The organism is Streptomyces sp. NPDC005722, assembly GCF_040630935.1.
Taxonomy (GTDB): Bacteria; Actinomycetota; Actinomycetes; order Streptomycetales; family Streptomycetaceae; genus Actinacidiphila.
The window spans coordinates 136,505-191,241 of the sequence record NZ_JBEXYN010000013.1; the positions used below are offsets into that span (position 1 = coordinate 136,505).

Annotated in this window: 60 protein-coding genes and 3 tRNA genes (1 of these 63 cut by a window edge); 52 read left to right on the forward strand and 11 right to left on the reverse strand. The window is 69.6% G+C overall.

The annotated features are described in order from the left end of the window. The 6 genes from ABZ479_RS17655 to ABZ479_RS17680 form a co-directional block, all read left to right on the forward strand. Positions 1–279: tetratricopeptide repeat protein (locus ABZ479_RS17655; protein ID WP_500462442.1), on the forward strand; the 279-nt coding region annotated here is incomplete at its 5' end. Between the two features lie 1,079 nt (positions 280–1,358). Continuing rightward, the gene (locus ABZ479_RS17660) at positions 1,359–1,766 is read left to right on the forward strand and encodes a hypothetical protein (protein WP_500462443.1); all 408 of its coding nucleotides are present in this window, start codon (positions 1,359–1,361) and stop codon (positions 1,764–1,766) included. A 446-nt stretch (positions 1,767–2,212) separates the two neighbouring features. Next, a complete protein-coding gene (locus tag ABZ479_RS17665; RefSeq protein ID WP_500462444.1) occupies positions 2,213–2,923 on the forward strand; it encodes a hypothetical protein in 711 nt (236 codons plus the stop codon). Positions 2,924–3,168: 245 nt separating this feature from the next. After that, on the forward strand, positions 3,169–3,969 hold the full coding sequence (locus tag ABZ479_RS17670; protein ID WP_500462445.1) for an NsdA family TPR-like regulatory protein: 801 nt from the start codon (positions 3,169–3,171) through the stop codon (positions 3,967–3,969). 740 nt (positions 3,970–4,709) lie between these two features. Continuing rightward, positions 4,710–5,642, forward strand: coding sequence for a hypothetical protein (locus ABZ479_RS17675; RefSeq protein WP_500462446.1), 933 nt, complete (start codon positions 4,710–4,712; stop codon positions 5,640–5,642). Between the two features lie 93 nt (positions 5,643–5,735). After that, a complete protein-coding gene (locus ABZ479_RS17680; RefSeq protein WP_500462447.1) occupies positions 5,736–6,563 on the forward strand; it encodes a hypothetical protein in 828 nt (275 codons plus the stop codon). 154 nt (positions 6,564–6,717) lie between these two features. Here ABZ479_RS17680 and ABZ479_RS17685 read toward each other — a convergent pair whose 3' ends face one another. From ABZ479_RS17685 to ABZ479_RS17700, 4 genes are all read right to left on the reverse strand, one after another. Beyond that, entirely contained in the window at positions 6,718–7,260 is a 543-nt protein-coding gene (locus ABZ479_RS17685) for a DUF2218 domain-containing protein (RefSeq protein ID WP_500462448.1), read from the reverse strand. Positions 7,261–7,353: 93 nt separating this feature from the next. Beyond that, positions 7,354–8,145 (reverse strand): hypothetical protein, encoded by a 792-nt coding sequence (locus ABZ479_RS17690; protein WP_500462449.1) that lies wholly within the window; start codon positions 8,143–8,145, stop codon positions 7,354–7,356. Continuing rightward, the gene (locus tag ABZ479_RS17695; protein ID WP_500462450.1) at positions 8,142–8,699 is read right to left on the reverse strand and encodes a SigE family RNA polymerase sigma factor; all 558 of its coding nucleotides are present in this window, start codon (positions 8,697–8,699) and stop codon (positions 8,142–8,144) included. The genes ABZ479_RS17690 and ABZ479_RS17695 overlap by 4 nt, the downstream gene beginning before the upstream one ends. 30 nt (positions 8,700–8,729) lie before the next feature. Then, positions 8,730–9,425, reverse strand: coding sequence for a hypothetical protein (locus ABZ479_RS17700; protein WP_500462451.1), 696 nt, complete (start codon positions 9,423–9,425; stop codon positions 8,730–8,732). 640 nt (positions 9,426–10,065) lie between these two features. Between ABZ479_RS17700 and ABZ479_RS17705 the strand changes: the two genes are divergently transcribed. After that, on the forward strand, positions 10,066–10,617 hold the full coding sequence (locus ABZ479_RS17705) for a DoxX family protein (protein WP_499606421.1): 552 nt from the start codon (positions 10,066–10,068) through the stop codon (positions 10,615–10,617). Between the two features lie 181 nt (positions 10,618–10,798). Next, positions 10,799–11,044: a DUF8825 domain-containing protein gene (locus ABZ479_RS17710; protein WP_500462452.1), complete on the forward strand. Its 246-nt coding sequence runs from the start codon at positions 10,799–10,801 to the stop codon at positions 11,042–11,044. Here the strand turns inward: ABZ479_RS17710 and ABZ479_RS17715 are convergent. From ABZ479_RS17715 to ABZ479_RS17725, 3 genes are all read right to left on the reverse strand, one after another. Further along, on the reverse strand, positions 11,014–11,481 hold the full coding sequence (locus ABZ479_RS17715) for a nuclear transport factor 2 family protein (RefSeq protein WP_500462453.1): 468 nt from the start codon (positions 11,479–11,481) through the stop codon (positions 11,014–11,016). The genes ABZ479_RS17710 and ABZ479_RS17715 overlap by 31 nt on opposite strands. Before the next feature lie 174 nt (positions 11,482–11,655). After that, on the reverse strand, positions 11,656–12,318 hold the full coding sequence (locus ABZ479_RS17720) for an NAD(P)H-binding protein (RefSeq protein ID WP_499606424.1): 663 nt from the start codon (positions 12,316–12,318) through the stop codon (positions 11,656–11,658). 28 nt (positions 12,319–12,346) lie between these two features. Continuing rightward, positions 12,347–13,591, reverse strand: coding sequence for an amidohydrolase family protein (locus ABZ479_RS17725; protein ID WP_500462454.1), 1,245 nt, complete (start codon positions 13,589–13,591; stop codon positions 12,347–12,349). A gap of 213 nt (positions 13,592–13,804) precedes the next feature. On the opposite strand from ABZ479_RS17725, the gene ABZ479_RS17730 reads away from it, so the two are divergent. The 7 genes from ABZ479_RS17730 (at position 13,805) to ABZ479_RS17760 (ending at position 17,489) form a co-directional block, all read left to right on the forward strand. After that, positions 13,805–13,877: transfer RNA gene (locus ABZ479_RS17730), tRNA-Thr, on the forward strand. A 46-nt stretch (positions 13,878–13,923) separates the two neighbouring features. Next, positions 13,924–13,996 (forward strand) — tRNA-Met (locus tag ABZ479_RS17735). Positions 13,997–14,084: 88 nt separating this feature from the next. Beyond that, the gene (rpmG, locus tag ABZ479_RS17740) at positions 14,085–14,249 is read left to right on the forward strand and encodes a 50S ribosomal protein L33 (protein WP_004571794.1); all 165 of its coding nucleotides are present in this window, start codon (positions 14,085–14,087) and stop codon (positions 14,247–14,249) included. Positions 14,250–14,348: 99 nt separating this feature from the next. Then, the gene (locus ABZ479_RS17745; protein WP_500462455.1) at positions 14,349–14,801 is read left to right on the forward strand and encodes an FAS1-like dehydratase domain-containing protein; all 453 of its coding nucleotides are present in this window, start codon (positions 14,349–14,351) and stop codon (positions 14,799–14,801) included. Between the two features lie 4 nt (positions 14,802–14,805). Beyond that, positions 14,806–15,240 (forward strand): MaoC family dehydratase, encoded by a 435-nt coding sequence (locus ABZ479_RS17750; protein WP_500462456.1) that lies wholly within the window; start codon positions 14,806–14,808, stop codon positions 15,238–15,240. A 144-nt stretch (positions 15,241–15,384) separates the two neighbouring features. Further along, positions 15,385–15,948 (forward strand): TetR/AcrR family transcriptional regulator, encoded by a 564-nt coding sequence (locus tag ABZ479_RS17755; protein ID WP_500462457.1) that lies wholly within the window; start codon positions 15,385–15,387, stop codon positions 15,946–15,948. 83 nt (positions 15,949–16,031) lie between these two features. Continuing rightward, positions 16,032–17,489, forward strand: coding sequence for a DHA2 family efflux MFS transporter permease subunit (locus ABZ479_RS17760; protein WP_500462458.1), 1,458 nt, complete (start codon positions 16,032–16,034; stop codon positions 17,487–17,489). A gap of 98 nt (positions 17,490–17,587) precedes the next feature. Here ABZ479_RS17760 and ABZ479_RS17765 read toward each other — a convergent pair whose 3' ends face one another. Further along, positions 17,588–18,070 (reverse strand): winged helix-turn-helix transcriptional regulator, encoded by a 483-nt coding sequence (locus ABZ479_RS17765; protein WP_499606430.1) that lies wholly within the window; start codon positions 18,068–18,070, stop codon positions 17,588–17,590. A gap of 129 nt (positions 18,071–18,199) precedes the next feature. On the opposite strand from ABZ479_RS17765, the gene ABZ479_RS17770 reads away from it, so the two are divergent. Then, positions 18,200–19,369: a thiolase family protein gene (locus tag ABZ479_RS17770; RefSeq protein ID WP_500462459.1), complete on the forward strand. Its 1,170-nt coding sequence runs from the start codon at positions 18,200–18,202 to the stop codon at positions 19,367–19,369. Positions 19,370–19,427: 58 nt separating this feature from the next. Beyond that, complete coding sequence (locus ABZ479_RS17775) at positions 19,428–20,483, forward strand: UDP-N-acetylmuramate dehydrogenase (protein WP_500462460.1); 1,056 nt, start codon at positions 19,428–19,430, stop codon at positions 20,481–20,483. A 63-nt stretch (positions 20,484–20,546) separates the two neighbouring features. Here the strand turns inward: ABZ479_RS17775 and ABZ479_RS17780 are convergent, their stop codons facing one another. Both ABZ479_RS17780 and ABZ479_RS17785 read right to left on the reverse strand, forming a co-directional pair. Beyond that, a complete protein-coding gene (locus ABZ479_RS17780; RefSeq protein WP_500462461.1) occupies positions 20,547–21,560 on the reverse strand; it encodes an adenosine deaminase in 1,014 nt (337 codons plus the stop codon). 135 nt (positions 21,561–21,695) lie between these two features. Continuing rightward, positions 21,696–22,913, reverse strand: coding sequence for a pyridoxal phosphate-dependent aminotransferase (locus ABZ479_RS17785; RefSeq protein WP_499606434.1), 1,218 nt, complete (start codon positions 22,911–22,913; stop codon positions 21,696–21,698). A gap of 214 nt (positions 22,914–23,127) precedes the next feature. On the opposite strand from ABZ479_RS17785, the gene ABZ479_RS17790 reads away from it, so the two are divergent. From ABZ479_RS17790 to tuf, 15 genes are all read left to right on the forward strand, one after another. After that, positions 23,128–23,200 (forward strand) — tRNA-Trp (locus ABZ479_RS17790). A 62-nt stretch (positions 23,201–23,262) separates the two neighbouring features. Beyond that, a complete protein-coding gene (gene secE / locus ABZ479_RS17795; RefSeq protein ID WP_499606435.1) occupies positions 23,263–23,562 on the forward strand; it encodes a preprotein translocase subunit SecE in 300 nt (99 codons plus the stop codon). A 69-nt stretch (positions 23,563–23,631) separates the two neighbouring features. Further along, positions 23,632–24,471, forward strand: coding sequence for a transcription termination/antitermination protein NusG (gene nusG, locus ABZ479_RS17800; RefSeq protein ID WP_500462462.1), 840 nt, complete (start codon positions 23,632–23,634; stop codon positions 24,469–24,471). Positions 24,472–24,717: 246 nt separating this feature from the next. Further along, a complete protein-coding gene (gene rplK / locus ABZ479_RS17805) occupies positions 24,718–25,152 on the forward strand; it encodes a 50S ribosomal protein L11 (protein WP_319135229.1) in 435 nt (144 codons plus the stop codon). Between the two features lie 74 nt (positions 25,153–25,226). Continuing rightward, positions 25,227–25,952 carry a 50S ribosomal protein L1 gene (gene rplA, locus ABZ479_RS17810; RefSeq protein WP_499606437.1) on the forward strand — a complete coding sequence of 242 codons (726 nt, stop codon included), beginning with the start codon at positions 25,227–25,229 and terminating at the stop codon, positions 25,950–25,952. A gap of 162 nt (positions 25,953–26,114) precedes the next feature. Continuing rightward, a complete protein-coding gene (locus tag ABZ479_RS17815; protein WP_500462463.1) occupies positions 26,115–27,068 on the forward strand; it encodes an SCO4651 family lipoprotein in 954 nt (317 codons plus the stop codon). A gap of 270 nt (positions 27,069–27,338) precedes the next feature. Continuing rightward, complete coding sequence (rplJ, locus tag ABZ479_RS17820) at positions 27,339–27,893, forward strand: 50S ribosomal protein L10 (protein WP_089226434.1); 555 nt, start codon at positions 27,339–27,341, stop codon at positions 27,891–27,893. An 81-nt stretch (positions 27,894–27,974) separates the two neighbouring features. Then, the gene (gene rplL / locus ABZ479_RS17825) at positions 27,975–28,364 is read left to right on the forward strand and encodes a 50S ribosomal protein L7/L12 (protein ID WP_500462464.1); all 390 of its coding nucleotides are present in this window, start codon (positions 27,975–27,977) and stop codon (positions 28,362–28,364) included. A 566-nt stretch (positions 28,365–28,930) separates the two neighbouring features. Then, positions 28,931–32,419 (forward strand): DNA-directed RNA polymerase subunit beta, encoded by a 3,489-nt coding sequence (gene rpoB, locus ABZ479_RS17830; protein ID WP_499606440.1) that lies wholly within the window; start codon positions 28,931–28,933, stop codon positions 32,417–32,419. Between the two features lie 98 nt (positions 32,420–32,517). Further along, positions 32,518–36,417 (forward strand): DNA-directed RNA polymerase subunit beta', encoded by a 3,900-nt coding sequence (locus tag ABZ479_RS17835; protein WP_499606441.1) that lies wholly within the window; start codon positions 32,518–32,520, stop codon positions 36,415–36,417. Between the two features lie 183 nt (positions 36,418–36,600). Then, positions 36,601–37,032 carry a DUF1707 and DUF4190 domain-containing protein gene (locus tag ABZ479_RS17840; protein WP_499606442.1) on the forward strand — a complete coding sequence of 144 codons (432 nt, stop codon included), beginning with the start codon at positions 36,601–36,603 and terminating at the stop codon, positions 37,030–37,032. A 299-nt stretch (positions 37,033–37,331) separates the two neighbouring features. Further along, positions 37,332–37,703 (forward strand): 30S ribosomal protein S12, encoded by a 372-nt coding sequence (gene rpsL / locus ABZ479_RS17845; RefSeq protein ID WP_014144289.1) that lies wholly within the window; start codon positions 37,332–37,334, stop codon positions 37,701–37,703. A 2-nt stretch (positions 37,704–37,705) separates the two neighbouring features. Continuing rightward, positions 37,706–38,176 (forward strand): 30S ribosomal protein S7, encoded by a 471-nt coding sequence (rpsG, locus tag ABZ479_RS17850; protein ID WP_018558864.1) that lies wholly within the window; start codon positions 37,706–37,708, stop codon positions 38,174–38,176. 42 nt (positions 38,177–38,218) lie between these two features. Continuing rightward, positions 38,219–40,348 carry an elongation factor G gene (fusA, locus tag ABZ479_RS17855; protein ID WP_500462465.1) on the forward strand — a complete coding sequence of 710 codons (2,130 nt, stop codon included), beginning with the start codon at positions 38,219–38,221 and terminating at the stop codon, positions 40,346–40,348. Positions 40,349–40,508: 160 nt separating this feature from the next. After that, positions 40,509–41,702: an elongation factor Tu gene (tuf, locus tag ABZ479_RS17860; RefSeq protein WP_319135252.1), complete on the forward strand. Its 1,194-nt coding sequence runs from the start codon at positions 40,509–40,511 to the stop codon at positions 41,700–41,702. A gap of 115 nt (positions 41,703–41,817) precedes the next feature. On the opposite strand, the gene ABZ479_RS17865 is transcribed toward tuf, so the two are convergent. Beyond that, positions 41,818–43,863: a PIG-L family deacetylase gene (locus tag ABZ479_RS17865; protein ID WP_500462466.1), complete on the reverse strand. Its 2,046-nt coding sequence runs from the start codon at positions 43,861–43,863 to the stop codon at positions 41,818–41,820. 260 nt (positions 43,864–44,123) lie between these two features. Between ABZ479_RS17865 and ABZ479_RS17870 the strand changes: the two genes are divergently transcribed. The 20 genes from ABZ479_RS17870 to rpsE all read left to right on the forward strand — a co-directional run. After that, on the forward strand, positions 44,124–45,305 hold the full coding sequence (locus ABZ479_RS17870; RefSeq protein ID WP_500462467.1) for a S8 family peptidase: 1,182 nt from the start codon (positions 44,124–44,126) through the stop codon (positions 45,303–45,305). Between the two features lie 379 nt (positions 45,306–45,684). Continuing rightward, complete coding sequence (gene rpsJ, locus ABZ479_RS17875; protein WP_014144312.1) at positions 45,685–45,993, forward strand: 30S ribosomal protein S10; 309 nt, start codon at positions 45,685–45,687, stop codon at positions 45,991–45,993. Between the two features lie 14 nt (positions 45,994–46,007). Then, on the forward strand, positions 46,008–46,652 hold the full coding sequence (gene rplC / locus ABZ479_RS17880; protein ID WP_018558869.1) for a 50S ribosomal protein L3: 645 nt from the start codon (positions 46,008–46,010) through the stop codon (positions 46,650–46,652). A gap of 4 nt (positions 46,653–46,656) precedes the next feature. Further along, positions 46,657–47,307 carry a 50S ribosomal protein L4 gene (gene rplD, locus ABZ479_RS17885; RefSeq protein WP_500462468.1) on the forward strand — a complete coding sequence of 217 codons (651 nt, stop codon included), beginning with the start codon at positions 46,657–46,659 and terminating at the stop codon, positions 47,305–47,307. Further along, positions 47,307–47,633, forward strand: coding sequence for a 50S ribosomal protein L23 (gene rplW, locus ABZ479_RS17890; RefSeq protein WP_018558871.1), 327 nt, complete (start codon positions 47,307–47,309; stop codon positions 47,631–47,633). The genes rplD and rplW overlap by 1 nt, the downstream gene beginning before the upstream one ends. Before the next feature lie 47 nt (positions 47,634–47,680). After that, on the forward strand, positions 47,681–48,517 hold the full coding sequence (rplB, locus tag ABZ479_RS17895; protein ID WP_018558872.1) for a 50S ribosomal protein L2: 837 nt from the start codon (positions 47,681–47,683) through the stop codon (positions 48,515–48,517). A gap of 12 nt (positions 48,518–48,529) precedes the next feature. After that, positions 48,530–48,811 (forward strand): 30S ribosomal protein S19, encoded by a 282-nt coding sequence (gene rpsS, locus ABZ479_RS17900; protein ID WP_018558873.1) that lies wholly within the window; start codon positions 48,530–48,532, stop codon positions 48,809–48,811. A gap of 49 nt (positions 48,812–48,860) precedes the next feature. Further along, positions 48,861–49,208: a 50S ribosomal protein L22 gene (gene rplV, locus ABZ479_RS17905; RefSeq protein ID WP_018558874.1), complete on the forward strand. Its 348-nt coding sequence runs from the start codon at positions 48,861–48,863 to the stop codon at positions 49,206–49,208. Then, positions 49,208–50,032, forward strand: a complete 825-nt coding sequence (gene rpsC / locus ABZ479_RS17910; RefSeq protein ID WP_089226444.1) for a 30S ribosomal protein S3 — start codon at positions 49,208–49,210, stop codon at positions 50,030–50,032. Before rplV ends, rpsC begins: the two co-directional genes overlap by 1 nt. A 5-nt stretch (positions 50,033–50,037) precedes the next feature. Then, positions 50,038–50,457, forward strand: a complete 420-nt coding sequence (rplP, locus tag ABZ479_RS17915) for a 50S ribosomal protein L16 (RefSeq protein WP_499513426.1) — start codon at positions 50,038–50,040, stop codon at positions 50,455–50,457. Then, entirely contained in the window at positions 50,457–50,681 is a 225-nt protein-coding gene (gene rpmC / locus ABZ479_RS17920; protein ID WP_018558877.1) for a 50S ribosomal protein L29, read from the forward strand. Before rplP ends, rpmC begins: the two co-directional genes overlap by 1 nt. Next, the gene (gene rpsQ, locus ABZ479_RS17925) at positions 50,681–50,965 is read left to right on the forward strand and encodes a 30S ribosomal protein S17 (RefSeq protein ID WP_018558878.1); all 285 of its coding nucleotides are present in this window, start codon (positions 50,681–50,683) and stop codon (positions 50,963–50,965) included. Before rpmC ends, rpsQ begins: the two co-directional genes overlap by 1 nt. A 149-nt stretch (positions 50,966–51,114) precedes the next feature. Next, positions 51,115–51,483: a 50S ribosomal protein L14 gene (gene rplN / locus ABZ479_RS17930; RefSeq protein ID WP_004946682.1), complete on the forward strand. Its 369-nt coding sequence runs from the start codon at positions 51,115–51,117 to the stop codon at positions 51,481–51,483. Positions 51,484–51,486: 3 nt separating this feature from the next. Beyond that, complete coding sequence (gene rplX, locus ABZ479_RS17935; RefSeq protein WP_018558879.1) at positions 51,487–51,810, forward strand: 50S ribosomal protein L24; 324 nt, start codon at positions 51,487–51,489, stop codon at positions 51,808–51,810. Beyond that, positions 51,810–52,367: a 50S ribosomal protein L5 gene (rplE, locus tag ABZ479_RS17940; RefSeq protein ID WP_018558880.1), complete on the forward strand. Its 558-nt coding sequence runs from the start codon at positions 51,810–51,812 to the stop codon at positions 52,365–52,367. Before rplX ends, rplE begins: the two co-directional genes overlap by 1 nt. Before the next feature lie 3 nt (positions 52,368–52,370). Further along, positions 52,371–52,556 (forward strand): type Z 30S ribosomal protein S14, encoded by a 186-nt coding sequence (locus ABZ479_RS17945; RefSeq protein WP_003948630.1) that lies wholly within the window; start codon positions 52,371–52,373, stop codon positions 52,554–52,556. 195 nt (positions 52,557–52,751) lie between these two features. Next, positions 52,752–53,150, forward strand: coding sequence for a 30S ribosomal protein S8 (gene rpsH / locus ABZ479_RS17950; protein ID WP_018558881.1), 399 nt, complete (start codon positions 52,752–52,754; stop codon positions 53,148–53,150). Positions 53,151–53,171: 21 nt separating this feature from the next. Beyond that, positions 53,172–53,711, forward strand: coding sequence for a 50S ribosomal protein L6 (gene rplF, locus ABZ479_RS17955; RefSeq protein WP_499606447.1), 540 nt, complete (start codon positions 53,172–53,174; stop codon positions 53,709–53,711). 3 nt (positions 53,712–53,714) lie between these two features. Continuing rightward, on the forward strand, positions 53,715–54,098 hold the full coding sequence (rplR, locus tag ABZ479_RS17960; protein WP_499606448.1) for a 50S ribosomal protein L18: 384 nt from the start codon (positions 53,715–53,717) through the stop codon (positions 54,096–54,098). Positions 54,099–54,138: 40 nt separating this feature from the next. Then, positions 54,139–54,737: the 5' portion of a 30S ribosomal protein S5 gene (gene rpsE, locus ABZ479_RS17965; protein WP_003998815.1), read on the forward strand. It continues 7 nt past the right edge of the window; only the first 599 of its 606 coding nucleotides appear in the window; it begins with the start codon at positions 54,139–54,141; its stop codon lies beyond the right edge, outside the window.

Consider the following 54,737-nt stretch of genomic DNA (forward strand, 5'->3'; position numbering starts at 1 on the left):
GCCACCGCCCTTGCCATCCGACTGGCCGAGCTCGGCGAGAGGGAGCAGGCCCGCGCCCTCGCCGAGGACACTCTGACGCGGCAACGCCGCGTTCTGGGCGACGACCACACACACACCCTGATCACCGCCTCCAACCTCGCCATCCGACTGGCCGAGCTCGGCGAGAGGGAGCAGGCTCGTACCCTCGCCGAGGACACCCTGACCCGGCAACGCCGCCTCCTGGGCGACGACCACACCCACACCCTGGCTACCGCACGCCTGCTCGAAGACCTCAACTAGAGCCGGATCCAGAGGACGAGGCGGCGCAGCGGCAACCTTGGGACTGGGATCCGCGGGGAGAACCACTTCCGCGTTGCGTGCCCATGGGCCATTCGCGGTTCGGCCGACTCTGTCGCACGTAGTCAGGACCCACGACTGTAGGTCCACGGGATCCGATCACGGCGGAAGGCATCCGTCTTGAAAACCGCCGTGCAGTGCGTCGGGGGATCAAACAGGGAGCCACACGCGTAGGTCTCCACCGGTCAGCCTTGGACAGTGGCGGACGCCTCACAGCCCTGGGTGTGGGTCAGCTGGTTGGGAGAGACCACTGGGCGCAGTAATCGCGTTCGGGACGAAGAGGCCAACGCCGGGCTCGTGGAGCAGATGGGGAGATGCTGCCGAGTAGTCGGTCGCGGGCGCCTCGTGTCAGCGGTCATGTAATTCCCCAGGAGCTTCATGATCAGCGCCACGTAATTCCCCACTTGGGCTGAGGCCGTGACGGGCTACCCGACGGCTGAGCCTGCCGTTGGTTGGTCAGTCAAGGGCGCTTTCGGCGGCGCTCCGCACTGGCCTTGCGGCCACCCTGAACAGCCTGAACGACGGTCTGGCTATCGGGCGGCCGAGGAATCTCTGGCGCCCTGGGGATGCCGACACGCGTTCATCGTCCCCATATCCACGGCGGTTGCGACGCCGAGTCCTGGTGGCCCATTACGTGACGTTCGGGGTGGGGAATTACGTGACCGATGGCACCCCCGATCCCCAGATGTCCCCCAAGAGGGGGTCAAGCGCGGAGATTCGCAGGCCAGAAGGTATAGGAAAGGCCCACTGTAAATCCGTCGGCTTAGCCTACCCAGGTTCGAATCCTGGCGCCGCCACAGTGGAAACACAGCCCCTGAGCTGCGGAAACGCAGATCGGGGGCTGTTCTCTTTACTCCGTCGGTGGCGGGCCGCTGTCTCAGTCCGTCCCGTTCTCACACGCTCTCTACCAGCGGTTGTGGACGGGGCGTGGACGGGAACCCAGTCCCCGACCTGCGGCTGTGGGGCATCCGTGGGACGGCGGGCGAACGCACTGGGCAGCGCCCTGGGACTAGGCTCGGCCAGTGGGCAGCCAACAAGCTCAAGAAGGCCGGTTCCTCGGAGCGTTCCGTGAACTCCAGCACGGCGCGGCGGACGGTCCTTCACTACCTGCCGCGGTGCGGGAACGGGGCGAGGAGTACGAGGACGATCTCGTGCGCTACCTCCGCAGTGGGGCGGTCTTGGCCGTCACCACGAGCGCCGTGTATGACGTCCTCAGTCCCGACCGCGCTTTCATCGACGGCCTGAGCCTGCTCACCGATGGGCAGTGGTTTTGGCACACGGATCTCGCCCACTACGTTGAGCGCTACCACGTTGCCGTGAGTGATGAGTTTGTCCAGCATGCGCGACGCCTGGACTGGCGTCCGCCACAGCTGACCGAAGAAGACTTGATCAGGATTGAAGATTCGTTCTTCGAGGACGCCGGCAGCTGACAGCGCACTGGGCGGATCTGACGGGCAGCGCGCGGGAGGGTGAGTCTCTGGCTGCGGCAAGATGGGCGCGTGCTCCCCTCCCGACTGCTGTGGTGTGATCCTCGGCCGATTCCTCGGTTCAACCGTCAGGAACCGGTGACCCAGGTAGTCCGTGATCCCGCCTTTTACGACCCCGTCGAGGAAGACGAGTGCTCACGCTTTCGGTACTTCTGCCAAGTTCACGAGCGGGTCTACTGGCACGAGGCATGCGGGGAAGGTCCACACCTCATCGAACTGCGCTGCGAGCTGCACGGGGCTGAGAACATGTGGCCGCAGCCGCTCATGCTGATGTTCCCCGGCGGGTTCACGCCTGAGTTGAGTGATGCGCAGCTGGCCTGGGTGAGGTCAGACCACGATGCTGACTAGAGGTTCAGTCCGGCGGATCTCCGTGCGGCATCATGTGTGGGGTGAAATCGCCGCAGCCTGATGCACTCATGGCCCTGGTGCGGTCGGAGAAACCGGCCGACGTCGTCCGCGCTGGGGCCGCTTGTCTGGCGCAGATGCTTGATGGTTTCGTCTGGGTCAGCTCGCGGCAGGCGCTGGAGCGGCGGGTCTCGGGGCGCCGCGAGGTGATGGCGGTAGAGAAGAGCAAGTGGAACCGATCGGGACACTTTATCGAGTTCACCGTCGCAAGCCTGACCGTCTTCGACGACGGCTTGGGCGCGTGGCGCCGAGCCAACCCCGAGTTGACCGTTCGCCGCCCCGAGTCCGTTGAAGCGATCGTCTGCGCATCCAGCTTCCTGAACCTGTCCAGCGAATACTCTGTGGCGCTCACCCGTCCCGAGGAGCGACAGGCAAGGCTGGAGCGGTTCGCAGGCCACCTTCGTGACACTGCTCTCCCATGGTTCGCCAGTTCGGCCGACACCGAGCAGATCGCTCGTACGGCGCCTGACGCTCTGCTCACCGCGTGGGGCTTTGCTCAGGATCTGCTCGAGTTCCTCGTCAGTTCCGGTTGTGGGTCGCAGGCGCGTGCGCTTTGGGAGCGGGTTCGGGAACGCAACGCCGATCATCAGCAGGCGTTCTTGGCGGGTCAGAGCATGGCCCGAACGGGAGAGCGGCCGCAGTGGCACACACCCGAAGCTTTGGGATGGAGCGCGTCAGTCCTGAGCCTGCAGTAGACCTGCCTCGCGGGGGCGTGGTCTGAGCTGTACGCGCATCGAAGCCGAGGCGACCGTGCCGTGGCAGCCGTGGGCGTGATTGCCGGACAGCAAGGGCGGCGACGACCCAGAGGCACCCGCCGCCCTTGCTACGACTACAAAGCGGAACCGCTGTGTTCTCGCAGACGGGCAGAGATCTTCGCGTTCGCGGCTTCGTCCCCGCCCTTTAGGAACTTCGCGTACACCCGGAAGAGCACGGCGACGCTGTGGCCGGCACGCTCCGCGACAAGCTGCGGTTCTACGCCCGAGCTGAGCCACGTGGATGGCTCGCCCTGCTCGTGGGCTGCGTCGAGTACGACAGCGGCAACCGGCACGGCGCCGAAGCGACACGGCGGGCCGCGCTCCAGATTGCCCAGGAAGCCGACCATGCCGAGATCGGCGGGTGGGCCCACGAGATGAAGGCGTGGTTCGCGCTGACGACCGGCGACTACCACGGGGTCATTGCCGCTGCGCGGGCTGGAACAGAGGCGGCGGGGAGCCACGGGGTCGCGGTGCAGCTCGCCGCCCAGGAAGCCAAGGCGTCTGCCCGGCTTGGGGACCGCCGGCAGACCGAGGTCGCTCTTGACCGCGGGCGCCGCGTGCTCGAAGGGCTCCCGCACCCGGACAACCTCGACCACCACTTCGTGGTGGATCCGTACAAGTTCGACTTCTACGCGATGGATTGCTACCGCTTGGTGGGCGAGGACAAGCTCGCCCGCACTCTGGCCACCGAAGTGATCCGCACCGGCACGGACTTCGACGGCACCGAGCGCTCCCCGATGCGCAACGCCGAAGCCAAGGTGACCCTCGGAGTCGCCGCTGCGCGGGAAGGCGACCTAGAACAGGCGGTCACCTACGGCGAGGCAGCGTTGAAGGGCGAGCGCCAGTCCGTCCCGTCCCTCATCATGGGCAGCCGCGAACTCGCGGCCGTTGTCCGCAAGCGCTACAGCACCGAGCCAGCCGCCCGGGAGTACCTGACCCACCTACAAGATCTGGGTCGCGCGAAGCCCGGCTTCCTACCTTCGTAGATCGGGCGCGTCAGGACGACGCGCCAGCACGCGGGTGAAGTGACGGGGTCTGTCCTGCTGTCCTCTAAGGTCGTTGACCTGCTAAAACAGCGTCGAAGATGTGTCACGCGACTGTCTCCCCAGTCCCGCCCCAGTTGTTCCAGCATCTTCCGCCGGGTGGCCTGTGAAGCGCACACAGCTCTTGCCGGACACTACCCTTCGCATGCAGCTAAGCGCTCTACGTGTGCGCGATCGCATACAAAAAACATCAGTCGTGAACTCACCACAGCGAGCGGCCACCCGCCCATGGGTTGCCCAGTGGTCTCGCGGGGGGGAGGGACTTCGCCCCACCCCCAAGATGGGCCGCATAGTTGTGCCGTCCACTGTTCCTCGGCGAGCTTCGAAGCGGGCAGACACTCAGGGCCCGTGGCGATCTTCGGTCCTTCTCGTCGTCTGGACGAGGCGTGGACGGTGACTGCGGTTCAGGGCCGTTCGGCAGGCAAAGTTGCAGATCAACGGGGGAGCGAGCGCCAGATTGACGGGAGTCTGTAAATCCGTCGGCTTAGCCTACCCAGGTTCGAATCCTGGCGCCGCCACAGTGGAAACACAGCCCCTGAGCTGCGGAAACGCAGCGCGGGGGCTGTTTTGTTGCCCCGGTGGACGCGGGCTGCCGTCTCTCCGTCTGCCCCCGCACGCCCGCTCCCCGCGGTCGTGGACGGGGCCTGGACGGAATGCTGGGTCCGATGTCTATCGTCGCCCGCATGAAGAGGACCACGCCGCCGCGCCCGCTCGATATCGAAGCGCTCTTCCCGGAACTTGCCGCGCACCGGGGCACGACCACCCGGCTTCACCCGCGGCCGGGCAGGCAAGAGGTGGCGGCGAGTTCCGTGGGCGGTCCGATGTTGTGGCCGGCGGACGAGCCGTGGCCGGTGTGCACCGAGGCTCACGGCCGTGGGCGCGGCCGGCGCCCCGCGGACATCCACCGGGAACGACGAATCCTGACCACCGCGTGGACCCGCCGGGCGGCCCCGGGGCCGACGGACGAGGAACGCGGCCTCCTGCAGGAGTTGCGCCGCCCGCACCGGATCGCGGAAGCCTCCGAAACAGACCCGCTGCCGTTGATCGGTCTGGCGCAGCCGTTCCGGCGGGACGTACCCGATCTCACGGGCGGGCCGGACGACTGCGACCTGCTCCAGGTGTTCTGGTGCCCCTTCGACGCACACGGTCCGGGACGGCACGGCATGCTGCTCGACCTGCGCTGGCGCAGGTCCGCTGAGGTAGGGGAGGTGCTCGCCCTGCCGCCACAGCCGCAGGTCGTCGGCTTTGAGGGATACGTGCCGGAGCCGTGTGTCCTGCATCCGGAACAGGTGGTCAGATACCCCTTCGCCGGTCTTCTCCCGGAAGAACTGTGCGCCCGGATCGACGCCTGGGAAGAGGCCTCGGAAGAAGAGGCCGAGCAGTCTGCCACCGAAGAAGGTGCCGACCCGGTCCGCTATCAGTACGACGTGTCCATCCCACCCGGCTGGCGCGTCGGTGGGTTCGCGTCTTGGCACGTCACCGACCCCTCCCCGGTGGTGTGTTTCACCTGTACGACGCCGACGGAACTCCTGCAGACCCTCGACAGCTCCGAGTGGGACGGCGGCAGCGCTGCAGTAGGACGCCGGATGCCTGCGACCGGACCGAAGCGTCGATGATCGGCAACGGACGCGAGGTCGGCGGGACGAAGGGCATGAACTCGTCAGATAGGCTGCCGCCTCTTCCAACGGCCTTCTCCTGAAGAGGTGTGAATGAGAACTGGCAGACGAATCGCCGCGGTGGCCACGCTCGTGGGGGCGCTGGGGCTCTCGGCGCTGAGCGCGCCGACGGCTCACGCGGCGGACACCGGCATCACCGTGTCGAACATCGTCGTCAACAACGGCAAGCCGATCGTCGTCGGCACGTCGAAGGTGGTGGAGCCGCCCATGCGGTTCAACATCGCGCTGCCTGCCGGGTACAGCACCGCCGACCCCTCCCGCTACGACGCCTTCCCCTTCCTCTACCGCGGGAGCATCAACACGGCGGCGGACAGCGGGGAGAACTTCATCGGGCCAGGCGGCTACACCTGTTACGAGATCGACTCCAAGCACGCTCGCTGCGAGGGCAACCTCTACATCGACCCGGACCCGAGCCAGGAGCACGTCGACTCCAACAGCGACGCCACGACCTGGAAGGTCGGCGTCTCGCTGCGCCTGTGGAAGGCCGGCGGCGGCCTGAAGACCGCGGAGCGGGAGACGCGGTCCACGACCGTCCAACTCAAGCGCGCGGCCAAGGCCACCACCAACGCCGCGCCGGAGCCGGTCACCAAGGGCAAGCCGATCACCGTCACGGGCAAGCTGACCCGGGCGAACTGGAGCACGAAGAAGTACGGCGCCTATAGCGGCCGTTCCGTCAGCCTCCAGTTCCGCGCCAAGGGCAGCGATACCTTCAAGACGGTCAAGAAGGCCACCACCAGCAGCACCGGGGGCCTGAAGACCACGGTCACCGCCTCGGTCGACGGTTACTACCGCTGGGTGTACTACGGCAACTCCACGACCGGCGTGGCCACCAGCGCGTCCGACTACGTCGACGTGCGCTAGGACCAGGCCGGGCGGTTCACCTCACGCTGAGCCCACCCGCGTGCCGACGCGCCGGGTTTGTCGGCGGGAGCCGGCGATCTCGACGTGATGCGAGCGGGCGGCGGTCGTGCGGCCGGCCGTGACGTGTGCCGCCGGCTACAGCGGCTGCCGCGGATCAGCGGTGCCTGCGGGCCTTGCCGCGGCGACCGGCGCGTCGCCGGAGCAGGTGGACGGCCTTGGCCAGGAGGACGGCCAAGAGGGCGCCGAGGGCCCAGTGCTTCCAGGGGCCGGACGTGAGCAGGAGGCCGCCGAGGCCCAGGTGGGCGGCGACGACCAGGACGGCGACGGCCGCGATGCCGAGCTTCGTCCCTCGTCGTCGCGGGCGTGGCGTGGCGGCTGCGGCCGGCTGCCAGGTGACTTCCGGTGCTTCGGGGCCGCCGATCTCCCGCAGCCGTCCGGTGACCAGGTGCTGGATGCGCCGGAGGCTTCCCCGGTCCGCCGCTTCGACGCGGAGCGTCAGGGAGCCGGGCCCGGCCTGCAGGGTGCACCGGCCGCCCTCGGCCTCGATGGTCCCGTGCGTGTCGGACCACGCGGCGTGCTCCTCCTGCTGTGCGGCGGTGCCCGTCACGCCCGTCCGCGTGCGCAGTTGAGCCAGGTACCGGGCCGGGTGCTCCGTGGGGATGCGGCCTTCGGCCCGCTGCGACTGCTCGACGCCCATGACGGGGGAACCCCACCTTCCGTGGCCGGTGTGCCTTGTCCATGAGGACAGGGCGACCGAGCGGAATGTGACACCGGGCTGCGCGCTTCGGGGTCAGCGCCAGTAGGTGTCGTGGGTGAGGCGGTGGTGGCGCCCGTCGTACTGGTCGACGGTGGCGATGGTCCTGCCGTCGGGTATGGCGATCGCCCAGGCGCGGTAGTCGGTGCCGGGGACGGTGACGGTGGGTGCTTTGAGGCTGGTGCCGTCGCTGAAGGTGACGATGCCGTAGTCGACGGCGGCTTCGGGGTTGGAGACCATGAGGCGGGTGCCGGTGGTGCCCTTGTCGTGCAGGCCCCACAGGCCCGTGTCGCCGGAGCCGGCGGGGTCGTGGGCGCCGGTGACGGGCTGGCAGTCGGACCAGGGTCCGCCTTGGTGGTCGATGCGTACGCCGTCGATGTACATGCGCTGGCACAGCAGTGCGGTGCCGGACGCGGGGGTGCCGTCGGGTGCGGTCGGGAGCTCGTAGCCCTCCGGCAGCGTCTTGTGGAACTCCAGCGCCACCGACCAGGGCGTGCCGTCCGTCGTGCCGCCGCCCACGGCCACGGTCACGGGTCCCGGCTTCGCGGTGACCGTGGGGCTCGACGCGGGTGAGGAACGCTGTGCGGGTCCGGCGGGGGGACGGGGGCCGTGGAACGGGAGGGCCAGGGCGACGGCGAGGACGCAGGCCGCACCGGTCACGGCGCCGACCGCGGCGGCGGCGCGGTGGCGTTTCCTGCGGGCCCGCGCGGTGGCGAGGATCCGGTCCACGGGGGCCTGGGAAGAGGGGTAGGCGTTGCGCGACCGGGCGAAGGCGTCGCGCAGCCAGTCCTCTTGGGCGGGGCGTCGTCGGTCGTGGTCGGGAGTCATCGTGCCTCTGCGGGGCGGCTGGGCGGGTGAAGGCGGGCGAGCGTCGTCCGGTTGCGCAGTTTGTCCAGGGCCCGGGAGGCCTGGCTCTTCACCGTGCCGACCGAGCAGCCGAGGACGTCCGCCACTTCCTCCGCCGACAGGTCCTCGCAGTAGCGCAGCACGACGACCGCCCGCTGCCGCTCGGGCAGGCCGGCGAGCAGCCGGGCCAGGGCGTCGTAGCCGTCCACGGCCCCGACACCCGCACCGTCCTCGGGGACGGTGCGGGTGTCGGGCAGCGACGGGAGGAGGAGGTGGGCGATCCTGCGGCGGCGGTACCGGCTGCGGTTGGTGTTGACCAGCGCCCGCCGCACGTAGTGCTCGGCGTGCTCGGGCCGCAACCGCCCCCAGTGCGGGTAGACCTTGGCCAGCGTCGACTGCACGAGGTCTTCCGCTTCGTGGAAGTCCCCGGTGAGCAGGTACGCCGTGTGGGTCAGGGCGCGCCAGCGGGCGGCGACGAACCGGGTGAACTCCGCGTCCGGTCCGTCGTCCTCGGCTCGGTCGTCACGTTGCTGCACGGCAGGAGGTGCCCGTCCTTCTTCCCGGGGTCAGCGCCAGTAGGTGTCGTGGGTGAGGCGGTGGTGGCGCTTGTCGTACTGGTCGACGGTGTCGATGGTCTTGCCGTCGGGTATGGCGATCGCCCAGGCGCGGTAGTCCGTACCGGGGACGGTGACCGTGGCGGCCTTCCGGTGGGTGCCGTCGCTGAAGGTGATGACGCCGTACGCGACAGCCGCTTCGGGGTTGGAGACCATGAGGCGGGTGCCGCTGGTGCCCTTGTCCTGGAAGCCCCACAGGCCCATGCCGCCGGAGCCGGCCGGGTCGTGGGCGCCGGTGACGGGCTGGCAGTCGGACCAGGGGCCGCCCTGGTGGTCGATGCGCACCCCGTCGATGTACATGCGCTGGCACAGCAGTGCGGTGCCGGACGCGGGCGTGCCGTCGGGCGCGGTCGGCAGCTCGTAGCCCTCCGGCAGCGTCTTGTGGAACTCCAGCGACACCGACCAGAGCTTGCCGTCCACCCGGCCCTTGCCGATCAGCTGCGTGACGACCGGGGACGCCTGCTTCTTCGGCGCGGCGACCGCCGCGGCGGCCACGGCGGCGGGTGCGCCGGCCCGCTGCGCGGCCGGGGCCGCCTGGGCCGCCGGGCCCGACGGCGCCGCCACCGCGGTGGCGCCGAGGGACACCGCGCCGATGGCGACGGCCGCGGCGGTCGCGATGCCCGCCTTCCTGGCAAAACTGAGAGCCACGGAGCATTTCTCCTTCGAAGCTGCCGCCCGGCACGGCGCCGGGCGGTCCTTGGCGGCCGGCGCGGTGGGCCCGCGCGCCGGCCCGCGGTGACCACCGGATGCGGCGGCCGCCACGTTGGACGTCCGTTCGTAGGTACTCCCGAATCTGCGCGGAGGGTTGCACGGCCGGACAACTTCGTTCGCAACGACGGGAGTTCAGATCGCAGCCCTGCGGTGACGTCGGGCGGCCGGCGGTCGCTCCGGGCCCGGCCGGGCCCGTGGTCCCGGCCTCCACGGCGGCCGGATCGCCCGCACTCGGTGCGCGGAGCGCCGGCGCCGTCCAATTCGGTCAGCAGGCCGCCGGCGAGCACCACCCGGCCACGATCCGCTCGGCCCCTCCTTCCGCTTCCCGCGCCCGGACGCCCCCGCACGACCGGGCCCCGCGCGGCGCGGCCCCGGTACCACTCAGCACTTCCGATATTTCGGGATGAGATGTACGAAAGAGGGGAAAGTGGTTGAAAGCGGCACACCGTCGCGCACTCCTGGAAAGGGAGGAGGGATGTGCGTGTGATCCGCGATCACTGCACCGACACGCTCCGCTGGTCCCCGGGGATCGGCCGGCACCGCCCGCCGGTGCCCCGGGGGCGGAAGAGGGTTCCCCATGAACTACATAGCTGAGCGATTGCGCGTCCCGCCGCAGACCGAGGACGCCGTGCCGCCGCAGCCGCGGGTGACCGCGGGCGACTGCGGCCTGCTGCTGATCCGGCTCACCTTCGGCGTCCTGATGGCGGGGCACGGGCTGCAGAAGCTCTTCGGGTGGTTCGGCGGCCAGGGGCTCACCAGCACCGGGAAGGGCTTCGAGCAGCTGGGCTTCTCGCCGGGCAAGGTATACGCCGCCATCGGCGGGGCCTCGGAGTTCCTGGGCGGCGTGGGTCTGGCCCTCGGGTTGTTCACCCCGCTCGCCGCCGCGGCGCTGATCGGCGTCATGATCAACGCCATGGTCACCGTGACCGGTGCCCGCGGGCTGTGGGACGAGCAGGGCGGCATCGAGTACAACCTGGCGATCGTCGTCGTGGCCCTGGGTGTCGCCGCCATCGGCCCCGGGCGGCTCGCGCTGGACCGCTGGTTCCGCTGGGGGAGGGGCGGCTGGGCCGACGCGGTCGTCGCGCTCGCCCTCGGCGGCGTGGGGGCGCTGGTCGTCCTGAACCTCTAGGCCAGTCCCCGTAGCGGCGGCACGCATCCGTACGCCGTACGACCCCGGGGCGCGGGGGAGCCCCGGGGTCGTGGGACGTCCGGCGCGGGTGGGACGCGTGGGTGCCCCCGCCGCAAGCTCACCCCTACGAGTGACGCGTGGGGGCGTGCCAAGAAAATCGAACACGTGATTGAATAACGGCATGGCCAACACCGTGTTCCCGCCCGATCTGGTGCAGGCGCAGCGCGAATGGCACCTCACCTACGCGCAGCTCGCCGCAGAGCCGGCCCACGCGGCGATCCTGAGACGACGCCTGCTGTGGCTGTCCTGCCGGCTGTTCTGGCACCCGTACTGGCACACCGGCCCGGGCCGCTCGCCCGCGGCCCGGGTGGAGTTGCGGCAGCAGGCGCGGGCCGCTCAGAACCCGAGGTCGGACAGACCCGGGTGATCGTCGGGCCGCCGCCCCAGCGGCCAGTGGTACTTGCGCTCCGACTCGGCGATGGGGGTGTCGTTGATGCTGGCCAGCCGCACGCGCATCAGGCCCTCGTCGTCGAACTCCCAGTTCTCGTTGCCGTAGGAGCGGTACCAGTTGCCGGAGTCGTCGCGGCACTCGTAGGCGAAGCGGACCGCGATGCGGTTGCCGTCGAAGGCCCACAGTTCCTTGATGAGCCGGTACTCCTGCTCCCTCGTCCACTTGCGGGTGAGGAAGGCGACGATCTCCTCCCGCCCGTTGACGAACTCGCCGCGGTTCCGCCACCGGCTGTCCGGCGTGTAGGCGAGGGACACCTTCTCGGGGTCGCGGCTGTTCCAGGCGTCCTCCGCGAGGCGGACCTTCTCGATCGCGGTCTCGCGGGTGAACGGGGGTGCCGGGGGTTTCATCGGCATGATGTCTCCGTGACGTCGGGGGGATGGCGCCGGCCGTCCCGATACGATCAAGTGCAGCCCAGAGCCGGGCTGATCGCATCTCGGCCGTTCCCCCCTCTACCCGCCCGCCCGTGCCCGCATCCGCGCCGCGCGGAATCGGGGCCACGGCGGGAGGCCGCCCGCCGCGGGCCCGGTTCAGTTGCCGGCGACGTCCTTCACCGCGACCGACACCGGGGTGTGACCCTCGATCAGTTCCAGCGTGAGCCCGGCCGTCGAAGGGGTCTCCAGCAACTCCGCGAGGACCGCCGCGACGTCGTCGCGCGTCACCGAACCGCGCCCGGTCGAGGCGGCGAGCCGGACCCGCCCCGTGCCGGGGTCGTCGGTCAGACGGCCGGGGCGCACGATCGTCCACTCCAGCCCGGTGCGCCGGCGCACCTCGGCGTCGGCGGCGCCCTTGGCCCGCAGATAGGCGGCGAAGACCTCGTCCGTGCCGGGACGTGGATCGGCGTCGGCCCCCATCGCGGAGACCATCAGGTAACGGCGTACGCCCGCGCGTTCCGCCGCGTCCGCCAGCAGTACGGCGGCGTCCCGGTCCACGGTCTCCTTGCGCGCGAGGCCGCTGCCCGGCCCCGCGCCCGCCGCGAAGACGACCGCGCCGGCACCGGACAGCGCCCGGGCCACCTCGTCCACCGACGCCGACTCCAGGTCGAGCACGATCGGCTCGGCGCCGGCCTCGCGCAGGTCACCGGCCTGTTCCGGCCTGCGGATGATGCCTGCCACCTCGTCCTCGCGCGCGGCGAGCAGGCGTTCCAGCCGCAGCGCGATCTGTCCATGTCCACCAGCGATCACAGTGCGCATGCCACCGACGCTACGCCCGGCGTGCCGTTCATGCCGGGTCACGGCGACTCCTCGACTGACGCGGCAGGTCGAGCGCCAGGGTGTCGGTGTACTCGCGTACCGCGCTGGTCCGGGAGACGACCCGCCCCCGGTGGATGACGATCCGGCTGTACGCGAGCGACAGCGCGCTCTCCAGCCGGTCGGCCCGCACCGCGAGCAGTTCGGCGGGGAAGCCCGCCTCCACCCGCACCTCGGGCAGTCCCATGACGGCACGGGCGTCCCTGCTGACCGCCTCGTACGCCTCGCCGGGGGCGCACTCGCCGTGCGAGGCGAGCAGGAAGGCGGCCTCCAGGGGGTCGCCGCGGCCGACGGGGTTGGTCAGGTCGCGCAGGGCGCCGCTGCCCGCGGCGATCCGGACGCCGGCCGCACGCAGCGTGCGCACCGGCGCGGTGCCGCCCCGGCGCACCGACTCCAGCGCGCCGCAGGCGCCCTGGGGGAGGGCGGTCAGCGAGACCCCGGCGGCGGCGAGCTGTCCGGCGAGCCGGACGGTGGTGTCGTACGGCAGCCGGGCCAGGCCCCCGCAGGGGCCGAGGGCGACGCCGGGGCGCAGCCCCCCTGCCATCGCGGCGAGCCGGGAGAGCCGGGCCGGGTCGGCGGCGTCGGTGTGCAGGTCGACGGGGAGGCCGAACTCGGCGGCTACGCCGAGCACGGCCTCCGCGTAGCCGGCCGGGTCGGGGTCGAGGTCGGGGCAGCCGCCCACCACGTCGGCGCCCATCTTGAGGGCGTCGCGGAGCACGGCGAGGCCGTCCGCGCCGGCGGGCCCGGTCAGGACCCGGGGCACGGCCACGGTCTGGACGTCGACCAGGCCGCGCAGCGCGCGCCGGGCCTGCAGCGCGGCTTCCAGGGCGCGCAGCCCCTGGACGTCGCCGATGCGGATGTGGGTGCGGACCGCGGTCGCCCCGTGGCCGAGCTGGTGGAGGGCGCCTTCGGTGACCCTGCGCTGCACGTCCTCGGCGTCGTACGAGGGAGGGCCGGCGGAGCCGGCGGTCAGGGCGGTGTCGAGGTGGGCGTGGGGTTCTGCGGGTGCGGGCAGCAGGAGGTAGCCGCCGAGGTCGACCCGGGTGCCCTCGTGGAGGCTGCCGGCGGTGCCGACGGCCTCGATGCGCGCTCCGGCCAGGCGGACGTCGACGGTGCGGCCGTCGGCGAGGCGGGCACCGCAGAGCAGGAGGGCGGGGGCTGGGGCGGCTTCGCCGAGCGGCGGGTCGGTGGGCTGCTGCGGCTGGCTGTCGGTCATCGCGCTCCTCGGGGCCGGAGGCAAGATCACGCGGTTCCGAGCCTAGGGCGCGCCGCCCGGTACGTCCGGGAAGAGCGAATAGTCGTACTGGTGACGTCAAGTGACGTATGGGGCCGAGCGGCTGGGGCGGCGGAGGTGGGAGGTGGTCCCGCGACCGCCCGCAAGATACGGATTTCACCTTCGGCGGCGGACCGTGTAATGTCTTCCTCGCTCGCCCCAATAGCTCAGTCGGCAGAGCGTCTCCATGGTAAGGAGAAGGTCTACGGTTCGATTCCGTATTGGGGCTCTGATGATCGGATGACCCGCCACCCGGCGGGTGATCTCTTCATCGAAGCGGCGTAGCTCAGTCGGTAGAGCAAGCGGCTCATAATCGCTGTGTCACCGGTTCAAGTCCGGTCGCCGCTACCCCGCGTAGCCGATTGTGGGATCGGTCCTTCAATCGGCTACTCTTTCCGTGTTCAAACCTTATTGCCGTTCGTCAAGGAGCACTCACGTGGCCGCCACCGACGTCCGCCCGAAGATCACGCTGGCCTGCGTGGAGTGCAAGGAGCGGAACTACATCACCAAGAAGAACCGGCGCAACGACCCGGACCGTCTTGAGATGAAGAAGCACTGCCCGCGCTGCAACGCGCACACCGCGCACCGCGAGACGCGCTGACCCAGGCCGTAAGACCCAAAGAGGCCGCCCCTGTCACCGGGGGCGGCCTCTTGGCGTTGGCGGACCCGCCGACGCGCAGACCGAGTTCCGGAGGTGCCGATGGCGCTGGACCAGTCCTTCGTGGGGCGGACGTATCCGCCCACCGCTCCGTACGAGGTGGGCCGGGAGAAGATCCGCGAGTTCGCCGAGGCCGTCGGTGACCCGAACCCGGCCTACACCGACCCCGACGTCGCCAAGGCGCTGGGCCACCCGGACGTGATCGCGCCGCCGACCTTCCCGTTCGTGATCACGTTCAAGGCCTCGGGGCAGGTCGTCCTCGACCCGGAGCTGGGACTGGACTACGACCGTGTGGTGCACGGCGACCAGAAGTTCAGCTACACCCGGCCCGTCCGGGCCGGTGACCGCCTCTCGGTGACGGTCGCCATCGATGCCATCAAGTCGCTCGCGGGCAACGACGTCCTGGACGTCCGCGGCGAGGTCCACGACGAGAGCGGCGAGCACGTGGTGACGGCGCTGATGAAACTGGTGGCGCGCGCGCCGGAGGGTGAGTGAACCGATGACGGCGAAGATCTCCTACGACGAGGTCGAGGTCGGCACCGAACTGCCGGGCGGCTCCTTCCCGGTGGACCGTGCCACGCTCGTGCGGTACGCCGGCGCCTCCGGTGACTTCAACCCGATCCACTGGAACGAGAAGTTCGCCAAGGAGGTCGGCCTGCCGGACGTCATCGCGCACGGCATGTTCACCATGGCCTCGGCGGTGCGCGTGGTGACGGACTGGGCCGGCGACCCGGGCGCGGTCGTGGAGTACGGCGTGCGCTTCACCAAGCCGGTCGTGGTGCCGAACGACGGCACGGGTGCGCTGATCGAGGTCAGCGCCAAGGTCGCGGCCAAGCTGGACGACGACGAGCGCACGGTCCGGGTGGACGTGACGGCCGTCAGCGCCGGCCAGAAGGTGCTGGGCATGTCCCGCGCGGTGGTCCGGCTCGCGTAAGCCCGCGGCGTAACCCGCGCGGCAGGGCCCGCGGGGCAGGCCTCGTGAGGTGGTCCGGCCCCTGCGGCCGTGAGGAGAAGGCGGCGGGCGTTCCCGCCGCCTTCCTCTTGTCCCGGCTTGTTATTGACTGATAACTTACTTCACATGGCAGGCGACGGGATGCGGATGAGCGCGGAGGACCGCCGCGAGGCGGCGGTCCGCGCGGCGATGACGGAGTTCGGCACGGGTGGCTACAACGGCACCTCCACCGGCGTCATCGCCAAGCGCATGGGAGTGTCGCAGCCGTACCTCTTCCGGCTCTTCCCCAACAAGAAGGCGCTGTTCCTGGCCGCCGCGGCGCGGTGCGTCGAGACGATCGAGGCGCACTTCGAGAAGGCGGCCGAAGGGCTGGAGGGGGGGGAGGCGTACGAGGCGATGTGCGGTTCGTACCGGGAGCTCGTCGGGGGCGGCGACGTCCTGCGGATGCAGCTGCAGATGTACGTGGCCGCCGTCGACGACGAGGAGATCCGCGAGGCCTGCCGGCGCGGCTGGCTGGGCCTGTGGGACTACATCACGACGCGTACCGGGGTGGGCGACCGCGACGCGGCGGAGTTCTTCGGCACGGGGATGCTCGTGAACGTACTGGTGGCGCTCGGTGTCCCACAGCACGAGCGCAGTTGGGCCGGGATCGACGGCCTGTACGCGGACCGCTTCCCGGGCAAGGGCTGACGGGTCGCGCGGGTCGGGTCCTTCCCGGGCCCACCCATGTCCCTGAAAGTTATTGATCAATTACTAATCAGGTGGGGGAGTTCATGGCACAGCACCCGACGGAGGCCAGGCGCGGCAGCGTCGTCTGGGCCCTCGTCATCACCAGCGTCGCCGGGTTCATGGCGGCGCTCGACAACCTCGTCGTCACCACGGCGCTGCCCTCCATCCGCGCGGACCTCGGCGGGGCGCTGGAGGACCTGGAGTGGACGGTGAGCGCCTACACGCTCACCTTCGCCGTCCTCCTGATGTTCGGCGCCGCCATGGGCGACCGCTTCGGCCGCCGCCGCATGTTCCTCGTGGGCCTCGGCGTCTTCTCCGCTGCCTCGGCCGCCGCCGCGCTCGCCCCCGGCATGGGCGAACTCATCGCCGCCCGCGCCGTCCAGGGCGTCGGCGCCGCGATCCTGATGCCCCTCACCCTCACCCTGCTCTCCGCCACCGTGCCGCCCGAGCGGCGCGGGATGGTGTTCGGCATCTGGGGAGCCGTCAACGGCCTCGCGGTCGCCGCCGGACCGCTGATCGGCGGCTCGCTCACCGAGCACATCTCCTGGCAGTGGATCTTCTGGCTGAACGTCCCGATCGGTCTGCTCCTGCTGCCCCTCGCCCGGCTGCGGCTCGCCGAGAGCCGCGGCCCCGACCCGCGGCTCGACGCGACCGGCACGGTGCTCGCCAGCGTGGGCCTGTTCGGCATCGTCTACGCCCTCGTCCGCGGCAACGCCGACGGCTGGACCAGCGGTCCGGTCCTCGGCGGCCTCATCGGCGGCGGTGTGCTGCTGGCGGCCTTCGTCCGGCACGGGATGCGGGCCCGCAACCCGATCCTGCCGATGCGGCTCTTCCGCAGCCGGGCCTTCGCCGCCATCAACGCGGCCAGCCTGCTGATGTTCCTCGGCATGTTCGGCTCGATCTTCCTGCTCAGCCAGTTCCTCCAGGGGGTAGCGGGCTACTCCCCGACGGAGGCGGGGCTGCGCATGCTGCCCTGGACCGGCATGCCGATGATCGTCGCGCCCATCGCGGGCTTCCTCTCCGACCGCGTCGGCGGCCGGCCGGTGGTCGCCGCCGGACTCGCCCTGCAGGCGGTCGGCCTCGGCTGGTTCGCCCTGGTCGTCGAGCCGGGCATGTCGTACGCGGCGCAGGTGCCGTCGCTGATCGTGAGCGGCGTCGGGATGGCGATGTACTTCGCGCCGAGCGCCAACATCGTCATGGGCAGCGTGCGGCCGGAGGAGCAGGGGATCGCCTCGGGCGCCAACAACGCCCTGCGCGAGGTCGGCGGGGCCCTCGGCGTCGCGACGCTCGCGGCGGTCTTCTCCGCCCAGGGCGGCTACGAGTCCGGGACGCGGTTCGTCGACGGCCTCACCCCGGCCCTCTGGGTGGGCGCGGCCGCCGTCGCGGTCGGCGCGCTCGCGGCGCTCCTCGTCCCGTCCCGGCGCGTCGCGAAGGCGACCGCCGCAGCGGACGCCGAGGCGGTCCCGGCCCCGGTCGAGCCGCTGGTCGACGCGACGCCCTGACGGTGCACCGCCCGGGGGTGGGTGCGTCACCTCGGCGCACCCGCCCTGCCGGCCGCCAGCCTTACGGGTCGCCCGCCGCACGGGCCGCCCGTCCCGATTCAGCCGGACGCCGCCGGCCCCGCGGTGGTCCAGCCCTCGCTGCGGATGTCGAGGGCGAGGTCGCGGTCGTGGAGTTCCTCCCCGCACGTGCGGCAGTGCTCGACCGCGTCCAGGGGGTGGTCGTCCCGGTGCCGGAGGACGACCGGCGGCTCGTCCACCGCCCACTTGTCGCCCCACGCCACCAGCGCCCGGATGACCGGCGCGAGGTCGCGCCCCGCCTCCGTCAGGTGGTACTCGTACCGCGGCGGCCGCTCGCTGTAGGCCCGCCGTTCGACGATGCCGGCCTCCTCCAGGGCGCGCAGCCGGGCGGTGAGGCGGTCGCGCGGGGCACCGGTGTTGCGGGCGACGGCGTCGAAGCGCCGGTTGCCGTAGAGGATCTCCCGGACCGCGAGCAGCGCCCACTTCTCGCCGACGACGTGCAGGGCCGCGGCGGCGGAGCAGGGGCGTCCCGGCAGCGGGGGCACAGGTGTGGTCGGGCTCACCCGACCAGTCTCACACAGCGGGTTGTGATTCCAAACCCACTCGCCCTACCCTCGACCCCACCAGAGAGTTGGAAAATCAAACTAACTGGTGCCGCCGCGCACACCCCCCTCACAGGAGGCGAGAACGCCATGCGTGACGCCGTCGTCGTCGAAGCCGTCCGCACCCCCATCGGCAAGGGCAAGCCGGGTGGGGCGCTCGCCGGGACGCACCCGGTGGAGCTGCTCGCGCACACCCTGAAGGAGCTCGTCGGCCGTAGCGGGATCGACCCGGCGCTCATCGACGACGTCATCGGCGGCACCGTCGACCAGGTCGGCGAGCAGGCCATGAACACCACCCGCTGGGCCTGGCTCTCGGCGGGCCTCCCCGACTCCGTCCCGGCCACCACGGTCGACCGGCAGTGCGGTTCCTCCCAGCAGGCCGTGCACTTCGCCGCGCAGGGCGTCATCGCCGGCGCCTACGACGTCGTCGTGGCCTGCGGCGTGGAGTCGATGAGCCGGGTGCCCATGTGGTCCAACGTGCCGCCCGGCGCGGACCCGTTCGGCCCGGGCGTCGCCGAACGCTTCCCCGGCGGACTCGTGCCGCAGGGCATCAGCGCGGAGCTGATCGCCGCCAAGTGGTCGCTCAGCCGGGAGGCGATGGACGACTTCGCCGCCGAGTCGCACCGCAGGGCCGCCGCGGCGTGGTCGGCCGGCGCCTTCGACGCGGAGGTCGCGCCGCTCGCCGGGCTCACCACGGACGAGTCCGTCCGCCCCACGACCACCCCGGAGATCCTCGCCGGACTGCGCCCCGCCTTCGCCGACCCCGGCTACGCCGAGCGCTTCCCGCAGATCGACTGGTCGGTCACGGCCGGCAACAGCAGCCCGGTCAACGACGGCGCCTCCGCCGTGCTGATCACCAGCGGCGAGACCGCCGAACGCCTGGGCCTGCGCCCGCTCGCCCGGCTGCACAGCTTCGCGGTCACCGGCTCCGACCCCCTGCTGATGCTGACCGGCGTCGTCCCGGCCACCGAGCGCGTGTTGCGCCGCGCCGGGCTGGACCTGGCGGACATCGACCTGTTCGAGGTCAACGAGGCCTTCGCCAGCGTGGTCCTCGCCTGGCTCCAGGAGACCGGCGCCGACCCCGCCAAGGTCAACGTCAACGGCGGTGCCATCGCGCTCGGCCACCCGCTCGGGGCCAGCGGCACCCGGCTGATGACCACCCTCGTCCACGCCATGCGGGCCCGGGGCGCGCGCTACGCGCTGCAGACCATGTGCGAGGCGGGCGGGCTGGCCAACGCGACGGTCCTCGAGGCGCTGTGACCCGTACGGGACGGGCGGCGCCCCTGGCCGGGCCGGCCCGCCCCGTACCCTGAATGCCGTGCACGTACTCAACGACGCCCCGCTCGCGCCCCTGACCACCTTCCGCCTCGGCGGCCCCGCCACGCGCCTGGTGACGGCGACCACGGACGCCGAGGTCGTCGAGGCCGTACGGGAGGCGGACGCGGCCGGGACGCCGCTGCTGGTCATCGGCGGCGGCAGCAACCTGGTGATCGCCGACGAGGGCTTCGCCGGCACCGCGCTGCGCATCGCCACCCGCGGCTTCGAGCTGAACGGCACCGAGCTGGAGCTGGCGGCGGGCGAGGTGTGGACGGACGCCGTCGCCCGCACCGTCGAGGCGGGCCTGGCCGGCGTCGAGTGCCTGGCCGGCATCCCGGGCTCCGCCGGGGCCACGCCGATCCAGAACGTGGGCGCGTACGGCCAGGAGGTCGCCGGCACGATCAGCGAGGTGATCGCGTACGACCGGAGCACCGGCGAGACCGTCGTCCTGGACAACGCCGCGTGCGCCTTCTCCTACCGGCACAGCCGTTTCAAGGCCGACCCCGCCCGCTACGTCGTGCTGCGGGTGCGCTTCCGCCTGGAGGACGCCGACGGCATGTCCGGCCCGCTCAAGTACGCCGAGGTCGCCCGCGCCCTTGGTGCCGGCCCGGGCGACCGGGTGCCGCTGGACGCCGCCCGCGAGACGGTGCTCAAGCTGCGCTCGGGCAAGGGCATGGTGCTGGACCCCGAGGACCACGACACCTGGTCGGCGGGCTCCTTCTTCACCAACCCGGTCCTCACCGAGGCCGGTTGGGCGGACTTCCTGACCCGCGTCCAGGACCGGCTCGGCCCGGACGCCGCGCCCCCCGCCTACCCCGCGGGCGACGGCCGCACCAAGACCTCCGCCGCCTGGCTGATCGACAAGGCGGGCTTCACCAAGGGCTACGGCACCGGCCCCGCGCGGATCTCCACCAAGCACACCCTGGCCCTCACCAACCGGGGCGGGGCGACGACCGCCGACCTGCTCGCGCTTGCCCGCGAGGTCATCGGGGGCGTCCACGCGGCCTTCGGGATCACGCTGGTCAACGAGCCGGTGACGGTCGGCGTGAGCCTCTGATCCACCGGCCGCGGGTGCGCGACGGCGGCCCGGCCGCCGTCGCCCGCTCCGTCCCGGTCCCGATCAGCCGCCGAGCCAGTCGTCGATCCCCGCCAGGAGCTTGGTCCGCACGCCCTCGGGGGCCGCGGAGCCGCGTACCGACTGCCGGGCCAGCTCCGCCAGCTCCTCGTCCGTGAAGCCGTGGGCCTCCCGGGCGAGCGTGTACTGCGCGGCGAGCCGCGAACCGAACAGCAACGGGTCGTCGGCGCCCAGCGCCATCGGCACGCCGGCGTCGAAGAGGGTGCGCAGCGGCACCTGCTCGGGCCGGTCGTAGACGCCGAGGGCCACGTTGGACGACGGGCAGACCTCGCAGGTGACCCCGCGCTCGGCGAGCCGGGCCATCAGCCGCGGGTCCTCGGCCGCCCGCACGCCGTGCCCGACCCGGCCGGCGTGCAGGTCGTCCAGGCAGTCGCGGACGCTGCCCGCGCCCGCCAGCTCACCGCCGTGCGGCGCCGCCAGCAGGCCGCCCTCCCGGGCGATGGCGAACGCCCGGTCGAAGTCCCGGGCCAGGCCACGGCGTTCGTCGTTGGAGAGCCCGAAGCCGACCACCCCGTGGTCGGTGTAGCGCACCGCGAGGCGGGCCAGCGTACGGGCCTCCAGCGGGTGCTTGGTGCGGTTGGCGGCGACGAGGACGGCCATGCCCACGCCCGTCTCCCGGGAGGCGGTCTCCACCGCGTCCAGGATGATCTCCATGGCCGGGATCAGGCCGCCCAGGCGGGGTGCGTACGAGGTGGGGTCGACCTGTATCTCCAGCCACCCCGACCCGTCGCGGGCGTCCTCCTCGGCGGCCTCGCGGACCAGACGCCGGATGTCGTCGGGGGAGCGGAGCACGGAACGCGCGATGTCGTACAGGCGCTGGAAGCGGAACCAGCCGCGCTCGTCGGTCGCGCGCAGACTGGGCGGCTCGCCCGAGGTCAGCGCCTCGGGGAGGTGCACACCGTACTTGTCGGCGAGCTCCAGCAGGGTCGCGGGCCGCATCGAGCCGGTGAAGTGCAGGTGGAGGTGCGCCTTGGGGAGGAGGGATACATCGCGTGCCATCCACAGATCCTGCCGCACCGGTGGGGGGTGCCGGTACCGCTTTCGGCCGCTTTCCCCGAACGAGGGCTTGCCCGCACACACACGCGGGCCCCTGACCGGCAGGTCAGGGGCCCGCGGGACGGGTTGCGCCCGGGCTCAGGCCTTGGCCTCGCCCAGCAGCTTCTGCATCCGGGAGACGCCCTCGACGAGGTCCTCGTCACCGAGGGCGTACGACAGGCGCAGGTAACCGGGGGTCCCGAAGGCCTCGCCAGGGACGACGGCGACCTCGGCCTCCTCCAGGATCAGCTCGGCGAGCTCCACGGAGCTCTGCGGCCGCTTGCCGCGGATCTCTTTGCCGAGCAGCGCCTTGACCGACGGGTACGCGTAGAACGCGCCCTCCGGCTCGGGGCAGACGACACCGGGGATCTCGTTGAGCATCCGCACGACGGTCTGGCGGCGCCGGTCGAAGGCCTTCCGCATCTCGGCGACGGCCACCAGGTCACCGGAGACGGCGGCCAGCGCGGCGACCTGCGCGACGTTGCTCACATTGGAGGTGGCGTGCGACTGGAGGTTGGTGGCCGCCTTGACGACGTCCTTGGGGCCGATGATCCACCCCACGCGCCAGCCGGTCATGGCGTAGGTCTTGGCGACGCCGTTGACCACGACGCACTTGTCGCGCAGCTCGGGGAAGAGCGCCGGCAGCGAGACCGCGGCGGCGTCCCCGTAGACCAGGTGCTCGTAGATCTCGTCCGTCAGCACCCACAGGCCGTTGTCGACGGCCCAGCGGCCGATCGCCTCGGTCTCGGCCTCGGTGTAGACGGCGCCGGTCGGGTTGGACGGCGACACGAAGAGCACGACCTTGGTCTTCTCCGTGCGGGCGGCCTCCAGCTGCTCGACGGAGACCCGGTAGCCGGTGGTCTCGTCGGCGACCACCTCCACCGGGACACCGCCGGCCAGCCGGATCGACTCGGGGTAGGTCGTCCAGTACGGCGCCGGGACGATGACCTCGTCACCCGGGTCGAGGATGGCGGCGAAGGCCTCGTAGATGGCCTGCTTGCCGCCGTTGGTGACCAGGATCTGGGAGGCGTCGACCTCGTAGCCGGAGTCGCGCAGCGTCTTGGCGGCGATCGCGGCCTTCAGCTCCGGCAGGCCGCCGGCCGGCGTGTAGCGGTGGAACTTCGGATTGCGGCACGCCTCCACGGCCGCCTCGACGATGTAGTCGGGCGTCGGGAAGTCGGGCTCGCCGGCTCCGAAGCCGATGACCGGTCGCCCGGCGGCCTTGAGGGCCTTGGCCTTCGCGTCCACGGCGAGCGTCGCGGACTCGGAGATCGACCCGATGCGGGCCGACACGCGTCGTTCAGTTGCAGCGGTCATGCCTGCATCGTCGCAGACCCGGCGGCACCGGAGCACACGAGTTCACGTTCCGGGCAGAACCGCGCGCAACCGCTCCGAACCGCGCCCGGACACGCGACGCATTCGACGCCCGGCCCGCGAACACGTACACTCATCCGTCGATGGCCCCCGCGAGCTGATCTTGGCTGCGCACATCGTGCAGCCGCTCGGATGCGGTACGTTGGGGGGCACTCAAAGGGTCGTAGCTCAATTGGTAGAGCACTGGTCTCCAAAACCAGCGGTTGGGGGTTCGAGTCCCTCCGGCCCTGCTACAAGCAGGCAGACGCTTTGAGGATTGTTTCGGAAACGACCCGGATTCAGGTGAGGACGAGTGACGGAAGCCCTGGGCTCCACCGCGACGCCTGAAAGTGGTCGTCCCGACAGTGAATCCGCGGACGCCACCTCCAAGAAGCCCCGCCGCGGCGGCAAGCGCGGCAAGAAGGGGCCCCTCGCGCGCCTCGCGCTCTTCTACCGCCAGATCGTCGCGGAGCTCCGCAAGGTCGTCTGGCCCACGCGCAGCGAGCTCATGACGTACACCAGCGTGGTGATTGTCTTCGTTGTGGTCATCATCGCGCTCGTTACCGTGATTGACTGGGGATTCAACAAGGGCGTCTCGTACGTCTTCGGGTGATTCCTCCCGCGGAGGGCGCCCGCGGCGCCCGACCGCCTGTTCCACATCGTGAAGGAAGAAGCAGCGACCGTGTCTGACCCGAACCTGTACGACGCCGACGAGACCGTCGAGGGCGACGACACCGCGCTCGACATCGTCGAGGCAGCCGACGGCGACATCGACCAGGCGGAGGCTGCAGACGAGGCCGCCGGCGAGCCCGCCGAGCAGGCTGCCGTCCAGGTCGTCGACGAGGACGAGGTGGACGAGGCCGACGAGGCGACAGGTGAGGAAGCGGCGGAGGAGCAGGCCCCGGTGGACCCGGTCGCCGCGTTCCGCGAGGAGCTGCGCGTCCTCCCCGGCGAGTGGTATGTGATCCACACCTACGCCGGTTACGAGAACCGCGTGAAGTCCAACCTGGAGCAGCGCGCCGTCTCGCTGAACGTCGAGGACTACATCTACCAGGCCGAAGTGCCCCAGGAAGAGGTCGTCCAGATCAAGAACGGCGACCGCCGCACCGTCCGTCAGAACAAGCTGCCCGGCTACGTGCTGGTGCGCATGGACCTGACGAACGAGTCCTGGGGCGTCGTCCGCAACACCCCCGGCGTCACCGGCTTCGTCGGCAACGCCTACGACCCGTACCCGCTGACGCTGGACGAGGTCACCAAGATGCTGGCCCCGGAGGTCGAGGAGCAGGCCGCCGCCGCTGCCGAGGGCGGCGAGGGCGGTGCCGTACCGAAGCGCAAGGTCGAGGTCCAGGTGCTGGACTTCGAGGTCGGCGACTCGGTCACGGTCACCGACGGCCCGTTCGCGACGCTGCAGGCCACGATCAACGAGATCAACCCGGACTCGAAGAAGGTCAAGGGCCTCGTGGAGATCTTCGGCCGCGAGACGCCGGTCGAGCTCAGCTTCGACCAGATCCAGAAGAACTAGCAGGTCCCGAACCACCGAAGCGCCCCCGCCCGCGGTCACCCGCCGGGACGGGGGCTCTTCCGTGTCCGGCGACGGCCGGCGGGCCGCCGTCCGGAGCCCGGGAAATGCCCGTGGCGGGGGTCCCGCGCGGTGCGGGAGGGGTTGTCTGACCTGCCCGGTTTCAGGGCGCGGCGCGATACCCGCTATCGTGGTGCGGTATGCCTGCTCGCAGGCAGGAAAACTCTCACTAGGACCCGGAGAGAGCACATGCCTCCCAAGAAGAAGAAGGTCACGGGGCTTATCAAGCTCCAGATCAACGCTGGTGCGGCCAACCCGGCCCCGCCGGTGGGCCCGGCGCTGGGCCAGCACGGCGTGAACATCATGGAGTTCTGCAAGGCCTACAACGCGGCCACCGAGTCGCAGCGTGGCTGGGTGATCCCGGTGGAGATCACGGTCTACGAGGACCGCTCCTTCACCTTCATCACCAAGACCCCGCCGGCCTCCCGCATGATCCTCAAGGCCGCGGGTGTGGAGAAGGGCTCCGGCGAGCCGCACAAGACCAAGGTCGCGAAGCTTACGCGCGACCAGGTCCGCGAGATCGCCACGACCAAGCTGCCCGACCTCAACGCGAACGACCTGGACGCCGCCGAGAAGATCATCGCCGGCACCGCGCGTTCCATGGGCATCACGGTCGAGGGCTGACCACTCCACCAGCAGTGCCGTGGTAGGACCTGCTCGGTCCGCACCACGACTCCTCAAGACACACAGGAGCAGTAGTGAGCAAGCGCAGCAAGTCCCTCCGGGCTGCGGACGCCAAGATCGACCGGGAGCGTCTGTACGCGCCCCTCGAGGCCGTCCGTCTGGCCAAGGACACCTCCACCAGCAAGTTCGACGGCACCGTCGAGGTTGCCTTCCGTCTGGGCGTCGACCCGCGCAAGGCCGACCAGATGGTCCGTGGCACCGTGAACCTTCCGCACGGCACCGGTAAGACCGCCCGGGTCCTGGTCTTCGCGACCGGTGACCGTGCCGAGGCCGCGCGTGCCGCGGGCGCCGACATCGTCGGCGCCGACGAGCTGATCGACGAGGTCGCGAAGGGCCGTCTGGACTTCGACGCCGTCGTCGCCACCCCGGACCTCATGGGCAAGGTCGGCCGCCTCGGCCGCGTCCTCGGCCCCCGTGGTCTGATGCCGAACCCGAAGACCGGCACCGTCACCCCCGACGTGGCCAAGGCCGTCACGGAGATCAAGGGCGGCAAGATCGAGTTCCGCGTCGACAAGCACTCGAACCTGCACTTCATCATCGGCAAGACCTCGTTCGGTGAGCAGCAGCTGGTCGAGAACTACGGCGCCGCCCTGGACGAGATCCTGCGTCTGAAGCCGTCCGCCGCCAAGGGTCGGTACATCAAGAAGGCCGCCATCAGCACCACGATGGGCCCCGGCATCCCGCTCGACCCGAACCGCACCCGCAACCTCCTCGTCGAGGAGGACCCGGCCGCCGTCTGACCGGGTCGGGCCGCCAGGCCCGTGCAGCTGTGAAGCCGGCCCCGCGCCTCTCCGGAGGTGCGGGGCCGGTTTTTTCGTACGACTGTGTCGGCGCGGTGCGTTAACGTGACGAGCGGTTCCACCGGGACCAGTGGACGACGGACGGCATGGGGTGGGGTTTTCATGAGCTTGTCGGCAGCGAAGCGTGTGGGCGTCGGTCTGGCGGCCGTGGCCGTCGTGGTCGGGCTCGCGGGCTGCGACGACGACGGCGGCAGCAGCAAGAAGCGCAAGAAGGCCGACGCGCCCCAAGAGGCCGTCCAGACGCAGGGGGACATCACCGAGGCCATCCAGGCCGCCTTCCGCAAGACCTCGGAGGCCAAGTCCGCCAAGGTCCGTATGACGATCACCGTGCCGGCCGGCGCCCAGGGCGGCGGCACCGTGCGCATCGCCGGCGTGCAGGGATGGGATCCGGCGGTCATGGACGTCACCATGGACGGCGCCGCCCTGACGGCCGCGGACCCGGACGCCCCCTCCCGGATCCGGATGATCATGCTGGACCAGGCCATGTACATGGACATGGGGGAGAAGTCCGCCGCCGAGATGGGCGGCAAGCGCTGGATGAAGCTGGACCTGAAGGCCGCGGCCGAGGTCAGCGGCAGCAAGGAGCTGCAGCAGAAGATGACCGGCGGCCTGGACAGCGCGAATCAGGACCCGGCCGAGCAGCTCGCCCTGCTGCTCCAGTCGCCCAGCCTCAAGCACGTCGGCTCGGAGAAGGTCGGCGGCGTCGAGGCGGACCACTACAAGGGCACGCTGACCTTCGAGGAGATGGTGGACGCCAACACGTCGTCCGACGTCCTCTCCGCGAAGGAGCGCGAGGCCCTGATCGCCAACCTCAAGAAGGCGGGCGTCAAGGGCTACGACACCGAGGTCTGGGTCAACCGGGACCACTACCCGGTGAAGATGGTCGTGGGGACGAAGACGCCCGAGGGCACGGTCCGCATGAGTGCCTCCTACTCCGACTACGGCGCCGCGGTGAACGTCCAGGCGCCTCCGGCGAAGGACACGGTCGACCTCTTCGGGATGCTGGCGGACATGAAGGCGTCCGGACTGGACGGGGGTACCGGCCTGGGCGGCTGACCTGCCCCGGTAACGGATTTGCCTGGCGCGGAGCCGTTCGCGTACCCTTCTGCTGAAGCCAAAGACCGCTGGTTGTTGGCGCGCCCGCGAGGGCGCGGCAGCCGAAGGATCCGCTGATGCGGACGGCCCGCGCAGGTGACAGTGGATGTACTCCCGGAATCGCATCGTGGTTCCGGTCGAGTAACGCCCCGTGCGCCTGCGCCGGGGCGTTTGTTTTTGCCCGGCCCCTTCCCGTGCGGTCCGAATCACCCGGAAGGAGGCCGAGGCTCTATGGCGAGGCCCGACAAGGCCGGTTCGGTCGCAGAGCTGACGGACAAGTTCCGCAGCTCCAACGCCGCCGTGCTGACCGAGTACCGCGGTCTCACCGTGGCGCAGCTCAAGACGCTGCGCCGTTCGCTCGGTGAGAACGCCCAGTACGCCGTGGTGAAGAACACGCTGACCAAGATCGCGGCCAACGAGGCCGGGATCACCGCCCTGGACGACCTGTTCGCGGGTCCGACGGCGGTCGCCTTCGTCACCGGTGACCCGGTGGAGTCGGCGAAGGGTCTCCGTGACTTCGCCAAGGAGAACCCGAACCTCATCATCAAGGGCGGCGTGCTTGACGGCAAGCCGCTGTCCGCCGATGAGATCAAGAAGCTCGCGGACCTCGAGTCCCGCGAGGTGCTGCTCGCCAAGCTGGCGGGTGCCATGAAGGCCAAGCAGGGCCAGGCCGCTGCTGTCTTCCAGGCCCTGCCGTCGAAGCTCGTCCGCACCGTGGAAGCGCTGCGCGCGAAGGCCGAGCAGGGCGGTGCCGGTACGCCGGCTCCCGCCGAGGACGCGGAGTAACCACTCCCGTGCTCTAGCGGGCCCGTACGCCCGCCGACATGTACATCCGGCACCCGCCGAATTAGTGGAAGGACCGCCATCATGGCGAAGCTCAGCCAGGACGACCTGCTCGCGCAGTTCGAGGAGATGACCCTCATCGAGCTCTCCGAGTTCGTGAAGGCCTTCGAGGAGAAGTTCGACGTCACCGCCGCCGCCCCGGTCGCCGTCGCCGCCGCCGGTGGTGCCGCTGGTGGCGCCGCCGCCGAGGCCGTCGAGGAGCAGGACGAGTTCGACGTCATCCTCACCGGCGCCGGCGAGAAGAAGATCCAGGTCATCAAGGTCGTGCGCGAGCTGACCTCCCTGGGTCTGAAGGAGGCCAAGGACCTCGTCGACGGCACCCCGAAGCCGGTCCTCGAGAAGGTCAACAAGGAGGCCGCGGAGAAGGCCGCCGAGTCCCTCAAGGCCGCGGGCGCGTCCGTCGAGGTCAAGTGATCCCTGCCCCTTCCGGGGGGCTGATCAGCCGCGGGGCGGCCACCCATTCGGGTGGCCGCCCTCGGTCGTTTGCGTGGTGCGTCACCCGCTCCGGCGACAGGCCCGGGTAGGGTGATCATCACCGCTCCGGGACCGTCGGCTTCCTTCAGCTGTGACGATCTCCGCGGGGCGGAGCCCTTGACGAACCGCACGTGGCGCGCGATTCTCAGGACGCGTCGTCACATCGGCCATGGACCGAGGCATGGATCGAGGGCGATGCGGGAATGCCTCACCTGGCAAGCGCGAATGAGGGCATGACGGCTCACAACAAGGGGATCCCACGGACCCCTCCGGAGGACGAGATTGGTGCAGCACCGGTCTCCGAAACTCTGCACTGGACATCAGTGTGCCAAGTGGCTACACTGACCCTTTGCGCTGCCTGTTAGCTGCCGCCTGGCCCGTCACCAGGGGCAAGCCCAAGCCTGAGCACACATGAGGAACCGTCCTGACCAGGGCATCCTTGTCTGCGCCCGGGGGCGGAAGCCGGTACGCGCGTAGTGAGTCCGAGCCCTCGGAAGGACCCCCTCTTGGCCGCCTCGCGCAACGCCTCGACTGCCAATACGAACAACGGCGCAAGCACCGCCCCGCTGCGCATCTCTTTCGCGAAGATCAAGGAGCCGCTCGAGGTCCCGAACCTCCTCGCGCTGCAGACCGAGAGCTTTGACTGGCTTCTCGGCAACGCCGCCTGGAAGGCTCGCGTCGAGGCGGCCCTGGACAGTGGTCAGGACGTCCCCACCAAGTCCGGTCTGGAGGAGATCTTCGAGGAGATCTCGCCGATCGAGGACTTCTCCGGGTCGATGTCGCTGACCTTCCGCGACCACCGTTTCGAGCCTCCGAAGAACTCGATCGACGAGTGCAAGGAGCGCGACTTCACGTATGCCGCGCCGCTCTTCGTCACGGCCGAGTTCACCAACAACGAGACCGGCGAGATCAAGTCCCAGACGGTCTTCATGGGCGACTTCCCGCTCATGACCAACAAGGGCACCTTCGTCATCAACGGCACCGAGCGTGTCGTGGTGTCCCAGCTGGTGCGCTCGCCGGGTGTCTACTTCGACAGCCAGATCGACAAGACGTCCGACAAGGACATCTACTCCGCCAAGGTCATCCCCTCGCGTGGTGCCTGGCTGGAGATGGAGATCGACAAGCGCGACATGGTCGGTGTCCGCATCGACCGCAAGCGCAAGCAGTCCGTCACCGTCCTCCTGAAGGCGCTCGGCTGGACCACCGAGCAGATCCTCGAGGAGTTCGGCGAGTACGAGTCGATGCGCGCCACCCTGGAGAAGGACCACACCCAGGGCCAGGACGACGCGCTGCTCGACATCTACCGCAAGCTGCGTCCGGGCGAGCCGCCGACCCGTGAGGCCGCGCAGACGCTGCTGGAGAACCTCTACTTCAACCCCAAGCGCTACGACCTGGCCAAGGTCGGCCGCTACAAGATCAACAAGAAGCTGGGTGCCGACGCGCCGCTGGACGCCGGTGTGCTGACCGTCGAGGACGTCATCTCGGCGATCAAGTACCTGGTCAAGCTGCACGCGGGCGAGACCGAGACCACCGGCGACAACGGTTCCTCCGTGGTCGTCGAGGTCGACGACATCGACCACTTCGGCAACCGTCGTCTGCGCAACGTCGGCGAGCTCATCCAGAACCAGGTCCGCACGGGTCTGGCCCGCATGGAGCGCGTCGTCCGCGAGCGGATGACCACCCAGGACGTCGAGGCGATCACGCCGCAGACCCTGATCAACATCCGGCCGGTCGTCGCCTCCATCAAGGAGTTCTTCGGCACCAGCCAGCTGTCCCAGTTCATGGACCAGACGAACCCGCTGTCGGGCCTGACCCACAAGCGCCGTCTGTCCGCGCTGGGCCCCGGTGGTCTGTCCCGTGAGCGGGCCGGCTTCGAGGTCCGTGACGTGCACCCGTCCCACTACGGACGCATGTGCCCGATCGAGACCCCCGAAGGCCCGAACATCGGTCTGATCGGCTCGCTGGCCTCCTACGGCCGGGTCAACGCGTTCGGTTTCGTGGAGACCCCGTACCGCAAGGTCGACGAGAACGGTGTCGTCACCGACGAGGTCAACTTCCTCACGGCCGACGAGGAGGACCGCTACGTCATCGCCCAGGCGAACGCCCCGCTGACGGACGACGACCACTTCGCGGAGTCCCGCGTCCTGGTGCGCCGCCGTGGTGGCGAGATCGACTACGTCCCCGGCGAGGACGTGGACTACATGGACGTCTCGCCGCGCCAGATGGTGTCGGTCGCGACCGCCATGATCCCGTTCCTCGAGCACGACGACGCCAACCGCGCGCTCATGGGATCGAACATGATGCGCCAGGCCGTGCCGCTGCTCAAGGCGCAGGCCCCGCTGGTCGGCACCGGCATGGAGTACCGCTGTGCGGTCGACGCCGGTGACGTCATCAAGGCCGACAAGGACGGTGTGGTCCAGGAGGTCTCCGCGGACTACGTCACCGTCGCCAACGACGACGGCACGTACAACACCTACCGGGTGGCCAAGTTCTCCCGCTCGAACCAGGGCACGTCCTTCAACCAGAAGGTCGTCGTGGACGAGGGCGCCCGCGTGATCGCCGGCCAGGTGCTCGCCGACGGCCCGTCCACCGAGCGCGGTGAGATGGCGCTCGGCAAGAACCTCCTGGTGGCGTTCATGCCGTGGGAGGGTCACAACTACGAGGACGCGATCATCCTCAGCCAGCGCCTGGTGCAGGACGACGTCCTCTCCTCGATCCACATCGAGGAGCACGAGGTCGACGCCCGTGACACCAAGCTCGGCCCCGAGGAGATCACCCGGGACATCCCGAACGTCTCCGAGGAGGTCCTGGCCGACCTCGACGAGCGCGGCATCATCCGCATCGGTGCCGAGGTCGTCGCCGGCGACATCCTGGTGGGCAAGGTCACCCCGAAGGGCGAGACCGAGCTGACCCCGGAGGAGCGCCTGCTGCGCGCGATCTTCGGCGAGAAGGCCCGTGAGGTCCGTGACACCTCGCTGAAGGTGCCGCACGGCGAGACCGGCAAGGTCATCGGCGTGCGCGTCTTCGACCGCGAGGAGGGCGACGAGCTGCCGCCGGGCGTGAACCAGCTGGTCCGCGTCTACGTGGCGCAGAAGCGCAAGATCACCGATGGTGACAAGCTCGCCGGCCGTCACGGCAACAAGGGCGTCATCTCCAAGATCCTGCCGATCGAGGACATGCCGTTCCTGGAGGACGGCACCCCGGTCGACATCATCCTCAACCCGCTGGGCGTCCCGTCCCGGATGAACCCGGGACAGGTCCTGGAGATCCACCTCGGCTGGCTCGCCGCGCAGGGCTGGGACGTCTCCGGCCTCGGCGACGAGTGGGCGCGCCGCCTGGCGGCCATCGGCGCCGACCAGGTCGCTCCCGGCACCAACGTCGCCACCCCGGTGTTCGACGGTGCCCGCGAGGACGAGATCGCCGGTCTCTTCGAGGCCACGATCCCGAACCGCGACGGCCGGCGCATGGTGCTGCCCTCCGGCAAGGCCCGGCTCTTCGACGGCCGCTCCGGCGAGCCGTTCCCGGACCCGATCTCGGTCGGCTACATGTACATCCTCAAGCTGCACCACCTGGTGGACGACAAGCTGCACGCCCGCTCCACCGGTCCGTACTCGATGATCACCCAGCAGCCGCTGGGTGGTAAGGCGCAGTTCGGTGGTCAGCGCTTCGGTGAGATGGAGGTGTGGGCCCTTGAGGCGTACGGTGCGGCCTACGCGCTGCAGGAACTCCTCACCATCAAGTCCGACGACGTCCTGGGCCGCGTGAAGGTCTACGAGGCCATCGTCAAGGGCGAGAACATCCCCGAGCCGGGCATTCCCGAGTCCTTCAAGGTGCTCATCAAGGAAATGCAGTCGCTCTGCCTCAACGTGGAGGTGCTGTCCTCGGACGGCATGTCCATCGAGATGCGCGACACGGACGAGGACGTCTTCCGCGCGGCGGAGGAGCTCGGAATCGACCTGTCCCGGCGCGAGCCGAGCAGCGTCGAAGAGGTCTGACGGGCCGGCCGGGGAGCCGCCAGTGAGCGGCTCCCCGCCTCCCCCGGACCGTTCAGACATGTTTGACTTTCGACCCCGAAAGAGGGATTGACGACAAAGTGCTCGACGTCAACTTCTTCGACGAGCTGCGGATCGGCCTTGCGACCGCGGACGACATCCGACAGTGGTCCCACGGCGAGGTCAAGAAGCCTGAGACCATCAACTACCGCACCCTGAAGCCCGAGAAGGACGGACTCTTCTGCGAGAAGATCTTCGGCCCCACCCGGGACTGGGAGTGCTACTGCGGCAAGTACAAGCGTGTCCGCTTCAAGGGCATCATCTGCGAGCGCTGCGGCGTCGAGGTCACTCGCGCCAAGGTGCGTCGTGAGCGGATGGGCCACATCGAGCTGGCCGCTCCCGTGACCCACATCTGGTACTTCAAGGGCGTTCCGTCGCGGCTGGGCTACCTGCTCGACCTCGCCCCGAAGGACCTCGAGAAGGTCATCTACTTCGCCGCCTACATGATCACGTGGGTGGACGACGAGCGGCGCACGCGCGACCTGTCCTCGCTGGAGGCCCAGGTCTCCGTCGAGCGCCAGCAGATCGAGCAGCGCCGTGACGCGGACATCGAGTCCCGGCAGAAGAAGCTCGAGGCCGACCTCGGCGAGCTGGAGGCCGAGGGCGCCAAGTCCGACGTGCGCCGCAAGGTGCGCGAGGGCGCCGAGCGTGAGATGAAGCAGCTGCGCGACCGTGCCCAGCGCGAGCTGGACCGGCTCGACGAGGTGTGGTCCCGCTTCAAGAACCTCAAGGTCCAGGACCTGGAGGGTGACGAGCTGCTCTACCGCGAGCTGCGGGAGCGCTTCGGCACCTACTTCCAGGGTTCGATGGGTGCCGCGGCGCTGCAGAAGCGCCTGGAGTCCTTCGACCTGGACGAGGAGGCCGCCAAGCTCCGCGAGATCATCCGTACCGGCAAGGGCCAGAAGAAGACCCGTGCGCTCAAGCGCCTCAAGGTCGTCTCCGCCTTCCTGCAGACCACCAACAAGCCCCAGGGCATGGTGCTGGACTGCGTCCCGGTGATCCCGCCGGACCTGCGTCCGATGGTGCAGCTGGACGGTGGCCGCTTCGCGACCTCCGACCTGAACGACCTGTACCGCCGCGTCATCAACCGCAACAACCGCCTCAAGCGCCTCCTCGACCTCGGTGCCCCCGAGATCATCGTGAACAACGAGAAGCGCATGCTCCAGGAGGCCGTGGACGCGCTCTTCGACAACGGCCGTCGTGGTCGCCCGGTCACGGGCCCCGGCAACCGTCCGCTGAAGTCGCTGTCCGACATGCTCAAGGGCAAGCAGGGCCGGTTCCGTCAGAACCTGCTCGGCAAGCGCGTCGACTACTCGGCCCGTTCGGTCATCGTCGTCGGCCCGCAGCTCAAGCTGCACCAGTGCGGTCTGCCCAAGGCCATGGCGCTGGAGCTCTTCAAGCCGTTCGTGATGAAGCGCCTGGTGGACCTGAACCACGCGCAGAACATCAAGTCGGCCAAGCGCATGGTCGAGCGCGGCCGCACGGTCGTGTACGACGTGCTCGAAGAGGTCATCGCCGAGCACCCGGTGCTGCTGAACCGTGCGCCGACCCTGCACCGCCTGGGCATCCAGGCCTTCGAGCCGCAGCTGGTCGAGGGCAAGGCCATCCAGATCCACCCGCTCGTCTGCACCGCGTTCAACGCGGACTTCGACGGCGACCAGATGGCCGTGCACCTGCCGCTGTCCGCGGAGGCGCAGGCCGAGGCCCGCATCCTGATGCTGTCCTCGAACAACATCCTCAAGCCCGCCGACGGCCGTCCGGTGACGATGCCGACGCAGGACATGGTCCTGGGTCTGTTCTTCCTCACCACGGACGCGGAGGAGCGCGAGCTCCGGGGCGAGGGCCGGGCGTTCGGCTCGACCGCCGAGGCGATCATGGCCTTCGACGCGCGCGAGCTCTCGCTGCAGTCGAGGATCGACATCCGGTTCCCGATCGGGACCGTCCCGCCGCGTGGCTGGACCCCGCCGGCGGACGTCGAGGGCGAGGAGCCCTGGCAGCTCGGTGACTCCTTCCGGCTGAACACGACCCTGGGCCGTGCGCTCTTCAACGAGCTGCTGCCCGAGGACTACCCGTTCGTGGACTACCCGGTCGGCAAGAAGCAGCTCTCCGAGATCGTCAACGACCTCGCCGAGCGCTACCCGAAGGTCATCGTGGCGGCGACGCTCGACAACCTGAAGGCGTCCGGCTTCCACTGGGCGACCCGTTCCGGTGTCACCGTGGCCATCTCCGACGTCGTCGTGCCCGAGGCCAAGAAGGCCATCATCGCGGGCTACGAGGCACAGGACGAGAAGGTCCAGAAGCAGTACGAGCGCGGTCTGATCACCAAGGACGAGCGCACGCAGGAGCTGATCGCGATCTGGACCAAGGCGACCAACGAGGTCGCCGAGGCGATGAACGCGAACTTCCCGAAGACCAACCCGATCTTCATGATGGTCGACTCGGGCGCCCGCGGAAACATGATGCAGATGCGTCAGATCGCGGGTATGCGTGGCCTGGTGTCCAACGCGAAGAACGAGACCATCCCGCGGCCCATCAAGGCGTCGTTCCGTGAGGGTCTCACCGTGCTGGAGTACTTCATCTCCACCCACGGTGCCCGTAAGGGTCTCGCGGACACCGCCCTGCGTACCGCCGACTCCGGTTACCTGACGCGTCGTCTGGTCGACGTCTCCCAGGACGTCATCATCCGCGAGGAGGACTGCGGCACCGAGCGCGGCCTCAAGCTGGCGATCGCCGAGCGTGCCGAGGACGGTTCGCTGCGCAAGACGGAGGACGTCGAGACCAGCGTGTACGCGCGCTGCCTCGCGGAGGACGTCGTGGTCGACGGCAAGGTGCTGGCCACGGCCGGCACCGACCTGGGCGACGTGCTCATCGAGCAGCTCATCCACAACGGCGTCGAGGAGGTCAAGACCCGCTCGGTCCTGACCTGCGAGTCCGCGGTGGGCACCTGCGCGATGTGCTACGGCCGTTCGCTCGCGACCGGCAAGCTGGTGGACATCGGCGAGGCGGTCGGCATCATCGCCGCCCAGTCCATCGGTGAGCCCGGCACCCAGCTGACGATGCGTACCTTCCACACCGGTGGTGTGGCCGGTGACGACATCACCCAGGGTCTGCCGCGTGTCGTCGAGCTCTTCGAGGCGCGTACCCCCAAGGGTGTCGCCCCGATCTCGGAGGCGGCCGGCCGCATCCGGATCGAGGAGACCGAGAAGACCAAGAAGATCGTCATCACCCCGGACGACGGTGCCGAGGAGATCGCCTACCCGATCTCCAAGCGTGCCCGTCTGATGGTCGGCGAGGGCGACCACGTCGAGGTCGGCGAGAAGCTGACCGTGGGTGCCACCAACCCGCACGACGTGCTGCGCATCCTGGGTCAGCGGGCCGTCCAGGTCCACCTGGTCGGGGAAGTCCAGAAGGTCTACAACTCGCAGGGCGTGTCGATCCACGACAAGCACATCGAGATCATCATCCGGCAGATGCTCCGCCGGGTGACGATCATCGAGTCCGGCGACGCGGAGCTGCTGCCGGGCGAGCTGGTCGAGCGCGGCCGCTTCGAGACCGAGAACCGTCGGGTCGTGGCGGAGGGTGGCCACCCGGCCTCCGGCCGTCCGCAGCTGATGGGTATCACCAAGGCCTCGCTGGCCACCGAGTCCTGGCTGTCGGCCGCCTCCTTCCAGGAGACGACCAGGGTCCTGACGGACGCGGCGATCCACGCCAAGTCCGACTCCCTGCTGGGCCTCAAGGAGAACGTCATCATCGGCAAGCTCATCCCGGCCGGTACGGGTCTGTCCCGCTACCGCAACATCCGGGTCGAGCCCACCGAGGAGGCCAAGGCCGCGATGTACTCGGCCGTCGGCTACGACGACATCGACTACAGCCCGTTCGGCACCGGCTCCGGCCAGGCCGTCCCGCTGGAGGACTACGACTACGGCCCGTACAACGGCTGAGTCGTCCGCTCGAAGCCGCTGGGCGGTCATCCCTTCGGGGGTGGCCGCCCAGCGGCTTTCCGCCTTCCCTGAAGGGCTTGTGGGGCCCTGCGGGGCGGTCCGGCCGGGGGGAGGGGCGGCACGGTCCGGCCGACCGTGCGACGGGACACCCTCGGAACGTGGTTTTCCGGGCATAATGGAGCGATGCGGGCTGCCAACGATGATCGTGAGCGTACGGTGGACGTGCTCAAGGTGGCGTTCGCCGAAGGCCGGTTGACCCAGCCGGAGTTCGAGGACCGGGTCGGGCTGGCCTACCAGGCGGTGACCTTCCAGGAGCTGTACGGACTCACCGCGGACATCCCGCGTCCCCGCCGGCTGCCCACGCCGCCGCCGCCCGTCAACGCCAAGGCGGTCGCCTCGCTGGTCTGCGGCGCGGTGGGGATGTTCGGGCTGCTGGTCCCGGGGATACCGGCCGTGGTGCTGGGGCACATGGCGCGGCGGGAGATCCGGCGCACGGGTGAGCGGGGCGACGCGCTCGCGGTGTGCGGTCTGGTGATGGGATACCTTCTGACCGCGTTCACGGTCGCGATCACCGCGATCGTCGTTATGGTGGTAGTGGCGGTCAGTCACGGCTGAGTGCGTTCACGCGAGCCCCGCAGGGGCCCGGCGGGAGGGTGCGGCATCGGCCGAGACCATATGTTTTGACCGAAGGCTGAGCGCTGGGTACGCTCTGACCTTGTGCCTGGGGTGTGCCCGGGTTCTCGTGCGTGCACTTGTCCGTACGGGACACCGAGGCCGATACGCCGACAAATACGCATTTTCGCTTCGACGGAAATCGTATGAGGTGCGCGACACACCCGACCGCGTGGGTCGGCGTGAGCCGCTGAAACCCCAGGTTAGAAGTATCGAGTCGGCACACAGAAACCGGAGAAACGGTGCCTACGATCCAGCAGCTGGTCCGAAAGGGCCGGCAGGACAAGGTCGAGAAGAACAAGACGCCCGCGCTGAAGGGCTCGCCCCAGCGCCGCGGCGTCTGCACGCGCGTCTACACGACCACCCCGAAGAAGCCGAACTCTGCCCTGCGTAAGGTCGCTCGTGTGCGACTGACCAGCGGCATCGAGGTCACCGCTTACATCCCGGGTGAGGGTCACAACCTGCAGGAGCACTCCATCGTGCTCGTGCGTGGTGGCCGTGTGAAGGACCTGCCGGGTGTTCGCTACAAGATCATCCGCGGCTCGCTCGACACCCAGGGTGTCAAGAACCGCAAGCAGGCCCGCAGCCGCTACGGCGCCAAGAAGGAGAAGTAAGAATGCCTCGTAAGGGCCCCGCCCCGAAGCGCCCGGTCATCATCGACCCGGTCTACGGTTCTCCTCTGGTGACGTCGCTCGTCAACAAGATCCTGCTGCACGGCAAGCGCTCCACCGCCGAGCGCATCGTGTACGGCGCCCTCGAGGGCCTGCGCGAGAAGACCGGGCAGGACCCGGTCATCACGCTCAAGCGCGCCCTGGAGAACGTCAAGCCCTCCCTGGAGGTCAAGTCCCGCCGTGTCGGTGGCGCGACCTACCAGGTGCCGATCGAGGTCCGCCCCGGCCGCGCCAACACCCTGGCGCTGCGCTGGCTGGTGGGTTACTCCCGCGCCCGCCGCGAGAAGACCATGACCGAGCGTCTGATGAACGAGCTGATGGACGCCAGCAACGGTCTGGGCGCCGCGGTCAAGCGTCGCGAGGACACCCACAAGATGGCCGAGTCCAACAAGGCCTTCGCGCACTACCGCTGGTAGTCCGCGCCCCCATCGAGAGAACCGAGAGAAGACTGAAGCCTTATGGCTACCACTTCACTTGACCTGGCCAGGGTCCGCAACATCGGGATCATGGCCCACATCGACGCGGGCAAGACGACGACCACCGAGCGGATCCTGTTCTACACCGGTGTCTCGTACAAGATCGGCGAAGTCCACGACGGCGCTGCCACCATGGACTGGATGGAGCAGGAGCAGGAGCGCGGCATCACGATCACGTCGGCCGCGACGACCTGCCACTGGCCGCTGGAGAACGTCGACCACACCATCAACATCATCGACACCCCGGGTCACGTCGACTTCACCGTCGAGGTGGAGCGTTCGCTGCGCGTGCTCGACGGTGCCGTGACGGTGTTCGACGGTGTCGCCGGTGTCGAGCCGCAGTCCGAGACCGTCTGGCGTCAGGCGGACCGCTACGGTGTGCCGCGCATCTGCTTCGTCAACAAGCTCGACCGCACCGGCGCCGAGTTCCACCGCTGCGTCGACATGATCGTGGACCGCCTCGGTGCGGTTCCGCTGGTCATGCAGCTGCCGATCGGTGCCGAGGCCGACTTCAAGGGCGTGGTCGACCTCGTCCAGATGAAGGCCCTCGTGTGGTCCGCCGAGGCCACCAAGGGCGAGATGTACGACATCGTCGACATCCCGGAGACCCACACCGAGGCCGCCGACGAGTGGCGCGGCAAGCTGCTCGAGGCCGTCGCGGAGAACGACGAAGAGATGATGGAGCTGTACCTGGAGGGCACCGAGCCCAGCCAGGAGCAGCTGATCGCGGCCATCCGCCGCATCACCCTCGCCTCCAAGGGCGGCGCGGGCTCCGTCACCGTCACCCCGGTGTTCTGCGGCACCGCGTTCAAGAACAAGGGCGTCCAGCCCCTGCTCGACGCGGTCGTGCGCTACCTGCCGTCGCCGCTGGACGTCGAGGCCATCGAGGGCCACGCCGTCGGCGACGCCGAGCAGATCATCAAGCGCAAGCCGTCGGACGACGAGCCCTTCTCCGGCCTCGCGTTCAAGATCATGAGCGACCCGCACCTCGGCAAGCTCACCTTCGTCCGGGTGTACTCGGGCCGCCTGGAGTCCGGCAGTTCCGTGCTGAACTCCGTCAAGGGCAAGAAGGAGCGCATCGGCAAGATCTACCGCATGCACGCGAACAAGCGTGAGGAGATCGAGTCGGTGGGCGCCGGCGACATCGTCGCCGTCATGGGCCTGAAGCAGACCACCACCGGTGAGACGCTGTCCGACGACAAGAACCCGGTGATCCTGGAGTCCATGGACTTCCCGGCGCCGGTCATCCAGGTCGCGATCGAGCCCAAGTCCAAGGGCGACCAGGAGAAGCTGGGTGTCGCCATCCAGCGTCTCTCGGAGGAGGACCCCTCCTTCCAGGTCCACTCGGACGAGGAGACCGGCCAGACGATCATCGGCGGCATGGGCGAACTGCACCTCGAGGTGCTGGTCGACCGCATGAAGCGCGAGTTCAAGGTCGAGGCGAACGTGGGCAAGCCCCAGGTCGCCTACCGCGAGACCATCCGCAAGGCGGTCGAGCGGATCGACTACACGCACAAGAAGCAGACCGGCGGTACCGGCCAGTTCGCGAAGGTGCAGATCGCGCTGGAGCCGCTGGAGGGCGGAGACGCCTCCTACGAGTTCGTCAACAAGGTCACCGGTGGCCGCATCCCCCGCGAGTACATCCCGTCGGTGGACTCCGGTGCCCAGGAGGCCATGAAGTTCGGCATCCTGGCCGGCTACGAGATGGTCGGCGTCCGCGTCACCCTTCTCGACGGTGGCTACCACGAGGTCGACTCCTCCGAGCTGGCGTTCAAGATCGCCGGTTCGCAGGCCTTCAAGGAGGGCGCCCGCAAGGCGAGCCCCGTCCTCCTCGAGCCGATGATGGCCGTCGAGGTCACCACGCCCGAGGAGTCCATGGGCGACGTCATCGGCGACCTCAACTCCCGCCGTGGCCAGATCCAGGCCATGGAGGAGCGCAGTGGCGCCCGGGTCGTCAAGGGCCTGGTGCCGCTGTCGGAGATGTTCGGCTACGTCGGCGACCTCCGCAGCAAGACGTCGGGTCGCGCGAGCTACTCGATGCAGTTCGACTCCTACGCCGAGGTTCCCAAGAACGTCGCCGAGGAGATCATCGCGAAGGCCAAGGGCGAGTAACCCAGCAGTTGTTCCCGCACTAGGCTTGACCGGGAGGCTTGGGGGCATTCCGCCGCGAACCGCAAGGGGAGCGTCGGATGCCCCGGCCGCCCGTAACCCAGCAAAGATCACCCTGGCGCCGATGAAGTAAGGCGTACAGCAACTCCACAGGAGGACCCCAGTGGCGAAGGCGAAGTTCGAGCGGACTAAGCCGCACGTCAACATCGGCACCATCGGTCACATCGACCACGGTAAGACGACCCTCACGGCCGCCATTACCAAGGTGCTGCACGACGCGTACCCGGACCTGAACGAGGCCTCGGCCTTCGACCAGATCGACAAGGCTCCCGAGGAGCGCCAGCGCGGTATCACCATCTCCATCGCGCACGTCGAGTACCAGACCGAGGCGCGCCACTACGCCCACGTCGACTGCCCCGGTCACGCGGACTACATCAAGAACATGATCACCGGTGCCGCGCAGATGGACGGCGCCATCCTCGTGGTCGCCGCCACCGACGGCCCGATGCCGCAGACCAAGGAGCACGTGCTCCTGGCCCGCCAGGTCGGCGTTCCGTACATCGTCGTCGCCCTGAACAAGGCCGACATGGTGGACGACGAGGAGATCCTGGAGCTCGTCGAGCTCGAGGTCCGTGAGCTGCTCTCCGAGTACGAGTTCCCGGGCGACGACCTGCCGGTCGTCCGCGTCTCCGCGCTGAAGGCGCTGGAGGGCGACAAGGAGTGGGGCGAGAAGCTCCTCGGCCTGATGAAGGCCGTGGACGAGGCCGTTCCCACCCCGGAGCGCGACGTCGACAAGCCGTTCCTGATGCCGATCGAGGACGTCTTCACGATCACCGGTCGTGGCACCGTCGTCACCGGTCGTATCGAGCGCGGCATCCTCAAGGTCAACGAGACCGTCGACATCATCGGCATCAAGACCGAGAAGACCACCACCACGGTCACCGGCATCGAGATGTTCCGCAAGCTGCTCGACGAGGGCCAGGCCGGTGAGAACGTCGGTCTGCTGCTCCGCGGCATCAAGCGCGAGGACGTCGAGCGCGGCCAGGTCATCATCAAGCCGGGTTCGGTCACGCCGCACACCGACTTCGAGGCCCAGGCCTACATCCTGTCGAAGGACGAGGGTGGTCGTCACACCCCGTTCTTCAACAACTACCGCCCGCAGTTCTACTTCCGTACCACGGACGTGACCGGCGTCGTGACCCTCCCCGAGGGCACCGAGATGGTCATGCCGGGCGACAACACCGCCATGACGGTCGCGCTGATCCAGCCGATCGCCATGGAGGAGGGCCTCAAGTTCGCCATCCGCGAGGGTGGCCGGACCGTCGGCGCCGGCCAGGTCACCAAGATCCTCAAGTAAGGATCCCGGCGATCTGCCGCTTGCCGTAGGCGAGCCGTACGAGGGCCCCGGCCCACCGTTCACGCGGTGGGCCGGGGCCCTCGCCGTCGTTCCGGGGACGGGTCGGGACGGGTCCTCACACAGGGGTGCGCAGTCGCGGCCGCCAGATCCAGGGCGTCGCGTCCGTACCGAAGCCCACGACGGCCGGCCGGTCCCCGGGGCCGGTGTGCAGCGCCGGGAACCCGTACCCGGGGGCGCCCGGGCGCGCCGCGGCGGCCGGGTGCGCGAGGCCGGCGACGTGGACGGTGCCGTCGCCGGCGCGGCCGGCGAGCAGCCCGTGGGCCAGGGCGAGGGGGCCGTAGCCGTCGAAGTGCCGGGTGCGGTCCGGCCCGAGCGCCGCCCGGACGAGGCCGAGCCGGTGGACGAGGAGTTCGTCGCTCGCGGGCGGCCGGTAGGCCAGCGACAGGGAGCCGTCGGACTCCGCCGCGGCGGCCGGGGGATCGGCGGGGACCGGCAGCGCGGTCAGCGCCCGGCAGGCGAGCGGCCGGCCCGGCGCGTCCTGGGACCAGTGGTGGACGGCGGTGCGTCCGGCGGCGAACACATGCACCCGCCCCTCGCGGTCCACGACCGCGCTCAGCCCGTCCTGCACCTCGCCGCCGCCGAGGTCCCGCCAGCCGGACCAGTCGCCTTCCGGGTCCCGCACGCGGGTGCTCAGCCCCTTGGCGGCGTTGCGCACGAACAGGTGCACCCGGCCGTCCGGCGCCGCCACCGCGACGGGCACGCCGATCCTGCGGCCCCGGTCCGGGTCGTCCTCGGGGCAGCCGAGCCCCTGCCAGTCGCGGCCCTCCTGCAGCACCACCACGTCCCGGGTGTCGGCCGCCCGGTCGCTGTCCAGCGAGGCGAAGCGCAGCGCGAACAGCAGCGGCCCGCCGCCCACCGGGTCGGTGACGACGCTCAGCGCGGGGGCGAGCGGTCCGCCGCCCAGGTCCCGCGGCGGGCCCCAGCGCCCGCTGCCGGGGGCGGTCTCCCGCCAGCGCACCGCCCGCGTGCCGAGCACGCCGTGGGCGACCAGCCGCCCCCGCGCGTCGGTGCCCGGCACGAGGCGGGTGCCGGGGTGCCGGTAGTGGGTGCTGCGCACCCAGCCCTTGCGGTTGGTCAACGGCCTGCCCAGGCCGACCTGGTAGTCGCCGCAGCCGGAAGGGTCGCCGCACGGCCAGTCCGGGGCGCCGCCGTACGGCGCGAGGTAGCCGGCCTTGCGGCGCAGCAGCGCGGGCGGGAGGTTGTGGGGCCAGTGGCGGTTGTAGTAGCCGCGGTAGGCCGTCGTCAGGAAGGCGGGCGCGACGCCCTCCTCGCGGGCCACGGTGTCGGCGTACCGGGCGATCGCCTTCCACGTGAACAGCGCGGTCGCGGTGTGGTCCCAGTGGTCGCTGTAGCCGAGTTGCTCGATGTCCCGTCGCCAGGTGGCCCCGTTGGCCTCCAGGTCCGGGTCGGGGTCGAGCGTGTGGACGACGGTGGGCCGGTGGCGGCGCAGCAGGCCGGCGAGCACGTCCACCAGGAGCTCGTGGGTGTAGGTGCCCCTGGTCGCGTTCGGTGAGCCCGCCGAGGTGAAGGTCGGCAGCGTCATGCCGGGCAGTTGCCACAGCTGCGGCAGCCCGACCCTGACGGTCGTGCCGTGCATGGCGAGGTTGAGGAAGACCAGCACCGCCTCGCGGCCGTGCACCCGCAGCGTGTCGACCTCGGCGGTGAGGCCGTGGGCGAGCCGTGTGGTGCCGCGCCGCCAGGGCGTGAAGACGTCGGTGCCGAGCATCGCGGCGTAGGCCTGCCGCAGTCCCTGGTGGCGGGCGGCGGAGTAGGCGGCCTTGTCGGGGGCCGGACGGGGTTGCCCCGGTGGGCGGTTGACGCCGTGCGCCTCGCCCGCGGTGACGTAGACCGACACCACGGGGACGCCCGCCTCGACGAGCTGCACGGTGTCCGGGTTCATGAAGTACAGCTCGTCGTCGGGGTGCGCCAGCACCTGCAGCAGCCGTGCCCGGGCGGGTACGGCGCGGAACGCCAGGGGGCCGGGCGCCGGACCGGTCGCGGCGGTCCCGGGCCGGGCGCAGCCGCCCACGGCGGCGGCCGCGGTGCCGGCGGCGAGGGCGGCGGCGGAGAGGAGGCGCCGGCGGGTGGCAACGATCTTCACGCCCGGCTAGAGGGCCGTTCCGTCCGCGAGGTTGCCGGACGCCCCTGCGGCGTGCGCCACTCGGGCGACGCGCGTACGTCACCGGAGCGACACGTGACCCGGCGGCGTGACGGCGTGTCCGTGTGACGGCGTCCGCGTGGCGGCGGACCGCCGTGCCTGCTCGCCCGATTGGCGCGCTGCGCGAGCAGGGCCCGAGCACTCGGTGTTACGACTTGTGACGTTCGGTGCACACCCGTACGAGTCCCCCGAGGAGCCCCGCCATGCGCCTGTCCCAGCGCCGGGCAGTGGTCGTCGCCGCCGTCCTGACGGCCGTCCTGCCCGCCCTCGGCGGGGCCGCCGCGGCTCCGGAGCCGCCCGGGGCCCCGCTGCGGATGGCGGCGCACGGCGGCATCACCGGGCAGTACCTGGTGATGCTGCGGCCGGGCACCGACCCGGGCTCGGTGCTGCGCAGCGTCGAGGCGCGGGCGATGTTCACGTTCACCAGCGCGCTGGTGGGCTTCGCCGCCCGGCTGACCGACGGGCAGGTATCCCGGCTGCGCGCGGTGCCGGGGGTGGAGACCGTGGAGCAGGACGCCGAGGTCGCGGCGCCGAAGCCGGACACGCAGACGGCCGCGGCCGCCGCCGAGGCGTCCTGGGGCCTGGCCCGGATCGGCAGCCGGGCCCGCGACGGGGCAGCCTTCGGCGTGCGGGCGACGGGCGCCAAGGTCACCTCGTACGTCATCGACACGGGCATCGACTTCGGGCACGCGGAGTTCGGCGGGCGGGCGGTGCCGGGGTTCGACGCGGTGGGGGACGGCGGGAACGGCGCCGACTGCAACGGGCACGGTACGCACGTCGCGGGGACGGTCGGCGGCGCCACCACCGGGGTCGCCCGGGCGACGAAGCTGGTCTCGGTGCGGGTGCTGGGCTGCGACGGGCGCGGTTCGGTGGCCACGGTGGTCGCCGGGATGAACTGGGTGGCCGAGCACGCGGTGAAGCCGGCGGTCGCCAACCTGTCGACCGGCGGCGCGCGCAGCGAGACGGCCGACCGCGCGGTGGAGGGCCTGGCCGCCGCGGGCGTCTTCCCGGTCGTCGCCGCGGGCAACTCCGACGAGGACGCCTGCGAGGTCTCCCCGGCCGGGGCGCCCGGCGCGTTCACCGTCGCGGCGACCGACGAGACCGACCACAAGGCGTCGTTCAGCAACTGGGGCGGCTGCGTGGACATCAGTGCCCCCGGCACGGGGATCACCTCCGCGGCCATGGGCGGCGGCCTGGTCCGCATGAGCGGCACCTCGATGGCCGCACCGCACGTGACCGGGGTGGCGGCGCTCTACAAGGACACCTTCGGGGACGCCTCCACGCCCTCCCTCGCCGCCTGGCTGCTGGCCAACGCCACCCCCGGCGTCCCGGTCGACGCCCCGGCGGGCACCCCGCGGCTGCTGGTCTACACATCCGGACTGTGACCCGGGTTTGGAGGAACGGGGGCGGGGGGTAAGGTACTGCGCCCCGATTGGCGTCCGACGCGTCCGGTATGGCAGACTAGCCGGGTTGCTCGGTCGAGCGCCGATGCTGCGCGCCTCCCGTCGGGAGGACCGGAAGCGAGTCCCACAGTACTCGTCGTCCCTCGCGGGACGGACGTACGGGAATCTTCCGGGAAGCGTCAGCGGGGTGCTCGCCAGGTGCTCGGTGGGTGTCTTCTCCCACGTATCCCCTCCCTGAGGGTCTCCGCCATGCGGAGATTTAAGGGAAGGGAAGCGACACGCCCGACCGCGTGGGTCGGAGAAGACGGTCGAACCACCGAGTTCCAGAGCGTTCACTAGCAGACAGGACTACGAAGTAGCCATGGCGGGACAGAAGATCCGCATCCGGCTCAAGGCCTACGACCACGAGGTCATCGACTCCTCGGCGAAGAAGATCGTCGAGACGGTGACGCGTACTGGTGCGCAGGTCGCGGGCCCGGTGCCGCTGCCCACTGAGAAGAACGTGTACTGCGTCATCAAGTCGCCGCACAAGTACAAGGACTCGCGCGAGCACTTCGAGATGCGCACGCACAAGCGCCTGATCGACATCCTCGACCCGACGCCCAAGACCGTTGACTCGTTGATGCGCCTGGACCTTCCGGCCGGCGTCGACATCGAGATCAAGCTCTGAGAGGCGCGGAACAGATGGCTAAGCAGATCAAGGGCATCCTGGGCGAGAAGCTCGGCATGACCCAGGTCTGGGACGAGAACAACCGTGTCGTCCCGGTGACCGTGGTCAAGGCCGGCCCGAACGTCGTGACCCAGGTCCGCACGAACGACGTCGACGGTTACGAGTCGGTCCAGATCGCCTTCGGCGAGATCGACCCGCGCAAGGTGAACAAGCCCCTCAAGGGCCACTTCGCCAAGGCCGACGTGACGCCCCGTCGCCACCTGGTGGAGCTCCGCACCGCGGACGCCGCCGAGTACACCCTGGGCCAGGAGATCACCGCCGAGGTGTTCGAGGCCGGCGTGAAGGTGGACGTCACCGGCAAGAGCAAGGGCAAGGGCTTCGCCGGTGTCATGAAGCGTCACAACTTCAAGGGCCTCGGCGCCGGACACGGCACCCAGCGCAAGCACCGCTCTCCCGGCTCCATCGGTGGCTGCGCCACCCCGGGCCGTGTGTTCAAGGGTCTGCGCATGGCGGGCCGCATGGGCAACGAGCGGGTGACCACCCAGAACCTGACCGTTCACGCCGTTGACGCGGAGAAGGGCCTGCTGCTCATCAAGGGCGCGGTTCCCGGTCCGAACGGCGGCCTCGTCCTGGTCCGCACCGCGGCCAAGGGGGCCTGAGGATATGAGCACCATTGACATTCTGTCGCCCGCCGGCGACAAGGCCGGGACCGTAGAGCTCCCCGCCGAGATCTTCGACGCCAAGGTCAGCATCCCGCTGATCCACCAGGTCGTCGTGGCGCAGCTGGCCGCTGCCCGTCAGGGCACGCACAAGGTCAAGACGCGTGGCGAGGTCCGCGGTGGCGGCAAGAAGCCGTACCGCCAGAAGGGCACCGGCCGCGCCCGTCAGGGTTCGACCCGCGCCCCGCAGTTCGCCGGTGGTGGCGTCGTGCACGGTCCCGTGCCGCGTGACTACTCGCAGCGGACCCCGAAGAAGATGAAGGCCGCCGCCCTGCGCGGTGCCCTCACCGACCGGGCTCGTCACAACCGCATCCACGTCGTGACCGGCGTCATCGAGGGCGAGTCCCCGTCGACGAAGGCCGCCAAGACGCTGCTGGGCAAGATCAGCGACCGCAAGAACGTGCTGCTCGTCGCCGACCGCGCCGAAGAGGTCGCGTGGCTCTCCGCCCGCAACCTGCCCCAGGTCCACATCCTGGAGGCCGGCCAGCTGAACACGTACGACGTGCTCGTCTCCGACGACGTGGTCTTCACCAAGGCCGCCTTCGACCGCTTCACCGGTAACGGCGCCGCCGAGACCGAAGGGAGCGACGCCTGATGGCCGAGCAGACCGCGATCACCAGCAAGACCTTCACGGACCACCGCGACATCCTGGTCAAGCCGGTGGTCTCCGAGAAGAGCTACGCGCTGCTGGACGAGAACAAGTACACGTTCGTCGTCGACCCGCGTGCCAACAAGACCCAGATCAAGCAGGCCGTCGAGGCGGTCTTCTCGGTCAAGGTCACCGGGGTCAACACGATCAACCGTCAGGGTAAGCGCAAGCGCACCAAGACCGGTTTCGGCAAGCGCAAGGACACCAAGCGCGCCATCGTGACCCTCGCTGAGGGCGACCGCATCGACATCTTCGGCGGCCCGGTCTCCTAACGGGGACCGGAACGTGTCGAAGTCCGGAATATTCCGAGGACTGAGAAATGGGTATCCGCAAGTACAAGCCGACGACCCCGGGCCGTCGTGGCTCCAGCGTCGCCGACTTCGTCGAGATCACGCGGTCCACGCCGGAGAAGTCGCTGGTCCGCCCCCTGCACAGCAAGGGCGGCCGTAACAACGCCGGTCGTGTGACCGTTCGCCACCAGGGTGGTGGCCACAAGCGCGCCTACCGCGTGATCGACTTCCGTCGTCACGACAAGGACGGCGTGCCGGCCAAGGTCGCGCACATCGAGTACGACCCCAACCGCACCGCGCGCATCGCGCTGCTCCACTACGCGGACGGCGAGAAGCGCTACATCCTGGCCCCGGCCAAGCTGAGCCAGGGTGACCGGATCGAGAACGGCCCTGGCGCCGACATCAAGCCGGGCAACAACCTGCCGCTGCGCTACATCCCGGTGGGTACGACCGTCCACGCCATCGAGCTGCGTCCCGGCGGCGGCGCGAAGATCTCCCGTTCCGCGGGTTCTTCCGTGCAGCTGCTGGCGAAGGAGGGCTCCATGGCCACCCTTCGCATGCCTTCCGGTGAAGTCCGGCTGGTCGACGCGCGCTGCCGCGCCACCATCGGCGAGGTCGGCAACGCCGAGCAGTCGAACATCAACTGGGGCAAGGCCGGCCGTATGCGCTGGAAGGGCGTCCGCCCGACCGTCCGCGGTGTGGCCATGAACCCCGTCGACCACCCGCACGGTGGTGGTGAGGGCAAGACCTCCGGTGGTCGCCACCCGGTCAGCCCGTGGGGCCAGAAGGAAGGTCGTACTCGCTCGCCGAAGAAGGCCAGCAGCAAGTACATCGTCCGCCGCCGCAAGACGAACAAGAAGCGCTAGGAGCGGGTTTAGATGCCGCGTAGTCTCAAGAAGGGGCCCTTCGTCGACGACCACCTGATCAAGAAGGTGGACGTTCAGAACGAGGCCGGTACCCACAACGTCATCAAGACCTGGTCCCGCCGCTCGATGATCATCCCGGCGATGCTGGGCCACACGATCGCGGTGCACGACGGCCGTAAGCACGTCCCGGTGTTTGTCACCGAGTCGATGGTCGGCCACAAGCTCGGCGAGTTCGCGCCGACCCGCACCTTCCGCGGCCACGAGAAGGACGACCGCAAGTCGCGTCGTCGCTGACCTGCGGAGCGGAACAGTGACGACGAAGACAGACACCGAAGGGACAACCATGGAAGCCAGGGCCCAGGCGCGGTACATCCGCGTCACGCCCATGAAGGCCCGCCGCGTGGTGGACCTCATCCGTGGCATGAGTGCCACGGAGGCTCAGGCGGTCCTGCGTTTCGCCCCGCAGGCCGCGAGCGTGCCGGTGGGCAAGGTGCTCGACAGCGCCATTGCCAACGCCGCGCACAACTACGACCACACCGACGCCCAGTCGCTGTACATCAGCGAGGCGTTTGTGGACGAGGGCCCGACCCTCAAGCGGTTCCGTCCGCGTGCGCAGGGCCGTGCCTACCGGATCCGCAAGCGGACCAGCCACATCACCGTGGTCGTCAGCAGCAAGGAAGGGACCCGGTAATGGGCCAGAAGGTTAACCCGTACGGGTTCCGGCTCGGCATCACCACGGACTTCAAGTCCCGCTGGTACGCCGACAAGCTGTACAAGGACTACGTCAAGGAAGACGTCGCCATCCGCCGGATGATGACGCAGGGCATGGAGCGGGCCGGCATCTCCAAGGTGGAGATCGAGCGCACCCGTGACCGCGTCCGCGTCGACATCCACACCGCCCGGCCGGGCATCGTCATCGGCCGTCGCGGCGCGGAGGCCGACCGCATCCGCGGTGACCTGGAGAAGCTGACCGGCAAGCAGGTCCAGCTGAACATCCTCGAGGTCAAGAACCCGGAGACGGACGCTCAGCTGGTGGCCCAGGCCGTCGCCGAGCAGCTGTCCTCCCGCGTCTCCTTCCGTCGTGCCATGCGCAAGAGCATGCAGAGCACGATGAAGGCCGGCGCCAAGGGCATCAAGATCCAGTGCGGTGGCCGCCTCGGCGGCGCCGAGATGTCCCGCTCGGAGTTCTACCGCGAGGGTCGCGTCCCGCTGCACACCCTGCGCGCCAACGTCGACTACGGCTTCTTCGAGGCCCGTACGACCTTCGGCCGCATCGGCGTGAAGGTGTGGATCTACAAGGGCAATGTCAAGAACATCGCCGAGGTCCGCGCCGACAACGCCGCCGCCCGTGCCGGCAACCGCCCGGCCCGTGGTGGTGGCAACGACCGTCCGCAGCGCCGCGGTGGCGAGCGCGGCGGCCGTGGCCGTCGTCCCCAGGGTGACGCCCAGGCCCCCAAGGCCGAGGCGACCACCGCTGAGGCTCCGGCTGCGGAGACCACCGGAACGGAGGCCTGACCCCCATGCTGATCCCCCGTCGGGTCAAGCACCGTAAGCAGCACCACCCGAAGCGTGATGGCATGGCCAAGGGTGGCACCGAGCTGGCGTTCGGTGAGTACGGCATCCAGGCCGTCACCCCCGCGTACGTGACGAACCGGCAGATCGAGTCCGCTCGTATCGCCATCACCCGTCACATCCGCCGTGGCGGCAAGGTCTGGATCAACATCTACCCGGACCGTCCGCTCACGAAGAAGCCGGCCGAAACCCGCATGGGTTCCGGTAAGGGTTCCCCGGAGTGGTGGATCGCGAACGTCAAGCCCGGTCGGGTGATGTTCGAGCTGTCCTTCCCGAACGAGAAGGTTGCGCGTGAGGCGCTCACCCGAGCCGCCCACAAGCTTCCGATGAAGTGCCGGATCGTCCGGCGCGAGGCAGGTGAGCTGTAATGGCGGCCGGTACCAAGGCGACCGAGCTGCGCCAGCTGGGCGACGAGGAACTCGTCGGCAAGCTGCGTGAGGCCAAGGAGGAGCTGTTCAACCTCCGCTTCCAGGCGGCCACCGGACAGCTCGAGAACAACTCCCGGCTGAAGGTTGTCCGCAAGGACATCGCCCGGATCTACACCCTCATGCGTGAGCGTGAGCTCGGCATCGAGACGGTGGAGAGCGCCTGATGAGCGAGAAGAATGTGACTGAGAGCAGCGAGCAGCGCGGTGACCGCAAGACCCGTGAGGGCCTCGTGGTCAGCGACAAGATGGACAAGACCGTCGTGGTCGCCGTCGAGGACCGTGTGAAGCACGCCCTGTACGGCAAGGTCATCCGCCGTACGAACAAGCTCAAGGCGCACGACGAGCAGAACGCCGCGGGCGTCGGCGACCGTGTCCTCCTCATGGAGACCCGGCCGCTGTCCGCGAGCAAGCGCTGGCGCGTCGTCGAGATCCTCGAGAAGGCCAAGTAACACCGCCCGGCCGGCCGGGCCGTGCGACCCGTTCGCGCGGCCCGGCCCCGGCCGGCACGTAATTCCTGCGGGGGGTTCCCCGCAGGACGGTTCCGCCAGGCTCTCCGGGCCCGCCCCGGAGGGAACCGGCAGACGATCAGGAGATAGACGTGATCCAGCAGGAGTCGCGACTGCGTGTCGCCGACAACACGGGTGCGAAGGAGATCCTTTGCATCCGTGTGCTCGGTGGCTCCGGTCGCCGCTACGCGGGAATCGGTGACGTCATCGTCGCCACCGTCAAGGACGCGATCCCCGGTGGCAACGTGAAGAAGGGCGACGTCGTCAAGGCGGTCGTCGTGCGCACCGTCAAGGAGCGCCGCCGTCCCGACGGTTCGTACATCCGCTTCGACGAGAACGCGGCCGTCATCCTCAAGAACGACGGTGACCCCCGCGGCACCCGCATCTTCGGCCCCGTGGGCCGGGAGCTGCGCGAGAAGAAGTTCATGAAGATCGTCTCGCTCGCGCCGGAGGTGCTGTAACCGATGAAGATCAAGAAGGGCGACCTGGTCCAGGTCATCACCGGTAAGGACAAGGGCAAGCAGGGCAAGGTCATCGCGGCCTACCCCACTGAGGACCGTGTCCTGGTCGAGGGTGTCAACCGGGTCAAGAAGCACACCAAGGCCGGCCAGACCGCTCGCGGTTCGAAGACCGGCGGCATCATCACGACCGAGGCGCCCGTCCACGTCTCCAACGTCCAGCTGGTCGTTGAGAAGGACGGCAACAAGGTCGTGACTCGCGTCGGCTACCGCTTCGACGACGAGGGCAACAAGATCCGCGTTGCCAAGCGGACGGGTGAGGACATCTGATGACTGCCACCACTTCGCCTCGTCTGAAGGCGCGCTACCGCGAGGAGATCGCGGGCAAGATGCGTGACGAGTTCCAGTACGAGAACGTCATGCAGATCCCCGGCCTCACCAAGATCGTGGTCAACATGGGTGTGGGCGACGCCGCCCGCGACTCCAAGCTGATCGAGGGCGCGATCCGCGACCTCACCACGATCACCGGCCAGAAGCCGGCCGTCACCAAGGCCCGGAAGTCCATCGCGCAGTTCAAGCTGCGTGAGGGTCAGCCGATCGGCGCCCACGTCACCCTCCGCGGTGACCGCATGTGGGAGTTCCTGGACCGTCTGCTGTCGCTCGCGCTCCCGCGCATCCGCGACTTCCGCGGTCTGTCGCCGAAGCAGTTCGACGGCCGTGGCAACTACACCTTCGGTCTCACGGAGCAGGTCATGTTCCACGAGATCGACCAGGACAAGATCGACCGCACCCGGGGTATGGACATCACCGTGGTGACCACGGCGACCAACGACGCTGAGGGCCGCGCGCTCCTCCGTCACCTCGGCTTCCCGTTCAAGGAGGCGTGAGCCGTGGCGAAGAAGGCTCTTATCGCGAAGGCCGCCCGCAAGCCCAAGTTCGGCGTGCGTGGCTACACGCGCTGCCAGCGCTGTGGCCGTCCGCACTCCGTGTACCGCAAGTTCGGCCTGTGCCGCGTGTGCCTCCGTGAGATGGCGCACCGCGGTGAGCTGCCGGGCGTGACCAAGAGCTCCTGGTAACCACCAGGGCTCTCGGTAAGCAGATGAGTGGCGGGAGCCCGGCCCTGCATACCGTAAGGTAGAAGGGTTGGGCGCCCGCCGCCCATGACCGTCTTACTACGCCGTAGGTCCCCGCGCCGCACCCGTCCCCAGTCTCATGGGGGAGAGGGATGGCGCATATAGGAAACCCCGGCGAGAGAGGCCTAAGGCCATCACATGACCATGACTGACCCGATCGCAGACATGCTGACGCGTCTGCGGAACGCGAACTCCGCGTACCACGACGAGGTCACCATGCCGTTCAGCAAGATCAAGTCGCACATCGCGGAGATCCTCCAGCAGGAGGGCTACATCCAGGGCTGGAAGGTCGAGGACGCCGAGGTCGGCAAGAACCTCACCATCGACCTCAAGTTCGGTCCGAACCGCGAGCGCTCGATCGCCGGCATCAAGCGCATCAGCAAGCCCGGTCTGCGGGTCTATGCAAAGTCCACCAACCTGCCGAAGGTGCTCGGCGGCCTGGGCGTGGCGATCATCTCCACCTCCCACGGGCTGCTCACCGACAAGCAGGCAAACAAGAAGGGCGTGGGTGGGGAAGTCCTCGCCTACGTCTGGTAGTCGGGAAACGGAGGTATAGCCATGTCGCGTATTGGACGGCTGCCCATCCCGGTTCCCGCCGGCGTGGACGTCACCATCGATGGCCGGACGGTCTCGGTGAAGGGCCCCAAGGGTTCCCTGACCCACACCGTTGCCGCGCCGATCGACATCGTCAAGAGCGAGGACGGCACCCTTCAGGTGTCGCGTCCGAACGACGAGCGTCAGAACAAGGCCCTGCACGGCCTGTCCCGCACGCTGGTGGCGAACATGATCACCGGCGTGACCGTGGGCTACGTGAAGAAGCTCGAGATCAGCGGTGTCGGCTACCGCGTCCAGGCGAAGGGCTCCAACCTGGAGTTCGCCCTGGGCTACAGCCACCCGATCGTCGTCGAGGCCCCCGAGGGCATCGCCTTCAAGGTCGAGAACCCCACCAGGTTCTCGGTCGAGGGCATCGACAAGCAGAAGGTCGGCGAGGTCGCCGCGAACATCCGCAAGCTGCGGAAGCCCGACCCGTACAAGGCCAAGGGCGTCAAGTACGAGGGCGAAGTCATCCGCCGCAAGGTCGGAAAGGCTGGTAAGTAAGCCATGGCATACGGCGTGAAGATCGCCAAGGGCGACGCTTACAAGGGCGCTGCCAAGAAGCGTCGCCACATCCGCGTCCGCAAGCGGATCTCGGGCACCGAGGTGCGTCCGCGCCTGGTCGTGACCCGTTCCAACCGGGGCATCACGGCGCAGGTCATCGACGACCTGAAGGGCCACACCCTGGCCTCGGCCTCGCACCTGGACACCTCGATCCGTGGTGTCGAGGGTGACAAGACCGAGCAGGCGAAGAAGGTCGGCCAGCTGGTCGCCGAGCGGGCCAAGGCGGCCGGCGTCGGGACCGTCGTGTTCGACCGCGGTGGCAACCGGTACGCCGGTCGCATCGCTGCCCTTGCCGACGCCGCCCGCGAAGCCGGGCTCGGTTTCTGAGCCGGTTCCGTAGCTAGCGGAAACAGAGAGAGGTAATCCAATGGCTGGACCCCAGCGCCGCGGTGGCGGTGCCGGTGGCGGCGAGCGGCGGGACCGGAAGGGCCGTGACGGCGGCGCAGCTGCCGCCGAGAAGACCGCGTACGTTGAGCGCGTCGTCGCGATCAACCGCGTCGCCAAGGTTGTGAAGGGTGGTCGTCGCTTCAGCTTCACCGCGCTGGTCGTGGTGGGCGACGGTGACGGCACCGTGGGTGTCGGTTACGGCAAGGCCAAGGAGGTGCCGGCCGCCATCGCCAAGGGCGTTGAGGAGGCCAAGAAGCACTTCTTCAAGGTCCCCCGCATCCAGGGCACCATCCCCCACCCGATCCAGGGCGAGAAGGCCGCGGGCGTCGTCCTGCTCAAGCCTGCTTCCCCCGGTACGGGTGTCATCGCCGGTGGTCCGGTGCGCGCCGTCCTGGAGTGCGCCGGTATCCACGACGTGCTGTCGAAGTCCCTCGGCTCCGACAACGCGATCAACATCGTGCACGCCACGGTGGAGGCTCTGAAGGGCCTGCAGCGCCCCGAGGAGATCGCCGCCCGTCGTGGCCTGCCGCTCGAGGACGTGGCCCCGGCTGCTCTGCTCCGGGCGCGTGCTGGGGTGGG

Excerpts from the sequence above, each read along its gene's own strand:
- ABZ479_RS17675 (WP_500462446.1), top strand. The coding sequence starts at position 4,710 with ATGAAGAGGACCACGCCGCCGCGCCCGCTCGATATCGAAGCGCTCTTC.
- ABZ479_RS17680 (WP_500462447.1), top strand. The coding sequence starts at position 5,736 with ATGAGAACTGGCAGACGAATCGCCGCGGTGGCCACGCTCGTGGGGGCG.
- ABZ479_RS17685 (WP_500462448.1), bottom strand. The coding sequence starts at position 7,260 with ATGGGCGTCGAGCAGTCGCAGCGGGCCGAAGGCCGCATCCCCACGGAG.
- ABZ479_RS17690 (WP_500462449.1), bottom strand. The coding sequence starts at position 8,145 with ATGACTCCCGACCACGACCGACGACGCCCCGCCCAAGAGGACTGGCTG.
- ABZ479_RS17705 (WP_499606421.1), top strand. The coding sequence starts at position 10,066 with ATGAACTACATAGCTGAGCGATTGCGCGTCCCGCCGCAGACCGAGGAC.
- ABZ479_RS17710 (WP_500462452.1), top strand. The coding sequence starts at position 10,799 with ATGGCCAACACCGTGTTCCCGCCCGATCTGGTGCAGGCGCAGCGCGAA.
- ABZ479_RS17715 (WP_500462453.1), bottom strand. The coding sequence starts at position 11,481 with ATGCCGATGAAACCCCCGGCACCCCCGTTCACCCGCGAGACCGCGATC.
- ABZ479_RS17720 (WP_499606424.1), bottom strand. The coding sequence starts at position 12,318 with ATGCGCACTGTGATCGCTGGTGGACATGGACAGATCGCGCTGCGGCTG.
- ABZ479_RS17725 (WP_500462454.1), bottom strand. The coding sequence starts at position 13,591 with ATGACCGACAGCCAGCCGCAGCAGCCCACCGACCCGCCGCTCGGCGAA.
- ABZ479_RS17745 (WP_500462455.1), top strand. The coding sequence starts at position 14,349 with ATGGCGCTGGACCAGTCCTTCGTGGGGCGGACGTATCCGCCCACCGCT.
- ABZ479_RS17750 (WP_500462456.1), top strand. The coding sequence starts at position 14,806 with ATGACGGCGAAGATCTCCTACGACGAGGTCGAGGTCGGCACCGAACTG.
- ABZ479_RS17755 (WP_500462457.1), top strand. The coding sequence starts at position 15,385 with ATGGCAGGCGACGGGATGCGGATGAGCGCGGAGGACCGCCGCGAGGCG.
- ABZ479_RS17760 (WP_500462458.1), top strand. The coding sequence starts at position 16,032 with ATGGCACAGCACCCGACGGAGGCCAGGCGCGGCAGCGTCGTCTGGGCC.
- ABZ479_RS17770 (WP_500462459.1), top strand. The coding sequence starts at position 18,200 with ATGCGTGACGCCGTCGTCGTCGAAGCCGTCCGCACCCCCATCGGCAAG.
- ABZ479_RS17780 (WP_500462461.1), bottom strand. The coding sequence starts at position 21,560 with ATGGCACGCGATGTATCCCTCCTCCCCAAGGCGCACCTCCACCTGCAC.
- ABZ479_RS17785 (WP_499606434.1), bottom strand. The coding sequence starts at position 22,913 with ATGACCGCTGCAACTGAACGACGCGTGTCGGCCCGCATCGGGTCGATC.
- rplK (WP_319135229.1), top strand. The coding sequence starts at position 24,718 with ATGCCTCCCAAGAAGAAGAAGGTCACGGGGCTTATCAAGCTCCAGATC.
- ABZ479_RS17815 (WP_500462463.1), top strand. The coding sequence starts at position 26,115 with ATGAGCTTGTCGGCAGCGAAGCGTGTGGGCGTCGGTCTGGCGGCCGTG.
- rplJ (WP_089226434.1), top strand. The coding sequence starts at position 27,339 with ATGGCGAGGCCCGACAAGGCCGGTTCGGTCGCAGAGCTGACGGACAAG.
- rplL (WP_500462464.1), top strand. The coding sequence starts at position 27,975 with ATGGCGAAGCTCAGCCAGGACGACCTGCTCGCGCAGTTCGAGGAGATG.
- ABZ479_RS17840 (WP_499606442.1), top strand. The coding sequence starts at position 36,601 with ATGCGGGCTGCCAACGATGATCGTGAGCGTACGGTGGACGTGCTCAAG.
- rpsG (WP_018558864.1), top strand. The coding sequence starts at position 37,706 with ATGCCTCGTAAGGGCCCCGCCCCGAAGCGCCCGGTCATCATCGACCCG.
- fusA (WP_500462465.1), top strand. The coding sequence starts at position 38,219 with ATGGCTACCACTTCACTTGACCTGGCCAGGGTCCGCAACATCGGGATC.
- ABZ479_RS17870 (WP_500462467.1), top strand. The coding sequence starts at position 44,124 with ATGCGCCTGTCCCAGCGCCGGGCAGTGGTCGTCGCCGCCGTCCTGACG.
- rpsJ (WP_014144312.1), top strand. The coding sequence starts at position 45,685 with ATGGCGGGACAGAAGATCCGCATCCGGCTCAAGGCCTACGACCACGAG.
- rplC (WP_018558869.1), top strand. The coding sequence starts at position 46,008 with ATGGCTAAGCAGATCAAGGGCATCCTGGGCGAGAAGCTCGGCATGACC.
- rplD (WP_500462468.1), top strand. The coding sequence starts at position 46,657 with ATGAGCACCATTGACATTCTGTCGCCCGCCGGCGACAAGGCCGGGACC.
- rplW (WP_018558871.1), top strand. The coding sequence starts at position 47,307 with ATGGCCGAGCAGACCGCGATCACCAGCAAGACCTTCACGGACCACCGC.
- rplB (WP_018558872.1), top strand. The coding sequence starts at position 47,681 with ATGGGTATCCGCAAGTACAAGCCGACGACCCCGGGCCGTCGTGGCTCC.
- rpsS (WP_018558873.1), top strand. The coding sequence starts at position 48,530 with ATGCCGCGTAGTCTCAAGAAGGGGCCCTTCGTCGACGACCACCTGATC.
- rplV (WP_018558874.1), top strand. The coding sequence starts at position 48,861 with ATGGAAGCCAGGGCCCAGGCGCGGTACATCCGCGTCACGCCCATGAAG.
- rpsC (WP_089226444.1), top strand. The coding sequence starts at position 49,208 with ATGGGCCAGAAGGTTAACCCGTACGGGTTCCGGCTCGGCATCACCACG.
- rplP (WP_499513426.1), top strand. The coding sequence starts at position 50,038 with ATGCTGATCCCCCGTCGGGTCAAGCACCGTAAGCAGCACCACCCGAAG.
- rpmC (WP_018558877.1), top strand. The coding sequence starts at position 50,457 with ATGGCGGCCGGTACCAAGGCGACCGAGCTGCGCCAGCTGGGCGACGAG.
- rpsQ (WP_018558878.1), top strand. The coding sequence starts at position 50,681 with ATGAGCGAGAAGAATGTGACTGAGAGCAGCGAGCAGCGCGGTGACCGC.
- rplX (WP_018558879.1), top strand. The coding sequence starts at position 51,487 with ATGAAGATCAAGAAGGGCGACCTGGTCCAGGTCATCACCGGTAAGGAC.
- rplE (WP_018558880.1), top strand. The coding sequence starts at position 51,810 with ATGACTGCCACCACTTCGCCTCGTCTGAAGGCGCGCTACCGCGAGGAG.
- rpsH (WP_018558881.1), top strand. The coding sequence starts at position 52,752 with ATGACCATGACTGACCCGATCGCAGACATGCTGACGCGTCTGCGGAAC.
- rplF (WP_499606447.1), top strand. The coding sequence starts at position 53,172 with ATGTCGCGTATTGGACGGCTGCCCATCCCGGTTCCCGCCGGCGTGGAC.
- rplR (WP_499606448.1), top strand. The coding sequence starts at position 53,715 with ATGGCATACGGCGTGAAGATCGCCAAGGGCGACGCTTACAAGGGCGCT.